This is a genomic window from Alkalihalobacillus pseudalcaliphilus (assembly GCF_028610675.1).
Taxonomy (GTDB): domain Bacteria; phylum Bacillota; class Bacilli; order Bacillales; family Bacillaceae_D; genus Alkalihalobacillus; species Alkalihalobacillus pseudalcaliphilus.
In genome coordinates this window covers 1-41,173 of the sequence record NZ_JAQQWS010000018.1, presented here as the reverse complement: position 1 = coordinate 41,173, position 41,173 = coordinate 1, and the positions used below count along the sequence as shown (strand labels likewise).

37 protein-coding genes are annotated in these 41,173 nt (G+C 38.5%); 13 read left to right on the top strand and 24 right to left on the bottom strand.

Translation table 11 applies throughout. The features are described 5' to 3' along the window. Positions 1–575: 575 nt before the first annotated feature. The 3 genes from PQ479_RS20465 to PQ479_RS20455 form a co-directional block, all read right to left on the bottom strand. Positions 576–758 carry a hypothetical protein gene (locus tag PQ479_RS20465; protein ID WP_273717187.1) on the bottom strand — a complete coding sequence of 61 codons (183 nt, stop codon included), beginning with the start codon at positions 756–758 and terminating at the stop codon, positions 576–578. A 4-nt stretch (positions 759–762) separates the two neighbouring features. Next, positions 763–1,440: a class I SAM-dependent methyltransferase gene (locus PQ479_RS20460; RefSeq protein ID WP_273717186.1), complete on the bottom strand. Its 678-nt coding sequence runs from the start codon at positions 1,438–1,440 to the stop codon at positions 763–765. 403 nt (positions 1,441–1,843) lie between these two features. Beyond that, complete coding sequence (locus PQ479_RS20455) at positions 1,844–2,170, bottom strand: DUF2325 domain-containing protein (protein ID WP_047988217.1); 327 nt, start codon at positions 2,168–2,170, stop codon at positions 1,844–1,846. Between the two features lie 526 nt (positions 2,171–2,696). Here PQ479_RS20455 and mgtE point away from each other — a divergent pair. Further along, positions 2,697–4,055, top strand: coding sequence for a magnesium transporter (gene mgtE / locus PQ479_RS20450; RefSeq protein ID WP_047988216.1), 1,359 nt, complete (start codon positions 2,697–2,699; stop codon positions 4,053–4,055). A gap of 722 nt (positions 4,056–4,777) precedes the next feature. On the opposite strand, the gene wrbA is transcribed toward mgtE, so the two are convergent. Continuing rightward, a complete protein-coding gene (gene wrbA / locus PQ479_RS20445) occupies positions 4,778–5,398 on the bottom strand; it encodes an NAD(P)H:quinone oxidoreductase (RefSeq protein WP_047988215.1) in 621 nt (206 codons plus the stop codon). Between the two features lie 87 nt (positions 5,399–5,485). On the opposite strand from wrbA, the gene PQ479_RS20440 reads away from it, so the two are divergent. The 3 genes from PQ479_RS20440 (at position 5,486) to PQ479_RS20430 (ending at position 8,925) form a co-directional block, all read left to right on the top strand. After that, entirely contained in the window at positions 5,486–5,794 is a 309-nt protein-coding gene (locus PQ479_RS20440; RefSeq protein WP_047988214.1) for a winged helix-turn-helix transcriptional regulator, read from the top strand. A 247-nt stretch (positions 5,795–6,041) separates the two neighbouring features. Then, the gene (locus PQ479_RS20435; protein WP_047988213.1) at positions 6,042–7,787 is read left to right on the top strand and encodes a B12-binding domain-containing radical SAM protein; all 1,746 of its coding nucleotides are present in this window, start codon (positions 6,042–6,044) and stop codon (positions 7,785–7,787) included. Between the two features lie 259 nt (positions 7,788–8,046). Then, positions 8,047–8,925 carry a helix-turn-helix domain-containing protein gene (locus PQ479_RS20430; RefSeq protein ID WP_047988212.1) on the top strand — a complete coding sequence of 293 codons (879 nt, stop codon included), beginning with the start codon at positions 8,047–8,049 and terminating at the stop codon, positions 8,923–8,925. 34 nt (positions 8,926–8,959) lie between these two features. Here PQ479_RS20430 and PQ479_RS20425 read toward each other — a convergent pair whose 3' ends face one another. Together PQ479_RS20425 and gndA are read right to left on the bottom strand one after the other, a co-directional pair. After that, the gene (locus tag PQ479_RS20425) at positions 8,960–9,088 is read right to left on the bottom strand and encodes a hypothetical protein (protein WP_273717185.1); all 129 of its coding nucleotides are present in this window, start codon (positions 9,086–9,088) and stop codon (positions 8,960–8,962) included. A 1,299-nt stretch (positions 9,089–10,387) separates the two neighbouring features. After that, a complete protein-coding gene (gene gndA, locus PQ479_RS20420) occupies positions 10,388–11,800 on the bottom strand; it encodes an NADP-dependent phosphogluconate dehydrogenase (protein ID WP_047988211.1) in 1,413 nt (470 codons plus the stop codon). 280 nt (positions 11,801–12,080) lie between these two features. Here gndA and PQ479_RS20415 point away from each other — a divergent pair, with 280 nt between their 5' ends. Continuing rightward, the gene (locus PQ479_RS20415) at positions 12,081–12,959 is read left to right on the top strand and encodes an SDR family oxidoreductase (protein ID WP_047988210.1); all 879 of its coding nucleotides are present in this window, start codon (positions 12,081–12,083) and stop codon (positions 12,957–12,959) included. 167 nt (positions 12,960–13,126) lie between these two features. Here the strand turns inward: PQ479_RS20415 and PQ479_RS20410 are convergent, their stop codons facing one another. Further along, positions 13,127–14,434 (bottom strand): globin-coupled sensor protein, encoded by a 1,308-nt coding sequence (locus PQ479_RS20410; protein ID WP_053070347.1) that lies wholly within the window; start codon positions 14,432–14,434, stop codon positions 13,127–13,129. A gap of 815 nt (positions 14,435–15,249) precedes the next feature. Here PQ479_RS20410 and PQ479_RS20405 point away from each other — a divergent pair. Continuing rightward, positions 15,250–16,710: a DHA2 family efflux MFS transporter permease subunit gene (locus tag PQ479_RS20405; RefSeq protein ID WP_047988208.1), complete on the top strand. Its 1,461-nt coding sequence runs from the start codon at positions 15,250–15,252 to the stop codon at positions 16,708–16,710. A 92-nt stretch (positions 16,711–16,802) separates the two neighbouring features. Further along, a complete protein-coding gene (locus tag PQ479_RS20400) occupies positions 16,803–17,246 on the top strand; it encodes a YwnF family protein (protein WP_047988207.1) in 444 nt (147 codons plus the stop codon). Positions 17,247–17,303: 57 nt separating this feature from the next. Here the strand turns inward: PQ479_RS20400 and PQ479_RS20395 are convergent, their stop codons facing one another. The 4 genes from PQ479_RS20395 to PQ479_RS20380 form a co-directional block, all read right to left on the bottom strand. After that, a complete protein-coding gene (locus tag PQ479_RS20395; RefSeq protein ID WP_047988266.1) occupies positions 17,304–18,059 on the bottom strand; it encodes a GTP pyrophosphokinase in 756 nt (251 codons plus the stop codon). A 24-nt stretch (positions 18,060–18,083) separates the two neighbouring features. Continuing rightward, positions 18,084–19,250: a cation:proton antiporter gene (locus PQ479_RS20390; RefSeq protein WP_083991207.1), complete on the bottom strand. Its 1,167-nt coding sequence runs from the start codon at positions 19,248–19,250 to the stop codon at positions 18,084–18,086. Between the two features lie 1,045 nt (positions 19,251–20,295). Next, positions 20,296–21,042, bottom strand: coding sequence for a Cof-type HAD-IIB family hydrolase (locus PQ479_RS20385; protein ID WP_047988204.1), 747 nt, complete (start codon positions 21,040–21,042; stop codon positions 20,296–20,298). A 402-nt stretch (positions 21,043–21,444) separates the two neighbouring features. After that, positions 21,445–22,686 (bottom strand): MFS transporter, encoded by a 1,242-nt coding sequence (locus PQ479_RS20380; protein WP_047988203.1) that lies wholly within the window; start codon positions 22,684–22,686, stop codon positions 21,445–21,447. 113 nt (positions 22,687–22,799) lie between these two features. Between PQ479_RS20380 and PQ479_RS20375 the strand changes: the two genes are divergently transcribed. After that, positions 22,800–23,690, top strand: a complete 891-nt coding sequence (locus PQ479_RS20375) for a LysR family transcriptional regulator (RefSeq protein ID WP_047988202.1) — start codon at positions 22,800–22,802, stop codon at positions 23,688–23,690. Positions 23,691–23,715: 25 nt separating this feature from the next. Here the strand turns inward: PQ479_RS20375 and PQ479_RS20370 are convergent, their stop codons facing one another. Then, positions 23,716–24,063 carry a winged helix-turn-helix transcriptional regulator gene (locus PQ479_RS20370; RefSeq protein WP_047988201.1) on the bottom strand — a complete coding sequence of 116 codons (348 nt, stop codon included), beginning with the start codon at positions 24,061–24,063 and terminating at the stop codon, positions 23,716–23,718. A 116-nt stretch (positions 24,064–24,179) separates the two neighbouring features. Between PQ479_RS20370 and PQ479_RS20365 the strand changes: the two genes are divergently transcribed. After that, the gene (locus tag PQ479_RS20365) at positions 24,180–25,052 is read left to right on the top strand and encodes a VOC family protein (RefSeq protein WP_047988200.1); all 873 of its coding nucleotides are present in this window, start codon (positions 24,180–24,182) and stop codon (positions 25,050–25,052) included. A gap of 500 nt (positions 25,053–25,552) precedes the next feature. On the opposite strand, the gene PQ479_RS20360 is transcribed toward PQ479_RS20365, so the two are convergent. The 7 genes from PQ479_RS20360 to PQ479_RS20330 all read right to left on the bottom strand — a co-directional run bounded on the left by PQ479_RS20360 (position 25,553) and on the right by PQ479_RS20330 (position 32,329). Then, positions 25,553–26,383, bottom strand: a complete 831-nt coding sequence (locus PQ479_RS20360; protein ID WP_047988199.1) for an undecaprenyl-diphosphate phosphatase — start codon at positions 26,381–26,383, stop codon at positions 25,553–25,555. A 158-nt stretch (positions 26,384–26,541) separates the two neighbouring features. Beyond that, the gene (locus PQ479_RS20355) at positions 26,542–27,507 is read right to left on the bottom strand and encodes a calcium/sodium antiporter (protein ID WP_047988198.1); all 966 of its coding nucleotides are present in this window, start codon (positions 27,505–27,507) and stop codon (positions 26,542–26,544) included. Between the two features lie 154 nt (positions 27,508–27,661). Continuing rightward, a complete protein-coding gene (locus PQ479_RS20350; protein ID WP_047988197.1) occupies positions 27,662–28,261 on the bottom strand; it encodes a nitroreductase family protein in 600 nt (199 codons plus the stop codon). A 402-nt stretch (positions 28,262–28,663) separates the two neighbouring features. Continuing rightward, positions 28,664–28,852 carry a hypothetical protein gene (locus PQ479_RS20345; RefSeq protein WP_273717184.1) on the bottom strand — a complete coding sequence of 63 codons (189 nt, stop codon included), beginning with the start codon at positions 28,850–28,852 and terminating at the stop codon, positions 28,664–28,666. Between the two features lie 637 nt (positions 28,853–29,489). Beyond that, the gene (locus PQ479_RS20340) at positions 29,490–31,712 is read right to left on the bottom strand and encodes a heavy metal translocating P-type ATPase (protein ID WP_047988195.1); all 2,223 of its coding nucleotides are present in this window, start codon (positions 31,710–31,712) and stop codon (positions 29,490–29,492) included. 68 nt (positions 31,713–31,780) lie between these two features. Continuing rightward, on the bottom strand, positions 31,781–31,984 hold the full coding sequence (copZ, locus tag PQ479_RS20335; RefSeq protein WP_047988194.1) for a copper chaperone CopZ: 204 nt from the start codon (positions 31,982–31,984) through the stop codon (positions 31,781–31,783). Between the two features lie 54 nt (positions 31,985–32,038). Continuing rightward, a complete protein-coding gene (locus tag PQ479_RS20330) occupies positions 32,039–32,329 on the bottom strand; it encodes a metal-sensitive transcriptional regulator (RefSeq protein WP_047988193.1) in 291 nt (96 codons plus the stop codon). A gap of 208 nt (positions 32,330–32,537) precedes the next feature. Between PQ479_RS20330 and PQ479_RS20325 the strand changes: the two genes are divergently transcribed. Next, positions 32,538–33,095 carry a cysteine hydrolase family protein gene (locus tag PQ479_RS20325; protein WP_047988192.1) on the top strand — a complete coding sequence of 186 codons (558 nt, stop codon included), beginning with the start codon at positions 32,538–32,540 and terminating at the stop codon, positions 33,093–33,095. A 32-nt stretch (positions 33,096–33,127) separates the two neighbouring features. Further along, positions 33,128–34,606: a nicotinate phosphoribosyltransferase gene (locus PQ479_RS20320; RefSeq protein ID WP_047988191.1), complete on the top strand. Its 1,479-nt coding sequence runs from the start codon at positions 33,128–33,130 to the stop codon at positions 34,604–34,606. 111 nt (positions 34,607–34,717) lie between these two features. Here PQ479_RS20320 and PQ479_RS20315 read toward each other — a convergent pair whose 3' ends face one another. The 5 genes from PQ479_RS20315 to PQ479_RS20295 form a co-directional block, all read right to left on the bottom strand. Beyond that, the gene (locus PQ479_RS20315) at positions 34,718–35,347 is read right to left on the bottom strand and encodes a glycerol-3-phosphate acyltransferase (RefSeq protein ID WP_047988190.1); all 630 of its coding nucleotides are present in this window, start codon (positions 35,345–35,347) and stop codon (positions 34,718–34,720) included. A 213-nt stretch (positions 35,348–35,560) separates the two neighbouring features. Next, entirely contained in the window at positions 35,561–36,397 is an 837-nt protein-coding gene (locus PQ479_RS20310) for a 1,4-dihydroxy-6-naphtoate synthase (protein WP_047988189.1), read from the bottom strand. Then, entirely contained in the window at positions 36,394–37,056 is a 663-nt protein-coding gene (locus tag PQ479_RS20305) for a futalosine hydrolase (protein WP_273717183.1), read from the bottom strand. The genes PQ479_RS20310 and PQ479_RS20305 overlap by 4 nt, the downstream gene beginning before the upstream one ends. A gap of 92 nt (positions 37,057–37,148) precedes the next feature. Next, positions 37,149–38,711, bottom strand: a complete 1,563-nt coding sequence (gene abc-f, locus PQ479_RS20300) for a ribosomal protection-like ABC-F family protein (protein ID WP_047988187.1) — start codon at positions 38,709–38,711, stop codon at positions 37,149–37,151. Between the two features lie 281 nt (positions 38,712–38,992). Continuing rightward, on the bottom strand, positions 38,993–39,616 hold the full coding sequence (locus PQ479_RS20295; protein ID WP_047988265.1) for a peptidylprolyl isomerase: 624 nt from the start codon (positions 39,614–39,616) through the stop codon (positions 38,993–38,995). A gap of 187 nt (positions 39,617–39,803) precedes the next feature. Between PQ479_RS20295 and PQ479_RS20290 the strand changes: the two genes are divergently transcribed. Both PQ479_RS20290 and PQ479_RS20285 read left to right on the top strand, forming a co-directional pair. Continuing rightward, entirely contained in the window at positions 39,804–40,871 is a 1,068-nt protein-coding gene (locus PQ479_RS20290) for a DUF3900 domain-containing protein (RefSeq protein ID WP_047988186.1), read from the top strand. Between the two features lie 93 nt (positions 40,872–40,964). Then, positions 40,965–41,173: hypothetical protein (locus PQ479_RS20285; protein WP_273717181.1), on the top strand; the 209-nt coding region annotated here is incomplete at its 3' end.

Genomic DNA, 41,173 nt, shown 5'->3' with positions numbered 1-41,173 from the left:
TTCGTGTAGTTACTCACCCTCTTCCTTCGAGTAACTGTCACGTTCGGCCTTTTTCGTGTAGTTACTCACCCTCTTCCTTCGAGTAACTGTCACGTTCGGCCTTTTTCGTGTAGTTACTCACCCTCTTCCCTCGAGTAACTGTCACGTTCGGCCTTTTTCGTGCAGTTACTCTAAGGGTTGGCCTCAGTATCTTCACATTAACCCTCTCTTTGTGCAGATACTCCAGGGTTTTGTCTCCGTATCTTTACATTAACCCGCTCTTTGTGCAGTTACTCTAAGGGTTGGCCTCAGTATCTTCACATTAACCCTCTCTTTGTGCAGATACTCCATGGTTTTGCCTCAGTATCTTCACATTAAACGCCTCTCTGTGCAGATACTCCGAGGGTTGGCGTCAGTATCTTCACAAACCTTTAAGAATGGTTAAGATGGTGAAAGGTGACTTTCATTCTCGTTGGTGGCGAAGTGAATTTGGCTTCGCCATGGGCGTTTTAATAAAAGTTAGTGCTAATACTCATGTACGGAGTTCAACTTGCCGCTACCGATAATCATGTACACACACTAAAAACATACACACTCTATCTGACTGTTCCAAATGTAATTTTCATTCCAGCTGCATAAGTAGCAGCCATTAATGATGTAAACTTTTCAGCAACGTATTTCTCAGCGTCGTATTGACGATTAGCCTCATCTAGCATCAATCCACGTTCTAGTAGCTTATTAATAAAAGTTTCCTTTTTACCAGGATTACTAAACCTCATCGCCTCATAATAACATTTGTGCTGTTTCGCTGTTACTTTCCGGATCGAGGATATTTACCTTATCACTTACGCGACACTCGACATCGTGTAACCCTAATCGATTAAGATACAAAGGAAGCTTTAATCCAATATTGCCATCTTTCCCAGTACTTTTAGCATCTTCCTCAAACAATTTTTGTAGTGGCCCCAAAGGAATAGCCACTGATTGCTCAATACCTTCAAAATGAAAACTTGCATGACTACTAATCCAATGAGGTTCAAAAGCAACCACTTTACCGCCTTCTTTAACACAATCGCTCATTCTTTTAAGAATAAACACTGGGTCAGCCATATGCAGTAAGACACCATGGCAAACAACCATGACATACTTTTGTTCAAAGTGGAACGTATGGATATCGCCAACGAAAAATTCGACATTGTACTCAAGATCCTGAAACACACCTCTAGCAAGTTCAATCAGTTTAGCACTAGCATCTATCCCTACATATTTAGAACCTTCTGGCAAAAAAGGTAACAGACGTAGACCTAAATGACCAAATCCGCATCCGAAATCCAGAATATGGACTGGGCTATGAATTTTCCACACTTTCTCAATAAGGAACTCGATATAATCATCGTTATAATATAAACGTATTGACCTTTTTAGATATTCAATCTGATTGCCCCAATCATATGACTTCATTTTATTCTCCTTTAACTCACTTGCGCCGCGGTCGCTACCATCATTATTTCAGCCTACTACAAAAAAGAATAGACTTATATTCAAAAAATATATAGAATATGATACATCTATGGCTTTTTTATTTTGTTTTTTAAAGCGGTGCCACACATGCTGTAACCTTTCTAATACTCCTTCTTTGAAAAAAAGAAACCCTTCCATCCCCATCTATTATGACAATCAAAAAATACGGATCACTTTACACTTTATTCTGTAAAGGAACCCGCACTCTCCTGATATGTTCATTAAACCGACTTCAGTAGTTCTTCATTAATCCTTATTATTACTTTGAAATTAACACTGAGCATTCCATAATGCTTCCTAGACTATCTCTTGATTTAAAGTTCTCTCACTATGTATGGATCGTCTATGAACGTTTGATCATTTGACAGCTCCCTTGGTACATACAGACTCCATCACATTTCCCAATCGCTTGATAAATGGAACACCAGGAACGCTTTGCATAACAAATCGGTATATTTTGTTCAGCTGCTCGTTTTTTGAGAGCTGATGTTAAGTTATGATTAATAAAATCCGTAAGAACTAATACCAACTCAACATGACATGGTATTTCCTTTTTGACCGTTTGTGTTTTCCTGCCACTAAAATGAATAATTTCTCCAAATCCGATATCTTCTAACTTCTTGGGGATATTACCGAGCTTGTCACCCCCAACAATAAGTAATGATGCCATGATATCCACCTCTTTTATTTTTAATTGAAAACGATTATCAGTTGTTATCATTCTAAATGATATTGATTATCATTGTCAAATTTATTCGTGTCGTTTTATATGAAAGTTATTTATGGGCGATAGGTTTGTGCCGTGAAGTTAGCTCGTCATCCATCTCGCGATAAATGACCTTAGTAGGACAGTGCGCCCTTTTTGTTTAGCCGACTCCTAATGGTAAACGAGTTGTAAACGTGCCAACAGTTTGAACAGTCGCCACTACTTTCATCTTTGTTGGTGGCGAAGCGGTTTTGGCTTCGGCATGCGGGTTTTATATGTAAAAGTTTGGGGTATATATGAATGCTCCCTATTCTAAGAAATTTCCTTTTATGCCTCGCATGATTAACTGCCAATCGTGGATATCCTATATGTATAAATGTTTGTTTTTTGAATGTGAAAATTTCCTAAATAAATGAACATATCTAATTTACTTTCATCCACTTTTTGGTTAGAGTAATGAAGTATCATGAATTGAAATGAGGTGAATTGAATGTCTGTAAACATGACAGAGGATCAATTACTAGTATTAGTTATCAAATATTTACGTGAAGGTAAAAGAAGTTCATTCCAAGCTATTCTTGATGAGTTGCACCCGTATGATATCGCTCAGCTTTATCGGAGCTTGCCTGAGAAACATCATCATAAGTTTTTGTTGTTTTTAACGCCCTCTCAAATTGCCGATCTTATCCAAGAACTCGATTATGACATGCAAATTGAAATCTTGCATAAGCTCGGAATTGAACGTTCATCTAAAGTCATGCATTTGATGGATAATGACGATTTAGCGGATTTATTAAATGAATTATCTGTTGATAAAATTCAAGAGTTTCTTGATGTGATGCGTGAAGAGGATTCTGAAAAGCTTCAATCACTGATGAGCTACCCTGCTGAAACAGCCGGCGGTTTGATGAATAACCAGTTTGTCTGGATTAACGCTCATTACACAGTGAGGCAGGCCGTGGATAAGCTCAAGGAGTATGCAAGCTTTTCCGAGAATATTTACTATCTATATGTAATTAATGATGAAAAACAATTAGTTGGAGTGGTATCGTACCGTGATTTATTAATTGCTAATGTAGATGAGATTATTGAAGACTTGATGTTTAGCCGAGTTGTTTCTGTAACGGTGGATACCGATCAAGAAGAAGTGGCTCAGATTATTGAACGGTATGACTTTATTGCTGTACCAGTCGTTGATCATAACAATGTACTTCAAGGTATTATTACGGTCGATGATGCATTTGATGTTATTATCCGTGAGGCCAATGAAGACATTGAGAAACTATCCGCATCAGGTAAAGATATCGACTTTAATACGCGTGCCATTACAGCATCTGTTCGACGTTTGCCTTGGTTAATTTTACTATTATTTATTGGTTTAGTATCGGGTAGTATTTTGAACTTCTTTGAGGCAACATTAGAGCAAGCTGTAGCCCTTATCTTTTTTATGCCGATGATTGCTGGGATGACAGGAAACACAGGTACACAATCTTTAGCGGTTGTTGTTCGTGGGATTGTCACTTCAGAGATGTCGAGGAAGATTGTCACGAAGCTTATTTTCCGTGAGTTTCGTGTTAGTTTAATCATTGGGGTAACTTGTGCTCTTTTAATTACTTTGATTGGGGCAATCTGGCAAGCTGATGTATTATTTGGTGCGGTTGTTGGGGTGTCGTTATTTTTCTCATTAATTATTGGAACCATGGCAGGAACGATTATTCCGTTAATTCTTTATAGAGTAGGTGTCGACCCTGCTGTTGCATCAGGGCCCTTAATTACAACATTAAATGATATCTTTTCTTTGTTAATTTATTTCGGAACTGCGACGATGTTTTTATCACATCTACTTTGATGTTTATGAGAATTTGAGGTAGAGGGACAGTTTTTACTGTGCCTCTATTTTTTGATTGGTGCTGCCTGGTTGTGCAGTGCGCTGAAACTTTTTTGGGGATTACTCGTGCGCGCAACACCCAAAAGTGGCGGAGCTAAGGGACAACTAAAGTGAACAAAGTGCCACGAGTCAAGAGCAAATGAAATGAGCATTAAAAAGCTGAAATTAGCTAGGATAAATAGCCGTTGTTACTAACTGTAAATACGGGCATTTTTTCAATATCAAATTATCTCTCTTATTCATTTACACTGCATTGGCAGTCAGTTTACCGGCTTCATTGCCTCAAAAAACCACTTTTATATTTGTTGGTAGTGGAAAGGCATCTTAAAGAGGTACTACCGCTAAATCTGCACATTAACGGTCATTTTGTTCCCTCAAAGTATTTACTCGTTCAATGTTTTTCTCAATTTTCCCAAAGTGTTTTAAATTTATAGCATTATTAACTTGTTACGATGGTCCCTATGATCCAATATAATGCTCCGTATAGTACAACAATTCCTGATATCAACAGGAACAAGGCTTTATTTGACATTCTTTTCATTATTTTCACCATCCATTAAATCAGTCATAAAGTAGTATAGCATGCCTTTTTATTCATATACACTAAAAGAGATTTTCGTTCAAATACATAAAAAAGGGTTTACTCATTGATGAAAATGAGCAACCCCTTTCTTTTTCGCTAATTATTCTGCTAGTTTGCTTGCTACTTTCGCTACCCGACTTCCGAGTCTTTCTGCCATGGTGATGTCACGTGGGTCGGGAAATGCTGATCCATCAGGACCTGCGACTGTAGAGGCACCGTAAGGACTTCCACCTATTCCATCGGTCGTTAATTGTTCGGGGTTTTCTCCATAAGGTAAGCCAACAAACACTAACCCAAAATGTAATAACGGCACTAACGAAGTAAGCACAGTTGACTCTTGTCCACCATGAATGGAACCAGAGCTTGTGAATACGGCCGTTGCTTTTCCTTCTAACTCACCGTTCGCCCAAAGTCCACCAGCTGAATCCAAAAATTGTTTCATTTGAGCAGGCATGGAGCCATATCGTGTTGGAATCCCCCAAATAATACCGTCAGCCCACTTCAAGTCGTCGTGCGTAGCAAGTGCAACGCCAGCTTGAGCTTTCTGAGCATCCACATAAGCATCCTGACTTGACATAGCTTCCTCAACTTCTTTAAATTCTTTAATCCTCACAAGTTTAACTTCCGTACCTTCAACTTGGCTTGCACCTTCTGCTACTGCCTGAGCCATTTTATAAATGTGGCCGTATGCACTATAATATGGAATTAAAATTTTCGCCATTTCTCTCTTCCTCCCTATCATAATTTTAACTATATTTCTCTATACCTCGCTTTTATGGTAAACTAAACATGATCGAGGTGAAGAAAAATGGATTACAGTCAAATGTGCCCCAAATATGAGCTCGCCATTGACCTATTAGGAAAAAAATGGACTGGTTTAATCATCCGTGTATTGCTAGATGGTCCAAAACGATTTAAAGAGATAAAGGAACAAATACCCGAGATGAGCGATCGGATTTTAACCGAACGAATGAAAGAGCTCGAGAAGTTAGATGTTGTAAAACGTCACGTTTATCCTGAAAAGCCAGTACGTATCGAATACGAACTGACCCAAAAAGGGCATGCTCTTAAACCAGTCATTGAAGCGATTCAATCTTGGGGTGAAAAGTGGGTTTAACTATTCTCTTATTTTTGCAAAGTTATATACCTCATTCCACCACTTCGTCTTAGTCGGAAAAACAGATCTCATTATTTTACTATTTTATAGACTAAGGGAGCTTTTACTTCAATAGCTCTCTTTTTTTGCTGGTTAATGAATGTTTATGAACACACTTACTAGTAAAAAATAAGAAAATATGTGCATAGAACTTTTACCATAGTGTGTAACCAACCATTTTTTGAAATAATTGAAAGCGGTGAAACGAATGAATATCGTATTAAGTACCTTAAACGCCAAATATATACATACTAGCCTTTCGATCCGTTATTTAAAAGCGGCTGTTCAAGAGGACTATGACGTACAACTAGCTGAATATACAATTAAAGATCCCGTTATCAACATTGCGACTGACCTTATTCAAAAACAACCAGACATCATCGGATTCAGTTGCTATATATGGAATATAGAAGAGACGATTAAGGTCATTGAAATCTTAAAGAAAGTCAATCCTTCACTAACTATTGTTCTAGGCGGACCTGAAGTTAGTTATGATACACCTTACTGGATGGAGCGACTTACTAACGTAGATTATATAATCATCGGTGAAGGTGAACATACCTTTAAACAATTACTTGATGAATTGCACAATCAAAAACAAATGAATCGAATTGGCGGATTAGCCTATAGGCTTGATTCACAAGTAAAAATTAATCCCCCTGCAAATAAAGTCAATTTAAAAGAGCTTCCATCACCTTACCGTTTTGAAGAAGATCGTGAATCTTTATCCAAGCGTGTTGTTTATATAGAAACAAGTAGAGGTTGTCCATTTAGCTGTCAATTTTGCTTATCCTCTATAGAAGTAGGCGTGCGCTATTTTGACCGTGAGAAAATAAAAAATGATATTCGCTATTTAATGAAGCACGGTGCTAAAACCATTAAATTCGTCGACCGAACCTTTAATATTAGTCGTAGTTACGCCATGGAAATGTTTCAATTTTTAATTGACGAGCACCTTCCCGGTACCGTTTTTCAATTTGAAATCACCGCAGATATTATGCGACCAGAAGTCATTCAATTTTTAAACGAGAATGCACCAAAAGGCTTGTTCCGTTTTGAGATAGGTGTACAGTCGACGAATGATCATACCAATGAATTAGTGAAGCGAAAGCAAAATTTTGAGAAGCTTACAAGAACCGTAACGATGGTAAGAGATGGTGAAAAAATCGACCAACACCTTGATTTAATAGCCGGTTTACCGGACGAGGATTATCGTAGTTTCAAAAAAACATTTAATGATGTCTTTGCCCTTCGTCCTGAAGAGCTTCAGTTAGGCTTTCTAAAAATGCTTCGTGGTACGGGCTTACGCATCAACGCCAAAGAACATGGCTATGTATATATGGACCATTCACCGTATGAGATTCTGAAAAACAACGTACTGTCTTTTGATGACATGATTCGAATTAAACAAGTAGAAGACGTACTTGAAAAATATTGGAACGACCACCGAATGGACGCCACAATCAAATATTTGGTCACACATGTATTTGAAACGCCTTTTGATTTCTTTCAGCAATTTGGTGCCTTTTGGGATCAACAAGGCTGGAGCCGAATTGGTCATCAATTAGAGGATCTATTTACGAGGCTGCATGTATTTCTAAAAGAACAAGAGGTCGTTCATTTAGATGTTATTCTTTCATTGATGAAATATGACTACTTACGAAATCAAAAACAAAAGCCGCGAAAGCAATGGTGGCAAGATAAAAATGACAAAGCAGCAAAACGTCAAATCATTAATCAAATCGTCGATCACCCTATTATTTATGGAGCTAACTTCGAGGCCTTACAATTATCGGAGAATGATTTGTATAAACATACAATTATTGAGGAAATGCCATTCTCTATGAACGATTATCTTAACGATGAAATTATCAATCTCGAAAATTCATCGTCACTTATCTTCTATTATCCTACACAATCAAAAGAATCAACAAAGATATATTATACAAAGTAATGTCAGCTACCAATAAAAAAGGCCTATAGGAATAAACCATTCCTATAGCTTTTTTAATATATAAATAAAATTATATTTTATTTGTCTATAAAATTATGACTTAATTATTTAATAATTAGGCCCTATCATTCATGACAAACTTGTATAAATTATGTATATTTAATAGGGTAGGTTTGAACGTAAAAATGTAAGTGTTACCTACATTATGTTAAAATGATTATGGATACTATGAATTAAAACTGATAAAGAGGGTGATTTCATGAATATTGATACAATTGGAAAAAACATTAAGTTTTACCGCTCTCTCAAAGGCCTTACTCAAAGTGAATTATCAGAAGGCATTTGTACACAAGCACAGATTAGTAATATTGAAGCTGGAAAGTTCATCCCATTATCTACCACGCTATATTCGATCTCGAAACGACTTGGTGTTGATGTAAATCATTTTTTTCAAGCTGGTGACAACCCACAATATGACTATATTCAAGACTTCATCCAAGAGATTAGAAGAAATACGGTCGAAAGAAACTATGAAGAAGTTTATCGATTAATATTGGCTGAAGAAGGAAAACCCATTTTTGAAAGTTCTGATATGCAACAATTTATTCTTTGGCATAAAGGTGTTGCAATCGCTTATGTATTCAAAGACTACAACTTTGCACTAAAGCTTCTATTTCAAGCTCTTGAATTAACTTATAGTGGAAAAGGAAGTTATTCGCAGGAGGAAATTCAAATCCTTAACTCCATTGCTGCTATCCATGAATTAAAGGGTGAAGTGGAGTTAGCGATTGACTATTATGCTAGGGCCTTGCAACAAACAACTCATATCCCTGATTTAAATCCTAAAATAAAAGTGAGGCTCTTATATAATTATGCCATAGCTGAAACAGCTTTAAAAAACTTCCAGCATGCACTAGAATTAGCTGATAAAGGCCGACAATATTGCATTACCAATGGTTTGCTTTATTTACTTGGCGAATGTACGTATTTGAAAGGTTATTGTTTAGTCGTGGAAGGGGAAAAAGAACAAGGGAAACATTTTATTGAACAAGCCATTGTTTTATTCCGACTAGAAAATAAAGATGAACTCGTTCATATCGCCGAACGCAGAATAAAAGAAGTACTTACTAGAATCTAGTAAGTACTTCTTTTTTTACGTGCAGTTGAAAGAATTAATGAGCATGTGGTAAGACATTAATGACTACGCCGTCGACTCCAAATGCTACAGGGTCAACTAAAACGCCAGCTCCGATTAGAACTGCTCCAATAACAAACGTTGCAAGAAGTTTCTTATTTTTCATTACTTACTCACCTCTCTTCTTTTCTAGTAAGGTAAGTATAACTCGAATCTATCAACCATGTATTTCCAGTCTCGGTCGTTTAATAGGACTTATGCCCAAGAATTATTGCTCCTTTTTCCATTTTCTTTTTATTTATAAACTTACTTATATCAACAATTTTTTTAAAATAATTGTCGCTAGTTCCCGTAATTGCATGGTTTTAGCTCATGAATCTATCATATAGTAGCATTAATCGCGATAGTTTGACAACATTTTTCAAATATATAGTTTTAGAAAAAAGTACTATTTATGAAATAAAACTTCATTGTATCTAGTTCCTTTTTATATGTAATCATCATAACCATTTATGATTTATTACCCTGTTTTGGTATTTTTTAACATGATAGTTTTTGTATGAAAGTTACTTATGTGCGATAGGTTGTGCCTTGAAGTTAGTTGGTCATCCATCTTGCGATAGACGACCTTAACAGGACAATGCTCCCTTTTTAATCGTGCGGACTCCTAATGGTGATGGAGTTGTAAACGGGCCAACTGTTTAAATAGTCGCCACTACTTTGATTTTTGTTGGTGGCGAAGTGATTTGGGGCTTCGCCATGTGGGTTTTGTATGAAAGTTACATGGGTGGTGCTCATTTCTCAAGTTAACTTGACCTTTCTGTCTTTGTTTTTGGATCGTTTTTGAAATTCGAAAATGACCTCACAGACTTAATGAATTCGTCTGAAGGTTCATTTCGATTTTCAAAACTTCACGCAAATGCGTGGAAGTAGCCAAGCAAGCTTGGCTAACGGTCCAAAAACACTTGGATTTTAGATACTAATCCTGATGGAATACTACACATTTTTTTGGTTGGTGGTGGCTGGTTGTGTTGTGCGCTGAATCTTTTTAGGAAAGCTCTTGCTAGCTCTTTCCTAAAAAGTGGCGGGGCTACTTCATGAGAATCCTCAAAACCGTTTATGAATGAAAAGCCACCAGTTAAGGAGCGAAACCACACGTTCATGTTTAGTTGGTGTCGGAGCGGCTTTTGACTGTTGCCTTCAGTGTCTTTTTGAATATCCGTGATCTACATTCTAATTGCTCTAGTACTTGCATTCATGTGTCCTAGTACTTTTACAATAGCTTCTCGTCTTTCTATTCTCGCCTTAAAGGTGCTATCTCTAGACCTTTCTACTTCTTTTCCCTCCTTCCAACTCCAAGGATTGATTTCTCACACTCATCTTCACCCATTCCACTCAATCCCTTTTCTTCGCTCAGAAAAAAACACCTCGCTACGTTTTGTAACGAGATGTTTTTAATTGGTTCTTATTTCATCCATTCAGTATGGAAAATACCTTCTTTATCTATACGTTGATACGTATGTGCTCCGAAATAATCGCGTTGTGCTTGTAGCAAGTTAGCTGGTAAAGTCTCTGTACGATAGCTATCATAATAGGAAATCGCACTTGCGAAGCCTGGCACAGGAATTCCTGATTGAATCGCAAGAGCTAACACTTCACGTAGAGAACTTTGATAATTCGCTGCAATATCGTTGAAATACGGATCTAATAAAAGATTATCTAAGTTTGGCTCTTTATCATATGCTTCTTTAATCTTTTGAAGGAATTGAGCACGGATAATACATCCACCTCTAAAGATCATAGCAATATCGCCATATCGTAAGTTCCAACCATTTTCTTCAGACGCAGCTCTCATTTGAGCAAAGCCTTGTGCATAAGAAACAATTTTACTAAAATATAGAGCTTTTCTGACAGCCTCAATAAAGGCCTCCTTATCACCGGTAAATGACGGTACCGTTGGACCAGTTAGAATCTTACTTGCCTTCACTCGCTCATCCTTCATAGCTGAAATGAAACGAGAGAATACGGATTCTGTAATAACTGGTAGCGGCACCCCAAGGTCTAACGCAGACTTACTTGTCCACTTCCCTGTCCCCTTTTGTCCAGCCGTATCTAAAATAACATCAACAAGTGGTTTGCCTGTCTCATCATCTACTTTTGTAAAAATATCAGCTGTAATTTCAATTAAATAACTGTCTAGTTCACCTTTATTCCAATCAGCAAATACTTCATGAAGCTCTTGTGCATTCAACCCAAGCGTGCGCTTCAAAATAAAATACGCTTCAGAAATTAGCTGCATATCGCCATATTCAATTCCATTATGAACCATCTTCACATAATGTCCTGCTCCATTTGGTCCAATATAAGTAGAGCATGGTTCGCCATCCACTTTTGCAGCAATTGCATTAAGAATCGGCTCAACCAGCTTGTATGCTTCCTCTTGACCACCAGGCATAATTGATGGTCCAGTTAGGGCACCCTCTTCTCCACCAGATACACCTGTCCCAATAAAATGAATACCCGTTTCCTCAAGCTCTTGATTACGACGAATCGTATCTTCGAAATACGTATTTCCACCATCAATTAAGATATCGCCTTTTTCAAGAAGTGGCTTTAATGTATCTATGGTTGCATCTGTTGCGGTACCTGCTTTTACCATCAATAAGATTTTTCGAGGAGATTCTAAAGATTGAACAAATTCTTCAATCGTTTTTGCTCCAACGAAGTTTTTACCTTCTGCTTCGTTCTTCAAGAATTCTTCCGTCTTTTCAAATGAACGGTTAAAAACAGATACGGAATAACCGCGACTTTCAATATTTAAGGCTAAATTCTTACCCATTACTGCTAAACCAATTACGCCTATTTGTTGTTTGGCCATTTGTCTCTGACATCCTTTCTATCTATCAACATTTCTTATCATGTATGTTCTTTCTACTCCGTGAGTATTATACCATATCAAAACGAGCTTTACTTCTTCTTACCTGTTTTTATAAACGCTTACAAAAAATTTAATTCAATAAAGGGGAAAAGTCAGTCAAAAAAACATGAATAGTTATCGTTGGTTTTGAAAAGATAAATATATTGATATATGTTTTCATTCAATGTAACCGGGTATTAAGGATTTAACGTAACGTACACGAATAAGGAGGCTAAGAAAAATGAGTTCATACGATTTTTCAGAAATTCAAAAATCCGGACAACCACCACAAGCCCAAAGCAAACAACCCGGAATAGAAAAGCAAATGGAGCCTAAGCCGATTTATGATAATCCATCCTACAAGGGAAGCGGAAAACTAACTAATAAAGTTGCCCTTATTACTGGTGGCGATAGCGGCATTGGCAGAGCAGCAGCCCTTGCGTTTGCTAAGGAGGGCGCCTCCGTTTTTATCGTCTATTTAGATGAACATCATGATGCAAATGAAACCAAACAAGCCATTGAAAAAATAGGAGGACAATGTGAAATTTTGAGTGGTGACGTTGGTAATGAAACCTTTTGTAAACAAGCTGTCGAAGATGCCGTCAATCGTTTTGGAAAGCTCGACATCCTTGTTAATAATGCCGCCGAACAACACTACCAAACCAAAATTGAACAAATTAGCTCAGAGCAACTTCACCGTACATTTCAAACTAACTTTTTCGCTTATTTTTATTTCATTCAAGCGGCCATGCCCCATCTCAAAAAGGGAAGTTCCATTATTAACACAGCTTCGATCACGGCATATAAAGGAAACCCTGTTTTGATGGATTATGCTTCAACTAAAGGAGCTATTGTTTCCTTAACTCGCTCTTTATCTGAAAGCATCGTTTCCACTGGCATCCGTGTAAATGCAGTAGCTCCGGGACCCATTTGGACTCCATTAATTCCCGCTTCATTCCCAGAAAACGATGTTGCTAAATTTGGTACAGATACACCGATGGGCCGCCCAGGACAGCCAGCAGAATTAGCTCCAGCCTATGTTTACCTAGCATCCGAAGACTCCTCCTATATGTCTGGTCAGGTTCTCCACATCAACGGTGGAACGATCATAAATGGCTAATCTGCAAATAAAATTCGTAAGTAGTCGAGTGTTCATGTGCAGTTGTTACATCTATTTACAGAGGCTCTTCAGAGGGTAATGCGGCTTTATTTACGCTTTTATCCAACATGTAGCCGCTAATCTTTATTAGTAAAGATTAACGGCTACTTCCATTCCCATCCATTTATTTATTGAACACGAATCATTTCTAGCTTCCTTGCTGAATTCGCAACCTCAGTTGACGATTGATCAATCTCATTAACCGCCGTCACAATGCGCATAAGTTCAGATTCCATTTTTGTATTTTGCTCTTTCAGAAATTTCATCACATGCCAAATTTCTTCAAATGACTTCTCTGATCCCTTCATCTCTTCCATACCGCTACCTACAACCGAATGTACCTCTAAAACACGTTTTGACACGCTCTCAATTTGTTCATTGGTTTTTGTTATAAGATCTGTTACATTTCCAGTTGTCCGTTTCGTTTGTTCAGATAATTTTCGGATTTCATCGGCAACAACCGCAAACCCCCTCCCATATTCCCCAGCACGGGCAGCCTCAATGGAAGCATTTAAGGCTAATAAATTGGTTTGCTCTGCGATTTTCTCAACAATATCAATAACATGATGGACTTCTCCAGCAAACGTTCGTAATCGTTCAGATCCTTCTGTAATTTCTAAAATACTATCCATAACCGTTTCCATATTCTGAGCTTGTTTCGCTACTTGCTCTTTGCCACTTGTCGCATACCTCTCAGCTTTTATCGCCAATTCCGAACCCTCCTTCGCCAATCCTCCTACTGCTTCGGTCTGGCTGGCTAACTCTTTTACCGCACTATGACTTTGCTCAGACACGGCCGCTAGCACTGCTGAATGTTCATACAAGCTATCAATCATTTCGTTTCGGTCTTTTTCACTCGCATCTTCTATATCTTGTTGTTCACTCCCGTACCCATCTAAAATCAATTGTTGCTCTAAGTTGAAAAGACGGTATACAGCAATAATACTCCTCGTCGTATCAACGCCTTGATCAGCAAGCTGCTCGACTGTGTTCACAACTTGAATAAATAACTGGTTATACGCGGATAAATACCATTTGCTTGAAAGACCTATACGAATGTGGGCTTTGGCAATCCTCGCTCTTTTTTTGATAAAACTTTCATTGATTTCTGCTGAAAATAACTCTAATATATGTTGTTTAAACGTTAACTTTAATCTATCGACAGAGCTGTGTTCTTCAATTAGGGCCAACAAATTAGGCTGTTCTGTTATGGTCGCATAAAACTCAGAAGTAATCTGTTCAATGTTCTCTTCAATATAAGGCTTTAACCACTTTAAGACTCGTAAATCATACTCAGTTATACCAATTGATGTGAATGTTAAATAATCTTGAATGTATTCCATCGTAACTTCAGATAACGTAATGTCTTGTAACTGCTTATACCATTGATCTTGCTTGCCCTTACTTCTTCTACCTTTACGACTCAAAAAACTCATCACTGCCATCTCCTTTTATTCGTTCCCTCTATACTCTTATCTTTTATATCGACCATATCAACCATTACTTTATATCCAGGTAGATTGTACCTTAACCTTTTTCATATTGAAACTATATTTTTCCTAACGATATAACATTTCTCTACCCAGCACATGTTGAGGTGGCTCTTGATTTATTTTTTATATGAAAGTTGATGCTGATGCTCATGTGCGGAGCTTTGCTCACCGCTACCGAAAATCACGCTCCGAGACAATCGCTTGGCACTAAGCTAATCGGCTATACGCTGGATCTCAGCTCTGCCACTACGTACCATGAGAGTCTCCGCATGACTCGCCCGCTGGGTACTCTCATTCTCAAGTACAAATAACATTCTTACAACAATAACTAAAGTGCAAGTGAATGAAGAACCACCAGTTAAAGAGAGAAACCTCATTTTCATGTTTGTGGGTGACGACTTCTTTAACATCTAGCTTGTTTACAACTCCTTCACCATTAGGAGTCGGATGATCAAAAAGAAAGCAATATCCTGCTAAGGTCGAAAGGTAGAGGGTTGGCTAATCTCAAGGCACAAACTATCGCCCCTAAATACACTTTGATACAAAACGCTCATGGCGAAGCAGTCGCACACAAGCTACTTTCATAAAAAACATTGACTTACTCCTAATAACTCATTATGATGTTTGAGGTGATTGGAAATATGGAAACATTTTAACAGCCATAATACTAGGAATTTGGTCAAACTATAGATGAAGTAGCGGTAGTCGACCACCTCCTTTAATCACCTATTTCATTTATAAAAACAAGGAGGATTTATATGCATACAGGCTCTAATCAAATTAATACCGTTGGCGCACATGCTGACGTTAAAAGAGCACCGATTATGATTGCTCTAATCATTGGTGCATTTTTTGCCATTTTAAATGAAACATTATTAAACGTCGCCCTTACGCAGCTCATGGTAGAGTTTCAAGTGGGTGAAGCAACCGTTCAATGGCTATCGACCGGGTTCATGCTTATGGTCGGTATTTTAATTCCAGTATCTGCCTTACTCATTTCTTGGTTTACAACAAGACAAATGTTCATTGGTGCAATGACTTTATTTACTATCGGAACATTAATAAGTGGATTGGCCCCTAACTTTTCCGTCTTACTTATCGGCCGACTAATCCAAGCTAGTGGAACTGGATTACTTCTCCCGATTATGATGAATACTATTCTTGTCTTGTTCCCCCCAGAAAAACGCGGTGGTGCGATGGGAATGATGGGACTCGTCATTATGTTCGCTCCTGCCTTAGGACCAACATTATCCGGGGTTATTATAGAAGCTCTGAATTGGCGGTGGTTATTCTTTAGCGTTGTACCATTTGCATTATTCTCGATTCTTTTTGCTTTTATATTCTTAAAGAATGTAACGAAAGTAACGAAGCCAAAAGTCGATGTTATTTCCATTATTCTTTCGACACTTGGTTTTGGTGGAATCGTATTTGGATTTAGTAGTGCTGGTGAAGGAGCTAGTGGATGGACACACCCAGAAGTTTACGGGACGATTATTCTCGGTGCCTTGTCGCTGATTTTATTCGTATTAAGACAATTAAAGATGGAAGAACCAATTTTAGATGTTCGCACGTTTAGATCACCCATGTTCTCCATCACAACCATTTTACTTATTATTGTCATGATGTCTATGTTCTCAACGATGATATTAATTCCAATGTTTTTACAAGGCGCTATGGCACTTACCGCATTTGCTGCTGGTCTTGCCCTGCTTCCTGGAGGATTATTGAATGGTTTAATGTCACCAATAATGGGGAAGTTATTTGATAAGTTCGGACCGACCTTTTTAGTCCGCCCTGGTGCTATCTTACTCGTAGTTGTACTCATTTTATTTACGACAATCCATACAGAGACACCCATTTATGTTTTTGTAGTCTATCACTGCTTATTAATGGTTGCCATTGCAATGATGATGATGCCAGCACAAACGAATGCTTTAAATGAATTGCCACCCAAATATTATCCACACGGTACGGCGATATTAAATACATTGCAGCAAGTAGCTGGGGCCATTGGTGTCGCTTTGTTTATTAGTATTATGTCAAACAGCCGTACGAACTATCTTTCCGAAAATGTTCAGGGAGAGCCTAGTGTTCAGGACTTCGCGTTAAGCTTAACCGCTGGTGTACAAACTTCTTTTAAAGTGGGACTTTGTTTTGCTATTGTGGCACTCGTCTTAACTTTCTTTATCAAACGAGTAAAAGAACCAAAGGATATATAAATTCCTTTTATAAAGTATTTTATTTGTAATACGTAGACTTTCTCTTATATACTAGTAGTAAGTATTAATTTTTCGTTTGAGGAGGAAAAGTCATGAATCCTTTTTCAATCAGGCAGGCTCCTGAATTTATTCAAAGAGAAATTCAATTAATCCAAGAGCATATTGCTCCGATGTTAAAAAAGAGCTTAGGTTTCAGTTTTATTTCTTTTCCGCTCATTGGATTTTCGATTATTAATATTTTCTTTTTAGTAGCCATCGTTCCAGATACAGCTCCCAAAATGATTCCTATCATAATTTATGCGATATTAGGTGCTTTAGGTTTTGCGTTACTTAAAGAATCTTCCATAAAAAATAAAGAGGTTCATCGTACGGGTATAGCCTTTATGAAAAAGCGCATTGAGACGAGTACAGATGTAATAGATGACGTAAAAAAACGCTATATAAAATCACTTGAACAGAAACCGCAACAGGCGATAAATGTTTTTTGCGAATTCCTCACTTATGAGCATAACCGAGCCACATCAAGGAACGATTAATTGTTTAATAAAAATAAAAAATGCTACCTACGGGTTCTAGCCCATAGGTAGCATTTTTCATGTAGGATCCTTTCCTCCAAACCCCTCAAGCTTTTCAATTAATTGAGTCGGTATTTGGAGCCGCTGACCTTGAACACCTAATAAATCTAACCATTCATCCGATGACTCTTCATCATGCTTTTTAATTTCAGCTACTTCTTTATGCAATTGTTCCATTCTTCTATCCAAAGCATCTGCTGTCGTTGCTGCGTTTTTTAATTCATTCGTTAAGTACTCAGGGATTTCTTTATTAAATTTATAATATATTTTGTGCTCTAAGCTAGCCCAAAAATCCATCGCAATTGTACGAATTTGAACCTCAACACAGACCCGCTCTTCACGATCACTCATATAAACCGGTACTTGTAAAATTAAGTGGAGACTGCGATATCCATTTGGCTTCGGTATTTCAATATAGTCTTTAACTTCCATAATTTGAATATCTTTTTGTTTTTTGAGCATATCCGCAATGCGATAAATATCAGAAATAAATGAACATGTTATACGAATCCCAGCAATGTCTTGTATATTCTCTTTGATACTTGCTAATGTAAATGGATGCCCTTTACGAATAATCTTTTTTAATATACTTTCTGGCTCTTTTAAGCGAGCTTTCACATGTTCAATTGGATTATATTCATGAATATATTCAAATTCCTGTTGTAATATATTGATTTTGGTTTCCATTTCATCAAGAGCAAATTTATAAGCCATTAGAAATTTCGTCATCTCATCTTTAGCAGATTTGATTTTGGTTAAATCAATATTGGTCATCACCATCAATCACTCACTTCATCCTTATTGGGTTACTTCTACTCCATCCTTTGACTTAGACTCACCATAGATTCGCTTAGCTATTTCAGGTGCAAATTGAAATAGAGCAATACCAACCATTGCAGAGGCTAAGATAAACACACTGCTAAAAGCCTTTAATGATACAGAAGCAAGTGCCGCAATAATGATAGAAAATTCTCCTCGTGCAGTCAAAGACAAACCGGCCCTCAAGGCAACCGGCCGTGATAAACCATACATACGTCCACCCCAAACACCAACTAATACTTTTGCTAGGATTGACCAAGTTAAGACTATCAATAAGAGACCTACCATAGGAATTCCATCATTAAACTGAATGGTTGTACCGAAATACAGGAAAAAGAGTGGCATTAATAAATCGCGAGAGCGCACAACGATTTGTTCGATCTCATGTGTTCTTCTAACTTCAGCCATCATAATTCCTGCTAAAAATGCACCTAAAACCTCAGACAAGCCGAGATACAATGCTAAACCTCCATAAGCCAAAGCAATACCTGTTACAAATAAAATAATACCATCACCATGAACGTGACGTCTAAAGAAAGGACCTAAATGTACAAAAACTGAACGACCAATTAAAATCGCTCCGACAACTAGTGTAACCAACTTAACCACAAGCCAAGAGATAGAGGCAAAGGTAATGGATTCTCCTGCTGTAAAGCCTACTAAAACAGCTACCATGATTGGTGCAACTAAATCTTCAAAAATAAGTAGCCCTAACATAAAGTCAGATTCTGGATGATTTAAGCGATTACTACTTTCTAATAATTTCGCCGTAATAGAAGAACTCGTGGCATATACAACCGCACCAACGATAAAAGCAGATAAATAATCCAACCCAAAAAAACCACTGATAATTACAGTTATTCCAAAACTCAGCACAACATCTAAGATACCTGGTCCAAGCACTTTTTTTGCCACAGTTAAAAGCTGTTTAATTGGAAATTCCATACCGAGCATAAAAAACAATAATACGATCCCAATCTCGCCAGCGAAATGTAATAAATGATTATCCGTCAACACGCCACCTAATACAATACCAAGTAATATAAATAGAATAACGCTTGGGATTTTAAATTTCGTCCCAAAGAATCCTGTAAAAAAAAGCAATAATAACACTAGTCCCGATCCTAGTAATTCATTTAATTCCAAAAGCAATATCCTCCTTTTACATACAGCAAACGCTCACTTTGATGTAAAAGCCAAAACAAGCACAACGTATAGGTTCCTTTAACAAGGTTTCCTAGTATGGCTTAAAATATCCCCCCGATTTTACATTTTTCACCAAAAACCTCATTTTTTTAGATTTTATATGAAAGTTACTTAAGATGATATGCACATCTTCGATGAGCGCTCCGAGAATGGGGGACACGCTTTCCGCAGGCCTTGCTTGTGCCTCCGCGCGTCGCTTGCGGGGTCTCATCAGGCTATTCGTGCAGGAGTCGGCCACCCCATTTCCTCCGCTTGGGTTGGTGCATGCTTCTTGGTTAGAGAACTACTCATACAAAACCAATGAATGAAAAGCCAACAAATAAAAAAGCAAATACTAATTGAATGAAGTTCCACCAGTTATAGAGTGAAACCCTACTTATATGTTTGGAGAGGACTAGTTGTAAACGTACCCATAGGTTATGAAGTCGTCACTACATATGAATGACTACTTTGTGCAGATACTCCAAGATTTGGCCTCAGCAGTATCTTCACGATTCCTTATGAACCTTAAGCTGGAGATAGATGATTTTCATCTTTGTTGGTGGTGGAGCAGTTTTGGCTCCGACATGGGCGTTTTATATGAAAGTTAGTGCGAACATAGAGCGTTTATCACCGCTACCTAAAATCATGCTGTGCTGGGTACTGCTCACTCTTAAGTTTAAGCAACATCTACGCTCCGCATTGTCAGTTCTATTTTCGGTTTCATTGCTGCGTATTTTGTTTTGCTCCGCATTGTAGACCAGTTCACTCGGCTCCTTTGCTGCAAAAGCCACTTTCATATCTGTTGGTGGCGAAGTGAATCCGCTTCGCCATGTTGGTTTTGTATAGAAGTGAACTTAAGGGCGATAGGCTGTGCCTTGTGTGTTCTTCTTCAAAATCACTCTGGGACAGAGGACTTTTCTCAGGCGGGGACTGAACTCTAATCGCATAATAAAAAACCTAAAAAGTCTATGTTTAACCTTTTAGGTTTCTTAAGAATGATAAATTATTTAAGTACAAATTTTTCAATGGCCTTGGCGACACCATCTTCATTATGGGAAGAGGTAACCCAATCCGCTTCCTCTTTAATGATTGGCTGGGCATTACCCATGGCTACTCCAACACCGGCTTCACGAATCATCGCCAAATCATTAATGCTATCTCCACAAGCTAGGACTTCTTCCATCGTAATACTTAGCTTTTCACAAACTTTTTTAATGGCGTTCGCTTTATTAATACCTAAAGTATTAACTTCTAGATTGAACGGGTGAGAATTACTAATTTCAAACCCTCCATGTTCTTCTAAAGCTTTTAAAAGAGCATCGCGTACGTCTTCTGTCTCGAATTGAAAACCAAATTTGAGCCAGTTATGACGATCTGCATCGACTGGGAATTCATTTCTCCAAACTTTTTCTTCTGTAACGGCCCAATACTGAGTTTGATGTTTCTCCATTAGTTGATAGAGGAGTTCAATATCTGAAAAAGGAACGTTTTGTCGCTCTAAAATTTCTCCAGTCGGTCCCCAAATTTCACTTCCATTAACAGTAATATGATAGTCAAGCTTTAATGCTTCACGATACTCTTGACTTGTTAGTAAGGAGCGGCCTGTACTAAGCATGACATGTACCCCTTTTTCTTTTGCCGCTTCAATCGCTTGTTGATTTGCTGGGGATACAACATGCTCTGAATTTAATAAGGTACCATCCATATCTAATGCTATTAAACGTATTTCTTTTCTCTCCACTTTATTCATCCTTTCTTTTGTATGAAAGTTACTTATGAGCGACAGTTTGTGCCGTGAAGTTAGTTCGTCATCCATCTCGCGCTAAATGACCTTAGTAGAACAGTGCTCCCTGTTTGTTCAGGCCGACTCCTGATGGTGATCGAGCTGTAAACGGGCCAACAGTTTGAACTTTCGCCACTACTTTCATCTTTGTTGGTGGCGAAGTGAACCGTCTTCGCCATGAGCGTTTTATATGAAAGTTGGTGCTGATACTCATATGCGCGGTTCTATTTGTTCCTACCGAAAATCATGCTGCACAGCCTTTGGAGCTTAGATCTGCCATTAGTTTCCCTAGCCTCTTCTCCATGTTTTCATTCGAACTATTTACTGATACTTTTAGTTTATCTTATTGTGAAAAAAAGTACAAAGAAGCTAATCAATTCTTTGTACTTTCTCATCGTATAATCCAGCTTTTGATACCTGTTGATTTTCTCTTACCTTTGCTTGAGGCTTACTTATCAATCCAAAATATAAGCCAATTCCAATAAGCACATATATGGCACTCGTCATATAAAGTGTTTCAAAGCCTATAGTAGCGATTACCCAACCCAGTAAAGCTGAACCTAGACCTACACCAATATCAAATACGGATAAAAAGGTCGCTGTTGCCGCTCCCGCTCGATGGTAAGGGGCACCATTAATAGCAAGAGTTTGGAAGCTCGGAAATAGAGTTCCCCATCCGAGTCCAATAAATGCGGCTGCAAGTAAGAAGACGACGGTCGTTTCGCTTATACTTAAAATGAATAACCCGACCGCAAAAAAAACAATACATGGATACACAATGACGTTCGCTCCATAACGGTCAAAGATACGGCCTGTAAACGGCCTTGTAATAATCAAAATTACGGCATATACAATAAAAAATAAACCCGAAACAGAACCTAGCCCTATTTCTATAGCATAAACCGAAACAAAGGACAAAATCCCAGCATACACGATAGCAAAGAAACACGCTATGAAAGATATACGCAACGCACTTTTCTCGATGATGTCTTCTTTTTTTGAAATTGATTCACTGTTTACGTATCGCTCTTCAGAAAAAGTAAACCATAACATAACACTACATATAAACGCTCCTGTCGCTAAGACGGAGGCTACGGAAAACAACCAAACCTCTCCATAATTCTGAAGGATACTTATTCCTAGAAACGGACCAATAACCATACCTAAATTCATAGCTAAGACATAATAGCCCATTCCTTCACCACGCCTATGCTGAGGAATCACATCTGCAACAATCGCTCCTCCCGCCGTCGTAACCATACCAAAGCCAATTCCATGTAAGAAACGTAAGACGAGTAATCCAGGAATCGATAGTGGCACCAAATATAAAAAAGCCATGGCAGCAAATATGATAACCCCCACGAGCAAAATAATTTTTGAACCAAACCGTTCTATCATTCTCCCTGCTAATGGCCTTGTTACAATAGCAGAGATTAGCATAATGGTAGTCGTTAGCCCTGCTTCCATCGCTGTACCCTGTCGTACATCTAAAATAAATACAGGTAAACTCACCAATAAAACATAAAATGTGCTAAAAATAAAAAAAACGCATGCAGCGATGCTTATAAACCCTTTCGTCCATAATTTGGACTTTGTTTCTTCTTGTATCATATAACTTTACTCCCCATTTTTTATCTATTTGATCATAACAAATAGATTATCATATGAATAATATATATTTTATAATGTAGTTATATATATAAAATATAATAGAGGTGTCTAAAGTGGATATTAAAGCTCTTTATTATTTCAAAGTAATTGTTGAAAAAGGCAGCATCTCAAAAGCAGCTCACTTTTTACATATGGCTCAACCGCCTTTAAGTCAGCAACTCAAAAAGCTTGAACAAGAGATGGAAGCCACGTTAATTAAGCGCTATCGAGAAAAGTGGGAAGTGACCGAAGCCGGGCACGTCCTTTACCGCCATGCCAATGACATATTAAATCAGATGAGTAAAATTAAAGATGAGATTGTAGAAATAGCCGGAGGACTAAAAGGAACATTATCAATAGGGGTCGCTTCATCATGTATCACCATGTTGCCAAAAGCAATTAAACTTTTTAAAAAACAATATCCTTCTATCCATCTAAAACTCATTCAAGGTGATTCGGCTTTTATTCAAGAGAAGCTTGAGCGACAAGAAATTGACTGCGGTATTGTCCTTTCTCCGGAAAAACGTGAGCACTTTCACTATAGCGATCTACCTGCCCAACCCATCGTTGCCATTATTCCAGCAGCATGGAAGTCTGGTTTTCAACAGGAGAAAATTAGTACAATTGAACTCATTGAGCAGCCCATTATTTTGTTAAGCCCCTTAAAAGGGTACGATATTGCGGAAGATATATTAAACCATCTAAAAACATTTTCAAGTCCACTTCAAGTTATATTAGAGTGCCAGGATATCCCGACAATTATATCCTTAATTGCCAATGAAGTTGGCTTATCGATTATTCCGAAGCCTGACTTGGACTATATTAAACGTCAAGCAGTTTCTATCCTAGAACTGTCCGATTTTTCTAGGAAAGTGCAACCGGTTTTGGTTACCAACCAACTCACTTATATCAATCAAGCCACACATAATTTCATTCAATGCGTAACAGAAAGCACCCACTCATAAAAAGTGGGTGCTTCATCATTACTTCTTACATAGAGGATGATTGCTGTTCCTTGTTTTCCTTATTTTCTAAATGAATCTTATGATTTTTACCCCATTTATCCATAGCCTCTAAGATAGGAATTAAACTATTCGCATACTCAGTTAAGGAATACTCTACTCTTGGCGGTACCTCCGCATACACTTTTCTTTCCACGATATCTTGAGCTTCTAAGTCACGTAACTGGGCGGTAAGCATTTTTTGAGTAATCCCAGGTATTGCTCTTCGTAATTCATTAAAACGCATTTTGGGATTCATAATTAACTGATATAAAATTTTGTGAGTCCATTTTCCAACCAACACCTCTAAAGCTGCCTCAGCACGACAAGTTGACATGCTCTCACCCTTTCATTGTTTCCTTTTGTATACTATAGCACCTTTTAGTGCGTACTATCCAATTTTAGTATTCACGGGCATACTAAGAGTAACAACAGAAAATGGAGGTATAAGAAATGACATACACACTACATGCAGATACAAAGCTCGGTCAATTCCAACTAAAAGTAAGTCAGCTTGAACGTTCCATCAATTTTTATGAAAACATCCTAGGTTTTCAAACGTTATCTCGTTCAGATCAACATGCTTATTTGAGCGTTGATGGTGTTAACCCTTTACTCATTTTACAAGAGGTGAAAGGAGCAAAAGTGACACCACCCAACCAAACTGCAGGATTATATCACTTTGCCATCCTCCTCCCATCACGTAAGGAACTAGGGCTTTTACTAAAAAATATGATCGCCCACCAAATTCCTTTAGGCTCTGGCGACCACGGCGTAAGTGAAGCTTTCTATTTATCAGATCCTGATCAAAATGGCATTGAAGTTTACGCAGATAGACCACGCTCGCAATGGGAGATTGACGACCATGGACATTATGTAATGACAACAGAAGCTGTTGATGTTAAATCTATGCTCGATGTCGTTAACGATGAAACTTTTAAAGGATTACCAGCTGAAACCGTGTTAGGTCATGTGCACCTGCATGCCCACTCTCTCCCAGAAGCCGTTCAATTTTATCGAGATGTTATCGGCTTTGAGGTTGTGATGGATGTTTCAAGAATGGGAGCTACTTTTTTAGCAGCTGGTCGCTACCACCATCATCTCGGATTAAATCGTTGGGCAGGGCCACAAGCTCCTCTAAGAACTAGTGATGCAGTTGGACTTTCCTTTTACACGATTGTCGTCCCAACAGAAGAAGAGCTGGCACGTATTCAAGAACATTTCCAAGAACTGAACCAACCATTTGAAAATGACCAAACAACACTAAAGGTTGTCGACCCAAATGGAGTAAACGTTCATTTCGAAGTCCAAACACTAGCAGTCTAACGAGACTACTACTAACAAGCCAAAGAGAGTATTTCTATAACTCTTAACTGGTGACTTTTCATTGATAATTGGTTTTGAGGATACTCATATTTTGCCGTAACCCCCGCCACTTTTTGGATGTTGCTTGTAAGAGCAATTCCAAAAAGATTCAGTGCACCGCACAAACAGCCAACAACAAAGATAAAAGTAGAGGCGACTATTTAAACAGTTGCCCCTTTCACAACTCCATCACCACTAGGAGTCGCATGAACAAAAAGGGAGCAGTGTCATGTTAAGGTCGTCTATCGCCCCTAAGTCCACTTTCATACGAAACCCACATGGAGCCGTTAGCACAGCGCCACGCGATTGTCTCGGAGCATGATTTTCGGTAGCGGCAAGTAGAACCCCGCACCCAATTATTAGCATCACTTTCATACAAAAAACCGTCGGCATCTGTACAATGTCAACGGCTTTTATTTTTCATGTTAAAAGAAAAACATGAAACACTTATTCATTTTTATTTATCTAAACATTAAATAGCCCAAGACACCAAAACCTACGATAAAGCAGTAGATAGAGAAGTAAATAAGCTTACCGCTTTTCATAATATTAATAAAAATCTTTAAGGCAAAATAAGAAGCAAATAATGATGCGACAAACGCTATACTATATAAAAATATTTTTTCAGCAAATTGCGGGTCATTAAAAACATCATTTAACGCCAATATACCGCTACCTAAGCTAACTGGTATATAAAGAAAGAATGAGAACCGAAGTGCTAAATCTCTTGACCAACCAACAGCTAAAGCAGCAACAATCGTCGCACCCGAGCGACTAATTCCAGGCATCAAAGCGACCATTTGAGCTAAGCCAACAATAATAACAGCTTTTAGTGTCATATCAGATTCCGTTTTTGTCCCTTTAAGTTTACGAATAATAAAAAGGGCAACCCCAGTAACGAGTAAAGCAATGGCTATGATACTGATTCGACCAGTCTGTGTAGAAATCCAATCCTCTAACAGTAAACCCGCAATAGCAGCAGGTACAGTTGCAATGACTAAATAAACCCAAAATCGAAAATCATTTTCATAATCCGAGCTTTTCGTTTGTAAGTATCTTAGAGCACCACCGATAAGCCGAATTAAATCTTTTCGATAAATAAAAATGACGGCAATTAATGAAGCAAAGTTAACTAATATCTCAAAAGTAAGTCCTTCACTTTCTAATCCAAAAAAATATTGAGCCAAAACGAGATGACCACTTGATGATACAGGAATTGGCTCCGTAATTCCTTGTATTAATCCCAATATTAAATATTGTACCCATTCAGCTAGTTGTCCTAAGCTTTCCATAATATCTACTCCTATCCCCCATATATAGCACGACTACCTTGTCTATTGTAGTAACTCTACGCAAAGTGCGTATAAAGCACTTGTTAAAATTATATAAATCCCCGTTTACGGACAAGCACTTCTTCCATTATATGACGTTAAGAGTAAAATGAGAATCATTAATTTCGAATGATAATATAGACAAGGTAAACAAGATAAATAAGAATCAGTATACTTCCCTCTCCTTTACCTACCTTAAAGTTCGTTCGTGAGAAGATTAGCAGGACTAATGTAAATATAATAAGAATAACGACATCGACAATTACACGTGGGTCTACAGTTAGTGGTGTTATCGTCGCAGCAACTCCAAGGATAAACAGAATATTAAATACCCCACTACCGACAATATTTCCGAGTGCAATATCGCTCTCTTTTTTTATAGCCGCAATAATAGCTGTCACAAGCTCTGGTGATGATGTCCCAATCGCAACAATCGTTAAACCTACCAACGTCTCGCTCATTCCTAGCTGAATCGCTATCGCCGAACTGCTCGAAACAACAAACTCGCCTCCTAACAAAATCGCAAGTAAGCCAAGAACAGATATACCTATGGCCTTCCCCCATTTTTTCTCTACATTTTCGTAAGGGTGTGGTTTCCCTTTATCTCTAATCCTTTCTTTTCGAATTACTTCAATAATGTAATATAAAAAGACCGCGAATAGGAGTAAAAAAAGAATTCCTTCACTTCGCGTAATAACGTTTGCCCCACCCGAGTGCAAATTTTTATCATTCATCAAAATAAACAAGCTAATACTCGCCAATAATGTAAAAGGAATTTCCTTTCGAACAGTATTGTCTTGAACCTTTAAAGGATAAATCATCGCCATGACACCGACGATAAATGTCATATTAAAAAGGTTACTTCCGACCACATTACCTATCGCCATTGCTGAACTTCCTTTTAAAGCGGCAAGTACACTGATAATAAGCTCAGGAGCACTTGTCCCAAACGCAACAATCGTTAAGCCAATGACAAGTGGCGAAATGTTCATGTATTTTGCCATTGTAGAAGCACCATTAACAAAATAGTTAGCTCCACCAATGAGTACGATAAATCCAACTAGAAGTAGAATATAATTTAGCAATATATGAGCCTCCCACAGTTTCTTATTACTCAGTATTTACGCTTGTACTCATTCTTATTTTAGAAAGTGGGAAAAAATGAAAAAACCATCAACATTCACATAATTATTTTTGTGAACATGATGGTTTTGGACTGATATATTAGATTAGTTTCTTTTATTTAAATACTTTTACCCTTTCTTCTATCGGCAGAAATGACTTTTGGACGGGTTCTTGTCCTGCCATCCCAAAAGGCATTTGGGCTATGAGGCGCCATGAAGCAGGTATATCCCATTGCTCTTTTAGAAGATCATCTACAATGGGGTTATAATGCTGAATTGATGCGGCTAATCCTTGCTCAGCAAGTGCTGTCCATACGGCAAATTGCTGCATACCGGAGGATTGTTCGGTCCAAGCTTCAAACTTCCCTTTGAACTGAGGCTTATCCTTTTCATAAGTAGACGTTATCGCTTCATCATCAAAGAAAAGAATGGTTCCATAGCCTGATTGGAAGCCACTTAATTTTTTGTTCGTAACTTCAAATTGTTCAGTCGATAACTTTTCTTGGAGCAGGTCCTTGACTCCTTGCCAAAACTGCTTATGCTGCTCCTCGAATAAAATGGCTACCGTACTACTTTGTGAATGGAAGGCTGTTGGTGAATGCTTTACGACCTTTGAAACGATTTCAGTAATTTTTTCATTGGAAATGGGTGTTTCATTACGAACGATTCGAATTGTTCTACGTTGTTCTAGTGAATCTAAGAAATAACTAGACACAAAATCCCTACTTTCTACACGTTTTCATGCTAGCTACGTTAAATGATGAGCATTTACATGTCAAGTGTCCCCACTCACCATGGGTGATTTTCATAAAGAATTTAGCTTCCACTCAATAAACTTTCTACAGGACGTACAATACGGTGTTGTGTACCCCTTTTAATGAGACTCTGACAATAAGAACAGTGAATATACAGGGTTTCTTCGTTATTAATTCCATTCCAGCCTTTAGCAATAAGATGACTGAATAAGTTCAATGAACGAACCTCATATTTAAATAAGAGCCATAGGGCAAACGTACATAGAAGAAGCACAATGATCACTGACATCACTCCATCCACATTTAATAAAAACCATTGTACTTGGCTACACATTCAGCATCATTCTAAATTCTTCATTTCATTACTGAAAAAATAGAAGATAAGCAAATAGAAGAGCAAGTGCGAGACCAAAGATAAGATAAGGGGTTTTATGTAGGAGAAATTCGCTTTTTCTTTGGTTTGTTTGGCTCTTTGCTTCTACTTTGTTTTTTTGCATCGCTTCAATCGCATCTTCTTCCAACAAGACTGTATCTTCTTGCTGCTCACTCATCATTGATTGCCTCCTTAAAAATGTTTCTTGATATTTTTATTATACATAATTTCCCTTGTTTTTGTATGAAAGTTAGTTATGGGTGATAAGTTGTGCCTTGAAGTTAGCTGGTCATCCATCTCGCGATAAATGACCTTAGTAGGACAGTGCTCCCTGTTTGTTCAGGCCGACTCCTGATGGTGATCAAGTTGTAACGTGCCAACTGTTTAAAAAGTCGCCACTATCCACGAAGAATGGTCTTTGGTCAGATACTACATGGTTTGGCTTCCGTATCTTCACATTAACCCCCTCTTTGTGCAGATACTACATGGTTTGGCCTCCGTATCTTCACATTAACCCTCTCTTTGTGCAGATACTACATGGTTTGGCTTCCGTATCTTCACATTAACCCCCTCTTTGTGCAGATACTACATGGTTTGGCTTCCGTATCTTCACATTAACCCTCTCTTTGTGCAGATACTACATGGTTTGACCTCCGTATCTTCACATTAACCCCCTCTTTGTGCAGATACTACATGGTTTGGCCTCCGTATCTTCACATTAACCGCTTCTTTGTGCAGATACTTCTCCGATTTCCTTCAGCATCTGCACATTAACATTGCTTTTCCTTTCACCTCACCAGCTTCACCTTGACCTCTTATTTATTTGAGGACAATTTGTAGCGCTGTAACCTTAGAGCGTTGGCAACGACTGATACGGAGCTAAAAGCCATCGCCGCCCCTGCTACCCAAGGGGTTAATAAACCAAGTGCTGCTAATGGTAATCCAATGCCATTATAAACAAAAGCAAAAAATAAATTTTGTTTAATATTACGCATCGTTTTTTGGCTTAAATCAATGACATGGACGACTCCAGCTAGATGATTTTTCATTAATGCGACATCTGCTGATTCAATAGCAATATCCGTACCGGTCCCTAGTGCCATACCTATGTCCGCTTCACTCAATGCGGGTGCATCGTTAATCCCATCACCAACCATCGCCACTTGATAACCTTGTTGTTTAAATCGCTTAATTTGTTCCCTTTTCTGGTTGGGAAGCATCTCTGCATAGACATGTTCAATTCCTACCTGCTTTGCTATCGTTTGGGCGGTTCTATCGTTATCACCAGTCATCAAACACACTTCTACGTTACGTTTTTTTAATCGTTGAATAACCGTAATCGCTTCAGGTTTTATCACATCAGCTACCGCTATAAGTCCAATCAATTGTTTATTACGAGCAAAGAGGATCACCGATTTACCACTTGCTTCGTAAGTACGAATCGTATTCTCAAGCTGGTCACTCTTGACTCCTTCTAGCTTCATAAATGATCGCGTACCCAAAACAACATCATCCAAGCCAACCTTCGCTCGAACTCCACCACCTGTTACACTTTCAAAAAATATCGGCGGTTCAATTTGAAGGTTTTCCTCCTTCGCCTTCCTAACAACCGCTTGAGCAATTGGATGCTCAGATTGACTCTCAGCAGACGCCGCTAGACTGAGGACTTTTTCATACGTATCATCACTATAAACGACTAAATCAGTCACTTTCATATTTCCTTGCGTGATCGTTCCCGTTTTATCGAAAACAACCATGTTAATATCTTTGGCATTTTCTAATAGCACTCCACTTTTAAAAAAGATGCCATATTCAGCAGCCCTCCCTGATCCAGCCATAATCGAGGTAGGTGTAGCTAAGCCTAGTGCACAAGGGCAGGCAATCACTAGTACTGAAATAGCCGGTATTAAAGCCACTTTTAAATCATGAGGCAATAAAATAAAAAACCAAGCACAAAACACAACGATAGCAATAAAAATAACGCTAGGCACGAAGATATGCGAGACCCGATCTACAAGTTGTTGGATATTTGCTTTTGATCCTTGGGCATCCTCTACTGCCTGAATAATTTGGGCAAGAAACGACTCCTTTCCAACTCTTGTTGCTCTCATTCTTAATGCCCCATGAAAATTGACAGTCGCTCCGAAAACAAAGGCTCCTGCCATTTTTTCGCTCGGTTTACTTTCACCCGTAAGCATGGATTCATCTACAGAAGACGTGCCTGATAAGACAACCCCATCCACCGGTATTCTCTCTCCTGGCTTTACTAGTAGGTGATCCCCTTCCATGACATCAGTAACCGCTATAACAATCTGCTTGCCGTGACGAAAAACGGTCGCTTGATTCGGTTGCAAACTCAAAAGCTTCTTAATCGCCTGACTTGTTCTTCCTTTAGCTTTTAACTCTAAGCATTTCCCTAACATGACTAACGTTAATATGACGGCGCTTGCTTCGAAATACAAATCGATAGGACCTTGAATGCCTGCCAACCTTGATTCAAATAAGAGATAGACACTATACAAATAAGCAGCACTTGTTCCTAAGACAATTAATACATCCATATTGGCATGCTGGTTGCGTACCGCTTGAAAAGCACGAAGATAAAAAGGATAACCGACAATGATTTGTACAAAGGTAGCTAATACAAATTGTACAAGCGGTTCAAACAATATAGATGGTACTGTCATAAACGATAGAAAATGAAAGTGAAAAATCATAGTCAAACATAATGGAAAGGTTAATAGGGCAGAAAATAAAAACAACCTTACATGATAATCATACGTTTGTTTTTTGATGTCTTCTTTTCCCTGCTCTTCTTCCTCCGTTAATGCTCGATATCCTAATTTAGCAATTTTTTGCTCAAAATCATGCCTTGCTAAAATCGACGGGTTGTAAATAATGGTTGAGCGTTCTAATGCGTAATTGACATTGGATCTCAGAACTCCTTCCATCCTTGCCAAACCTTTCTCAATTCTTGTTGCACACGCCGCACATGTCATCCCTTCAATTTGTAGTGTCGCTTGTTTCTCCCCAGACAATATCGCACCCCCAAATAAAAAAGACCCCTTTGCTTGTTATCACAAAGAGGTCTTTATCACGTCATCATTTATTTTACGTCGTAGCCTTGTTCTTCAATCGTTTCTTTAATTTCTGATAAAGTTACTCTCGAGTCATCAAATTGTATTTCTACTTCACCAGTATCTAATCGTACTTCAACATTGGATACACCTGTTAATTCTCCTACATTACCTTCTACGGCCTTTACACAATGACCACATGACATACCTTCTACCTTTAGTAATTCCTTCATGTCGAATTCCTCCTGTAAATTGATTTATATGCAAAGGTTAATCATTTATTCCTTCTAACGTATCATTCTTTTTACGACCGACATTAATTCATCAATCGCCGCTTCGCCATCGCCCTCTTTAATCGCTTTTGCTACACAATGATGGGTATGATCTTCTGTTAAGGCAACAGATACTTTATTAAGTGCTGCTTGTACGGCAGAAATCTGGTTGAGAATATCGACACAGTAACGGTCGGATTCGACCATACTATGGATGCCTCTAACTTGACCTTCTATCCGCTTTAAGCGATTTAATAACTGCTGTTTGTTAGGCTGCACGGTCTTTTTGGCTGAGTGTTCGCTCAAAATCCCACCTCATTTCTTTATACATATACCCCGTATACCTAAGATAACATATACACATTGAAAGTCAAGATGAACCACCCTTACATTTTTTAGCTTTTACCTTCTTTCATTTAACTTCTTTAAAGGCTTGTACTTCTTCCTTTATTTTACCTTGACGAAAGGATTATAATAAAAGCAGAATATTTTCATACAATAAGGGGGTATTAAGATGACCAAGAAAGCTTTACTTAATATTGATTATACGAATGATTTTGTTGCTACTAACGGTGCATTAACATGCGGCGAACCCGGACAAGCCATTGAAACTGCTATTGTACAGCTAACCAAAGACTTTATCGTTCATGGTGATTTCACAGCTTTTATGATCGATCTTCATAAAGAAAGTGATAAGTTCCATCCTGAAACGAAGTTATTCCCACCACATAATATTGAAGGAACCGATGGCCGCCAGTTATACGGTCAACTCGCTCCTCTTTATGAGCAAAATCAATCATTACCCCATGTATTTTGGATCGACAAAACTCGTTATTCGGCATTTGCAGGAACTGAATTAGAGCTTTTATTACGAGAACGACAAATTACTGAGCTTCATTTAGTGGGGGTTTGTACCGATATTTGTGTACTGCACACAGCTGTTGATGCTTATAATAAAGGATTCGATCTTGTTATATACGAATCCGCCGTCGCTAGCTTTGATGCAGAGGGACATACATGGGCATTACGACATTTTGAAAATAGTCTAGGGGCAAAGGTCATCAAGCTATAATCCCTTATTTGTTAGACATTTGGAGGTTCATCATGCAAAATCATTATTCAGATGATAGTTTGGCACTACACACAGATTTATACCAAATTAATATGGCGGAAACCTATTGGGAAGATGGCGTTCATGAAAGAAAGGCAGTATTTGAACTTTTTTTTCGAAAACTCCCTTTTGGAAATGGCTATGCGGTCTTTGCAGGGCTTGAACGAGCGATTCAATATTTGAAGAACTTCCATTTTAGTGAATCAGACATTGATTATTTAAGCAATGTGTGCGGTTATCGAGATGACTTTCTTCAATATTTAAAAACCGTTCGATTTACTGGAACGTTACGTTCTATGAGAGAAGGGGAAATTGTTTTCGGCAATGAACCACTCATGCGAATTGAAGCACCATTAATTGAGGCTCAACTGATTGAAACAGCTCTATTAAACATTATTAATTATCAAACATTAATTGCCACAAAAGCGGCCCGCATTAAACATGTTTTAGGTGATGACATGGCGATGGAATTCGGTACTAGACGGGCACAAGAATTAGATGCCGCTATTTGGGGAACGAGAGCAGCGATTATTGGTGGATTTGATGCTACTTCCAATGTACGAGCTGGGAAGCTTTTTAATATACCCATCTCTGGTACGCATGCCCACTCGATGATTCAAGCCTATCGTGATGAATATACAGCATTCCATAAATACGCCAGACGCCATAAAGATTGTGTTTTTCTAGTCGATACGTATAACACCTTAAAGTCTGGGGTCCCTAATGCCATAAAAGTGGCGAAGGAATTAGGTGACAAAATTAATTTTAAAGCGGTTAGGCTCGATAGTGGTGACTTAGCCTTTTTATCTAAAAAGGTAAGAAAAATGCTCGACGACGCTGGTTTCCCTGACGTTAAAATCGTTGCATCCAATGATTTAGATGAAGATACAATTATTAACCTCAAGCAACAAGGAGCACAAATAGATATCTGGGGTATTGGAACAAAACTCATTACTGCTTATGATCAACCAGCATTGGGTGCCGTTTATAAGCTTGTATCTATTGAAGATGAAAATGGTCAATTAACCGATACGATTAAAATAAGTGGAAACCCTGAAAAAGTGACCACACCTGGATTAAAACGTGTTTACCGCATTATTAACCGTTACACAAAAAAATCAGAAGGTGATTACATCGCCTTAGAGCATGAAAATCCAAATGAAGAAGATGTACTTCATATGTTTCACCCAGTTCATACGTTTATTAGTAAATACGTCCATCAATTCGATGCGATCGATTTACATGAAGTCATTTTTGAAGATGGTGTGCTTCGCTATGAAAATCCACCATTACTCGCGATTAAGAACTTCACTGCTGAACAACTATTGCTTTTATGGGATGAATACAAAAGAACCTTACACCCTGAAGAATACCCGGTTGACTTAAGTGAAGCATGTTATCAAAATAAAATGGACAATATCAAAAAAGTCAAAATGAAAGTTGATGCTTTTATTCGAGAACATGATCGTTAATTAAACGATTATTTAATTGACTTTAGTAAGCGTAGTAAACTTCTTCTAAGCATTCAAACTAAAATAAAGAGACAAGAGATTACGATGAACCTCTTGTCTCTTATTCTTTTATTAGGCAGGCCTTTTCCTAAACATACTCGAAATCGTCTTCTCGGTTTTATTGGCAATGCGCTGATAATTTTCTAGATGTTTATACGTGCTTAATAAAAGCAATGATAAGGCAATGAGTGTACTATATAAGCCAAAATCAAAAATAAAAGTCGTGACGACAAATAGCACATACATCGAAACAACACCGATGACTAAATAATTGCTGACAAAGGTTACGAGCAGTAATGAGACGATACAGATTAAAGCAATTCTCAAGTCAAGGACGAGTAGGACACCAACCATCGAGGCTGTCCCTTTCCCACCACTAAAACGCATCGTCATTGGGAATATGTGACCAATCACAACAAAAAATCCGACGACATACATGAGCGTATGAATCAGTTGTTCAGAAGCCCCATAATAGGGACCAAGAATTTGAACCATAATGACAGGAAAAACAGCTTTACAAATATCAATGAGGGCAACAATAATCCCATACTTCCACCCTAATAATATCGTTGTATTTGATGCCCCAGCATTCTTGACCCCTGTACTCTTAATATCTACTTTTTTTATTTTTCCGATTATTTGTGACCCGTGCAGGCATCCAAATAAATAACTTAGGAATATAGCTATTAAAATATACTCCATTTTGAAACACCCTCCCCCAAAGAGTTATTCTTTATTATTTATGAGCGGATGAAGTGACTCATTCACAAAATGTCGCTTAAAATTTAAACTATTAGCACTAGATACTAATAGTTTATCATAAATCAACTATTTCAAAAGCCCTTTTCTTTTTTCCAAACAAAAAAACTGATGAAACTCCTTGCTAAAATGAGTTCCACCAGTTTGACATAAGCATTATTTTCTCAGTAATTCCAAATCAAACAACGGCACATGACCATCTTCCATCGCTCTCCCCAACAAAGATTCAACAGCCGCATAGCCGTCGTCACCGAGCTGTAACGAGAACTCATTCACATAAAGGTCAATATGAGACTGGGCAACCTCCACAGACATCTCTTGAGCATGAGTCATCACATAATTGCTAGATGCTTCTGGATGGTCCCATGCATATTGCACAGAAGCTTGGATCCAGTTCTCGATCCCTTCTAGCTTACTATCCCTTCTTACAATGATGGCTCCGAGTGGGATTGGCAAACCTGTATCCTCCTCCCACCAATTACCTAAATCCTGCAAGAGTGCCAAGTCATAATTTTGGTACGTAAACCTGGCTTCGTGAATCACTAATCCTGCATCCACCTCACCGTTTTTGACAGCAGGCATGATTTCATCAAAAGGCATAACGACAATTTCCCCAATACCAGCAGGGATTTCCTGCTTCACCCATAATCGAAACAGTAAATAAGCAGTTGAACGATCGCTTGGAACGGCAATTCTTTTACCTGCGAGCTCACTAGGCTTGCTGAGTTTTTCTTGCGTTAAAACTAACGGGCCACAACCTCTGCCTAAAGCACCTCCACACGGGATTAACCGATAATCTTCAAGTAACCAAGGTAGGGCCGCATAAGAGACCTTCATAATTTCTGGCCCTTCCATTCGCGCTGCCCAATAATTCGTTTTATCGATATCAGCATACGTTACTTCTAACTCAGGAGCTTCTACAAGTCCAAAAACAGCAGCATGGAAAATAAATGTATCATTTGGGCAAGGGGAAAAGGCAATCTTCGTTTTCATGATAACACCTCCACAATCACTTCAGTGACATCTTTAAGCTGTGCAAATGCTTCCTTTAGCTTCCAAGCTTCGCGATTACGTGGACCAATCTCATTAGAAATTGTCCGAATCTCTAATACCGGAGTTTGACATAACCTTGCTGCTGTTGCAACACCAGCTCCTTCCATCGCCTCAGCTACCGCGTTAGGATATCTTTCTCTTAATTGCTCCGTTGTTTCTTTTGTACCCGTTGTCGTATTAACAGTCAAAATCATTCCTTGAACACTTGGCACATTTCGTTCTACTAACGCTTTATAAATAGACTTTTGACTATTTTTATCAACAGAGAAACTAGGATCACCTAATTGTAATTCATGTAATGGAATAAATCCTTCAGGAGACTCTGCTCCAAGGTCTGCTGCTATAATTGAGTTAGCAACAACCACTGAGCCTACAGGTGCTTGCTCTTTGAACGCCCCACCAATTCCTAGGTTAATCACCAATGAATATTCTTTTTCTTGTAAAGCCTTCATCGTAGTTGCAGCAGCACACATTGGCCCCACACCCATAACTCTTACATCAATATCCGCAAGGCCATTAAGTCTTTCTTCAACAGCTAAACGCTCGGCCTCAACTGATACCATGATTAATATACGTTGATTTCGTTCGATTTTTTCCACAGCCTGTACACCCTTTGCATTCAAACTTTAATACTGCTTTTAGTTTATCAATACCAAGAGCGTTTGAAAAGGAACGAGGCTGCTCTCCTTCGTCAGCCAAGACGTTTTTTCTCTGTCAATAATTCTTGGAACCTGACCTCCAACTTTGCTTTTTCTTTTGTATCCAAGACGATCGAAAGCTTGCTTACTATCTCGGTTATCTCCAAGTTAACCCTGAGCTTCTGCTCCTCCAAATCACCAATTTGCCGCTCCTTTAACTGCTTTTGCGACTGAAAATAGGCACTGCCATTCTCAATGACGATTTGGTCGGTTGCTAGCTCATTTGTAAAGAAGCGATCGTGACTGACAAAAATAATGGTTCCTGGATACGCCGTAAGCACTTTTGCCAGAGCTTCCTTCGTTGGTAAGTCGAGGAAATTAGTTGGTTCATCAAGAAGCAGTACATTGGCTTGACTGAGAAACACTTTAATAAGTGATGTTTTTACCCGCTCTCCTCCACTCAAATCCTTCACTTTTTTATGAACATCTTCGCTTTTAAACAAAAGCCTAGCTAGCACCGCACGGATAAAATGCTCGGGGTAATTACTGGATTTCTGAATGTTTTCGATAATCGTTAACGATTCATCTAAGTTTTCAAGCTGCTGGTAAAAGTATGCCAGATCAGCTACTTGAGAGCGTGAAATCCCAGTTGATCCCGCGTAAATTTGTTGTAATAACGTCGTTTTCCCAACTCCATTTCGACCTACAATAGCAACCTTCTCACCCGGCTTAATCGTTCCTGTTAATTGGTTAAAGAGCTCTTTATTGCCTACTTTCGCTGCAACTTGTTGAAACTGAACAACCGTTTTACTATGAATAGGGTGAAAGAAGTCTAAATCAAAGTGGATCACTTCTTCTGACCTTGGCTTATCTTTTTTCTCTAACTGATTAATTCGCGTTTCAATCGCTTTAACTCCTCGATTTAATTTTGCCTTTTTCGTTCCTACCGCACGTTTGTGTAATCTCGCCTCTGAATTACCCATTCGTGACGGTGCTTTTTTCAACGAATTCGAGCGTTCGCTTTGAGCTGTTGCCGTCTCCTCCAAGCGCTTTTTCTCTTTGGTGTACTGCTCAAATTCAAACCGCTGACGCTCTCGCTTTTTTTGCTTTTGCTCTTGATAAGCCTCATAATTCCCTTCATAGACAAATACCCTACCATCGTCTACTTCCCAAATTTTCGTACACACCCGATTCAAAAGCGTGCGATCGTGAGAAATAAGGAGCAGTAAGCCACGATAACTTAAGAAATGATGCTCTAGATCTTTAATACCTTCTAAATCTAAATGACTCGTTGGCTCATCGGCTAGAAGAATTTCAGTGGAGGGCTTAAGAGCCTCCTTTATTTTTTCCTTCGTCTTTTCACCACCACTTAATGAGGCATTTATCAACCCTTCCTCATTTAGCTGGGCAATATACGCATAATCACCTTTCACCTGAACCGTGCCTTGGTCCGCTTGCAGCTCTCCAATTAAAAGCTTAAGTAAACTCGATTTACCTGCACCGTTTTTTCCTACAACACCGATTCGCTCTCCACTATACGCTTGGAGTTGTTCAATTTCAAAAAGGGTTCTATCACCATAACTCTTCTGGACTTGACGAATATCTAATAAAAGCATAAAAAAAACCTCCCTAGTCACTAGAGAGGATAATCATCGTTCATAAGTATACGCACAGAAAATAAACGTCTTTTACTATAAAAAAGACAGATATCCTTAAAAAAGAAGATTTGATTCTGTTTATACCCTATAAATGAACATACGTATCCTATCTAGATCACTCAATTGTTGTTTGTATTCACATGCAAATTAAGTGTTAAAATAGGATTCTTACTTCATTGTATAAGGTACCTTCCTTTTCCTTTAATATACATTTAGGTTATCTGAAACGTTTCTTCATGTCAAGAGGATGAATCTTCTACAAACTTAACCGTCATTTGTTTAATTACCTGCTCATGTCCAGACGCTGGTGTTTCACCTACCGTCTCAGCGTTTTCAATTTCGTGAACGACTTCGATTCCTTCAATAACTTGACCAAAACCAGCATAATCACCATCTAGATGTGGAGATGCGCCTACCATAATAAAGAATTGCGAACCTGCTGAGTCTGGGTGTCCACTTCGTGCCATTGATATAACACCTGTCTCATGTAATAAATCATTATCAAAGCCGTTGCTAGCAAACTCTCCTTCTACGGTATGTCCCGGACCACCGGTACCGTTCCCTGCAGGGTCACCACCTTGAATCATAAACCCTGGTATAATTCGATGAAATGTTAACCCATCATAAAAACCTTCCTCTACTAAAGAAACAAAATTATTAACCGTTTTTGGAGCAATCTCTGGGTAAAGTTCGATAACGACTTGTCCACCATCTTCCATCTCCATCGTCACAAGGGGTGTCATCCCTTCAGGCACTACCGTCGTTTCACCTTCTGATTCTCCATCTCCTTGAACCTGTCCATCGTCTGTATTCGCTGTCCCACATGCTGCAAGCAGTAAGAGACTAGCGACCAAGCCAAGCATCCATCCTTTTTTCAATGTCTACACCCCATTATTTATTTTTCTCACAAGAAAAACATACCAAAAATCAGAAGGCAAAGTCAAAAATGACTCTCCTTTCCATCCGTTTCAGATTGACGAAATGACGAGTAACTTCTATACTGAAAAAATCGTCAAAACGTCTATAGGCATGAAAAGGCAGGGGAACTAGATGGATTTTGAAATTCAGTATTTATCATTTTATGTCATTGAAATTATCGGTCAAGAGGAACAAACGAATAAATTATATAAGCACTTCCAAACATTAAACAAAGAAGAATTCGAACAAAGCCAACTTAAGGACTTCTTAGATGGTGAACTGAAAAAAATCGTTAAGCGGAAAGTAGAAAGACATCCTAAATCAGAGCAAGTCCCTACCAAAGTGGGCCGCTTCCATACAGAACCTGGACATGAATTAACATCCAATCCAAACTATAATATGTTTCATCGCGTTCGTTTTGCTGGGTCAAAAACGGAATTTCAAGAGGCTTCAGAGAAGTTTGTTGAAAACTACTTAGAAACAAGTGCTGTTAGAGGTGGTGCTTTCCTTGTCGCCACAGCAGTGCCGCGTAAATTTTATGATGATGCCTTTGTATTTATATTAAAATGTGACTTCGAACCAAAAGTAGCCTCTATCGCTGATGCTTCTTCTTTAATTCGAAAGGTTGAGCATGCGATTACAACAAAAAACATGAAATCGATTCAATATCCATATATGCCTGAAGAGGGCATGATTGAGGAAGCGGAAGTAAAAATTCACCAAGCCTCACACGCTCGTTATTTTGAAGAGTTCTTAAAATACGTGGAATACGGCGATGCCATGCCAACTATTATTAAATCTCAGGTCCTGAACATGGTCCAAGAGCATGTTCAAGAAACGTTCGCCGATCATTCGAATCAGGAAGAAAAACAAAAGTTTGAGCACGAATTAGAAATCTGGGAAGCCAGTGACAAACGCGAAATCTCAGAACGTTTAGATACACATCAAGTTATGGAAGCATCTGCTCAAATCGTTGAACAAACACCTGAAGCAGAAATAAAAATGAAACTAGGTGAAACGTCCATTAGAGCATTATTAGCCGACTTCGGCGAAACCTTACATCTTGCTAAACTTAACGGACGCTACGTCCTTGTCGTAGAAGCCGAAGCGATTCAATTTGAAAAAGGCGTCTCTCCGGTTGAATTTTACAAACCAGAGGACTTACGGCAAATTATTGATAAGATTAGTCAAAAGGAGTAGGTCAAAGGCAATGTTTGTACGTTGTTCAGAGTCAAAGCAGTCGTTTAGCTTTTAAAGACAAGAATACGAGCTCACAACCTCGAGATTACGTGTTTGCCCGGGCTTTCTCCTTCTTTTCCCGCCCGCACCCCCGTGATTCAGCGTTTACTCGGGGTTACTCTCGCTTTTCCCGCCCGCAACCCCGCGATTCAGCGTTTGCTCGGGCTTTCTCTCGCTTTTTTTTCTGCCCGCAACCCCGTGATTCATCGTTTGCTCGGGGTTACTCTCGCTTTTTCTGCCCGCAACCCCGCGATTCAGCATTT

Excerpts from the sequence above, each read along its gene's own strand:
- PQ479_RS20465 (WP_273717187.1), bottom strand. The coding sequence starts at position 758 with ATGAGGTTTAGTAATCCTGGTAAAAAGGAAACTTTTATTAATAAGCTA.
- PQ479_RS20460 (WP_273717186.1), bottom strand. The coding sequence starts at position 1,440 with ATGAAGTCATATGATTGGGGCAATCAGATTGAATATCTAAAAAGGTCA.
- PQ479_RS20455 (WP_047988217.1), bottom strand. The coding sequence starts at position 2,170 with ATGGCATCATTACTTATTGTTGGGGGTGACAAGCTCGGTAATATCCCC.
- mgtE (WP_047988216.1), top strand. The coding sequence starts at position 2,697 with ATGTCTGTAAACATGACAGAGGATCAATTACTAGTATTAGTTATCAAA.
- wrbA (WP_047988215.1), bottom strand. The coding sequence starts at position 5,398 with ATGGCGAAAATTTTAATTCCATATTATAGTGCATACGGCCACATTTAT.
- PQ479_RS20440 (WP_047988214.1), top strand. The coding sequence starts at position 5,486 with ATGGATTACAGTCAAATGTGCCCCAAATATGAGCTCGCCATTGACCTA.
- PQ479_RS20435 (WP_047988213.1), top strand. The coding sequence starts at position 6,042 with ATGAATATCGTATTAAGTACCTTAAACGCCAAATATATACATACTAGC.
- PQ479_RS20430 (WP_047988212.1), top strand. The coding sequence starts at position 8,047 with ATGAATATTGATACAATTGGAAAAAACATTAAGTTTTACCGCTCTCTC.
- PQ479_RS20425 (WP_273717185.1), bottom strand. The coding sequence starts at position 9,088 with ATGAAAAATAAGAAACTTCTTGCAACGTTTGTTATTGGAGCAGTTCTA.
- gndA (WP_047988211.1), bottom strand. The coding sequence starts at position 11,800 with ATGGCCAAACAACAAATAGGCGTAATTGGTTTAGCAGTAATGGGTAAG.
- PQ479_RS20415 (WP_047988210.1), top strand. The coding sequence starts at position 12,081 with ATGAGTTCATACGATTTTTCAGAAATTCAAAAATCCGGACAACCACCA.
- PQ479_RS20410 (WP_053070347.1), bottom strand. The coding sequence starts at position 14,434 with ATGAGTTTTTTGAGTCGTAAAGGTAGAAGAAGTAAGGGCAAGCAAGAT.
- PQ479_RS20405 (WP_047988208.1), top strand. The coding sequence starts at position 15,250 with ATGCATACAGGCTCTAATCAAATTAATACCGTTGGCGCACATGCTGAC.
- PQ479_RS20400 (WP_047988207.1), top strand. The coding sequence starts at position 16,803 with ATGAATCCTTTTTCAATCAGGCAGGCTCCTGAATTTATTCAAAGAGAA.
- PQ479_RS20395 (WP_047988266.1), bottom strand. The coding sequence starts at position 18,059 with ATGACCAATATTGATTTAACCAAAATCAAATCTGCTAAAGATGAGATG.
- PQ479_RS20385 (WP_047988204.1), bottom strand. The coding sequence starts at position 21,042 with ATGAATAAAGTGGAGAGAAAAGAAATACGTTTAATAGCATTAGATATG.
- PQ479_RS20380 (WP_047988203.1), bottom strand. The coding sequence starts at position 22,686 with ATGATACAAGAAGAAACAAAGTCCAAATTATGGACGAAAGGGTTTATA.
- PQ479_RS20370 (WP_047988201.1), bottom strand. The coding sequence starts at position 24,063 with ATGTCAACTTGTCGTGCTGAGGCAGCTTTAGAGGTGTTGGTTGGAAAA.
- PQ479_RS20365 (WP_047988200.1), top strand. The coding sequence starts at position 24,180 with ATGACATACACACTACATGCAGATACAAAGCTCGGTCAATTCCAACTA.
- PQ479_RS20360 (WP_047988199.1), bottom strand. The coding sequence starts at position 26,383 with ATGGAAAGCTTAGGACAACTAGCTGAATGGGTACAATATTTAATATTG.
- PQ479_RS20345 (WP_273717184.1), bottom strand. The coding sequence starts at position 28,852 with ATGAGTGAGCAGCAAGAAGATACAGTCTTGTTGGAAGAAGATGCGATT.
- copZ (WP_047988194.1), bottom strand. The coding sequence starts at position 31,984 with ATGAAGGAATTACTAAAGGTAGAAGGTATGTCATGTGGTCATTGTGTA.
- PQ479_RS20325 (WP_047988192.1), top strand. The coding sequence starts at position 32,538 with ATGACCAAGAAAGCTTTACTTAATATTGATTATACGAATGATTTTGTT.
- PQ479_RS20320 (WP_047988191.1), top strand. The coding sequence starts at position 33,128 with ATGCAAAATCATTATTCAGATGATAGTTTGGCACTACACACAGATTTA.
- PQ479_RS20315 (WP_047988190.1), bottom strand. The coding sequence starts at position 35,347 with ATGGAGTATATTTTAATAGCTATATTCCTAAGTTATTTATTTGGATGC.
- PQ479_RS20310 (WP_047988189.1), bottom strand. The coding sequence starts at position 36,397 with ATGAAAACGAAGATTGCCTTTTCCCCTTGCCCAAATGATACATTTATT.
- abc-f (WP_047988187.1), bottom strand. The coding sequence starts at position 38,711 with ATGCTTTTATTAGATATTCGTCAAGTCCAGAAGAGTTATGGTGATAGA.
- PQ479_RS20295 (WP_047988265.1), bottom strand. The coding sequence starts at position 39,616 with ATGCTTGGCTTGGTCGCTAGTCTCTTACTGCTTGCAGCATGTGGGACA.
- PQ479_RS20290 (WP_047988186.1), top strand. The coding sequence starts at position 39,804 with ATGGATTTTGAAATTCAGTATTTATCATTTTATGTCATTGAAATTATC.